This is a genomic window from Streptococcus infantis (assembly GCF_047463175.1).
Taxonomy (GTDB): domain Bacteria; phylum Bacillota; class Bacilli; order Lactobacillales; family Streptococcaceae; genus Streptococcus; species Streptococcus infantis_AC.
Window position 1 is genome coordinate 632,293 of the sequence record NZ_JASHEJ010000001.1, and the last position, 57,671, is coordinate 689,963.

Genomic DNA, 57,671 nt, shown 5'->3' on the forward strand with positions numbered 1-57,671 from the left:
CAACCAGGAAGTCAGGTTTTCCTGTTGGTAATAGGAAAGGTGACAATAGACAACTTGTAGCTTTTTAAAACTTTGCGGTGCTTGTCCCTTGCCCTCAATCAAATAACTATACCAAGGATTGAGCGAGATCGTTTGCTCCTGCTGGGTTAAGAGAGCTACCAACTGTTTCTCACGTTCACTGAGTCCAACTTCCTCCAGTAAAATCCACTGTTGCGAGGAAACTGGCAGTGTAAGAAAACCTTCCTTATCAATTGGCTGGTCTACGATTTGAGCTTGTGGAAACCAATCTAGTAATTCTATTGCAATCATTCCTAGCCCTCCACTTTTTGGATACACCAAGAAATCAAGGTTTCAAGGCGCTCCACATTTTCGGTCATATGAAGATAACCCATGACCGCTTCAAAACCTGTAGACATACGGTAGGTAACAACATCTGCGTTCTTTGCCTTGGTATGACTATTGGTATTGCGACCCCGTTTATAAATTTCTTCTTCTTTTTCCGTTAGGACTTCTTCTTCTAACATAAGGGAAATCAAGCGTGCCTGAGCCTTGGCCGATACATACTTGGTTGCCTCTTGGTGGAGTTTATTGGGCTTGGTCATGCCTTTAAGGATGAGGTGACGGCGAATATACATAGAATACACCGCATCTCCTTCAAAGGCTAGCGCAATCCCGTTAATGAGATTGACATCAATCACGTGTCCACCTCACTCCATCCTTGGTATCAAGCAATTTAATCCCTTGAGCAGCCAGTTGGTCACGGATTTGGTCAGCTGTCGCAAAATCACGATTGGCACGCGCTTCTTGGCGTTTTTGAAACAAGGCTTCAATCTCTTCATCCAAAACTTCCTCGACAAAAACAATACCAAAGACCTCTAACATAGCCGTAAGAGCTTCCTTAACCGCTGCATCATAGTTGCCTGAGTTGATCCACTTGGCCATTTCAAAGACAACTGTGATTCCATTAGCCGTATTGAAATCCTCATCCATTGCAGCTACAAACTTATCTTTAAAGGCTTGCAACTCCCCCGCATCTACAGTTCCAGTAAATGGTTGCTCATAAGTGTTCTTCAGATACTTGAGATTGGTCTCGGCATCACGCACAGCCTTTTCCGTAAAGTTGATAGGTTTGCGGTAATGCTGAGTCGCAAAGAAGAAACGCAATACTTGACCGTCGATCGTTTCGAGGGCATCGTGTACCGTAATAAAGTTACCCAAAGACTTGGACATCTTGACATTGTCAATGTTGACAAAACCATTGTGCATCCAGTAGTTAGCAAAGGTCTTACCTGTCTTGGCTTCTGACTGGGCTATTTCGTTGGTGTGGTGTGGAAACTCAAGGTCAGCTCCACCACCGTGAATATCGATAGTGTCACCCAAAATCTCCGTTGACATAACCGAACATTCGATATGCCAGCCCGGACGACCAGGTCCCCAAGGACTGTCCCAAGAAATCTCACCTGGTTTGGCTGCTTTCCAAAGGGCAAAGTCCACAGGATTTTCCTTACGAGTCGTTTCTTCATCTGTGCGACCTGAAGCTCCTAACTCCAAGTCTTCTAGGGTTTTATTGGCTAACTTAGCATAGTTGTGGGATTTTTCCACACGGAAATAGACATCCCCTTGACTTTCATAGGCATAGCCTTTTTCAATCAGGTCAGAGACAAAGCGGATGATATCAGCCATAAACTCCACTACACGCGGATTGCGAGTCGCAGGCTTAACACCAAGAGCCGTCACGTCTTCACGGAAGGCAGCGATGTACTTATCCGCTACTTCTTGAGGCGTGATGCCTTCTTCCTTGGCACGGTTGATAATCTTATCATCCACATCCGTAAAGTTAGAAATATAGGCAACCTCATAGCCACGATACTCAAAGTAGCGACGAATGGTATCGAAGGCTACTGTCGAACGGGCATTCCCCACGTGGATATAATTGTATACAGTTGGCCCACAGACATACATCTTAACCTTGCCGTCCTCGATTGGGACAAAATCTCGCAAATCACGAGACATGGTGTCATAGATTTTAATCACTCACTGACTCCTTTCTGTGTCTTACAATAAGCTTACAACCCCGACGACCTGTGACTGGCTTCTCTAGCATGCTCAAGTTTATTGACGTAGTATTCACGTTTTTCTTCGACTTCGTGAATGGTTGGTTCATCCTTTTGCCCGTGAACTCGAACAATCTTAGCAGGAATACCGACGACTGTTACATCGCTAGGAACATCTGCCACAACGACCGCAGCAGCACCGACTTTGGCATTTTCACCGATTTCCACAGGTCCGATGACTTGGGCATGAGCAGAAATGAGCGCTCCTTTACGCACGGTTGGATGGCGTTTGCCAACATCCTTACCTGTACCACCGAGAGTGACACCATGGTAGAGAAGGACACCCTTCTCAACAATCGCCGTCTCCCCAATTACAAGTCCTGCTCCATGGTCGATAAAGACACCTGAATCGATCTGAGCTCCTGGATGGATCTCAATCTGCGTCCAAAAACGCCAAAACTGGCTGTGCATCCGAGCTAACAGCTTAAAGCCATGTTGCCAGAGAAAATGAGAGAGACGGTGAGCAGCCAAGGCCTTCACACCAGGATAGGTCAGCAAGACTTCCAAGGTAGTGCGAGCCGCTGGATCATTTTCTTTTACGATATCAATGGTTTCACGCCACCATCCCATACATTTTTCCTTTCTTATTCTGAGTCTTTTGGTGTTTCTGTAGTTTCTTTCTTAGGGTTGTGGTCCTTATGATAGTGACGAGGACGATCGCCATGACGATGACGCTTTTCACCTTTTTCTTCTGAATGTTCAGGTTTTGGTGGACGTGGCAAGAGTGCCTTCATAGAAGCATCTACACGACCTTTTTCATCGATCTTAATAACCTTCACATCTACAAAATCACCAATTTGAACTAAATCTTCTACATTATTGGTACGTGTCCAAGCCATTTCAGAGATATGGACAAGGGCATCCGTCTTGTCAAAGAGGTTGACAAAGGCACCGAATTTTTCGATACGCACAACTTTGGCATGGTAGACTTCATCCACTTTCGCTTCACGAACCAAACCAGCAATGATTTCTTTAGCACGGTTAATAGCATCTTGGTCGCTCGAGTAGATAGATACGTTTCCTTCTTCGTCGATGTCAATCTTAACGCCTGTTTCAGCGATGATCTTGTCGATGGTTTCTCCACCCTTACCGATGACAATCTTAATCTTGTCCACATCAATCTTAATAGTATCAATTTTCGGAGCAGTTGGAGCCAATTCTGGACGAACTTCTGGGATTGTTTCTTCAATCACATCAAGGATTTCAAAACGAGCTTTCTTGGCTTGAGCAAGAGCCTCAGTCAAGATTTCTGCAGTAATCCCTTGGATCTTGATATCCATCTGAAGGGCTGTAATCCCGTCACGAGTACCTGCAACCTTGAAGTCCATATCTCCAAAGTGGTCTTCCAAACCTTGGATATCTGTCAATACTGTATAGTTATTTCCATCAGAAATGAGACCCATTGCAATACCAGCTACTGGCGCCTTGATTGGCACACCACCAGCCATAAGGGCAAGAGTTCCGGCACAGATAGAGGCTTGAGATGAAGAACCGTTTGATTCCAAGACTTCTGCTACTAGTCGGATAGCGTATGGGAATTCTTCCAAGCTTGGCAATACTTGAGCAAGAGCACGCTCCCCAAGAGCACCGTGACCAATTTCACGACGACCAGGTGCACCGTAACGTCCAGTTTCCCCTACAGAGTATTGAGGGAAGTTATAGTGGTGCATAAAGCGTTTCTTGTACTCTGGATCCAAACCATCGATGATTTGCGTTTCACCCATTGGCGCCAAAGTCAAGATAGAAAGAGCCTGAGTTTGTCCACGAGTAAAGAGACCTGAACCGTGCACACGGGGAACGAAGTCAACAACCGCATCCAAAGGACGGATTTCATCGACCTTACGACCGTCAGGACGTACCTTGTCTTCTGTGATCAAACGACGCACTTCTGCGTGTTCCATTTGTTCCAAGATTTCAGCTACATCACGCATGATACGGTCAAATTCTTCATGGTCTGCATATTTTTCTTCGTAAACAGCTGTGACTTGATCCTTAACTGCTTGAGTTGCAGCTTCACGAGCTAATTTTTCTTCTACTTGAACCGCTTTTTGAAGGTCACTGTTATAGGCGACGATGATTTCAGCTTGCAAGTCAACATCTACATGAAGCAATTCCACTTCTGCTTTTTCTTTACCGACTGCTGCAACGATCTCTTCTTGGAAAGCAATCAATTCTTTGACAGCTTCGTGTCCTTTGAGAAGAGCTTCCAACATGATTTCTTCTGACAATTCTTTGGCACCAGACTCTACCATGTTGATAGCGTGCTTCGTACCAGCTACTGTCAATTCAAGAAGCGATTGCTCTGCTTGTTCTTGCGTTGGGTTGATGATGATTTCCCCATCCACATAACCTACTTGTACCCCAGCGATCGGTCCGTCAAACGGAATATCTGAGATAGACAAAGCCAATGATGAACCAAACATAGCTGCCATTGGTGCAGATGCATTTTCATCGTAAGAAAGAACAGTATTGATGACTTGCACTTCATTACGGAAACCTTCCGCAAACATTGGACGGATTGGACGGTCGATCAAACGCGCTGTCAAAGTCGCATCTGTTGAAGGACGTCCTTCCCGTTTCATAAAGCCACCAGGAAACTTCCCAGCCGCATACATTTTTTCTTCGTAGTTGACTTGAAGTGGGAAGAAATCCCCAGTTGCCATCTTCTTAGACATAACAGCAGCAGTCAAGACAGTTGACTCACCGTAACGTACCACAACAGAGCCATTTGCTTGCTTAGCAACCTGACCAGTCTCTACGATCAACTCACGACCCGCAAAAGTCGTTTGAAACACATGTTTTGTCATTTTAATCCCCTTTGGATTGATAAAATTATACGCCTTGCCTACAAAGATCAAGATATTTTGGACGGTTCGGCTTGCCGAACATTTCTGTAGAAAAATAGGAAGGTGACGTCGCACTCGATGAGTGCAAGGAAGCTTATCTTTTTTCCTAAGAAATGAGGCCAAAATTCAATTAAGAATTTTTTTGATATTTCACTGACACAGTGCGGACGGGAGCAACTTCCTTCGGAATTTCATCCCTAATTTTTAAGCCTGAAGTCTCAAAAATTCCGTCCTAGAAAATAACAGAGTTATTCTCTAGGATACCACTATAGCGTGAAATATCTTTTAAATACTCACTCCGTTCGTATTTTTTGAGACACCTATTATCATATTTTATTTAAAAAATAATCCACTTTAAACAAACTTCTACAACCTAAATACCCTCATCTTTGTATCAAGTACGTACAGAGTCTATTTTATCATATTTTTCTTAAAAAGTACGGTCTTTTCTATCAAAAAGGAACCATTCCTCTATGAAAAGAAGAATGGTTTGCTTTTGATTATTTTAAGGTTGGTGATTGAACAAGGCATGGGTTGCTTGGTGAATGTACTGAGCAGTGTCTGCATTGTTCATGGTGTAGAGATGCACGCCTGCTACGTCTTGCGTTACCAAGTCCACGATTTGGTCTACTGCATAGGCAAGTCCTGCTGCTCTGAGTGACTCAGGGTCATTCTCATACTTGTCCAAGATAGCCTTAAATTTACGTGGGAGATGGATATTCTCACAAGTCTTCAAGAGACGAAGCGCTTGGTTACGGTTAAGGATTGGCATGATCCCTGCATGAATAGGAACATCAATCCCTGCCAAGGTACACTTGTCTTGGAAATCGTAGAAACGCTCATTGTCAAAGAATAGCTGAGTGACAAGACTTGAACAGCCTGCATCTACTTTTTTCTTGAGATTTTGAATATCTGAGATTTGGTTTGGCGAATCCGGGTGCCCTTCTGGGTAACAAGCTCCAACAATATCAAAGTGCGGTGCCTGTTCCTTGATAAACTCAATCAAGTCTGTGGCGTAACGGAAATCCTTCTGTGGCTCAACACCTGGAATGATATCCCCACGAAGAGCCAAGATTTTCTGAACACCAACTTTATCCAAATCCGCAATGGTCTCAGCCACCTTATCCTTAGTCAAATAGATAGCTGGCAAGTGAGCAATGGTTGGGATCTCCAAGTCATTTTGGATATAGTCTGCCAAACGAACCGTCGTCTCTTTGATATTAAATTTATTATTACTAGCAGTCACACTGATGAAGTGTGGTGCCAAGCCCTGCATGTCTTTCAGGGCTGCGATAATTTTGTCATTGCCTACTTCTGGGTTTGGAGGGAAAACTTCAAATGAGAGGGACGGTGTTTGACGTGACATATGTATGAACCTTTTCTAGTTGATTTCTTACTGATCAACCGTGTAGAGAGAATTGTCTTTTCTTACAATTTTTCACGCGCAGCTTTCGCAGCGTCTACAAGGCGGATCAAGCTTTCTTTCGTTTCTGGGATACCACGTGTTTTCAAACCACAGTCAGGGTTGATCCATACTTTCTTGCTTGGTACTTTAGCAAGGATGGCTTCGATGGTGTGGTCGATTTCGCCTTCGTTAGGCACACGAGGAGAGTGGATATCGTAAACTCCAGGACCCACTTCTGTCTGGAAGTTTTGAGCTTTGAGTTCGTCCAAGATTTCAAGATTTGAACGGCTAGCTTCAAATGAGATAACGTCCGCATCCATGTTGTCGATAGCTGGGATGATATCTGTAAATTCTGAGTAACACATGTGAGTGTGGATTTGTGTATCTGGTGCTACTGTTGAGTGTACCAAGCGGAAGGCTGGAATAGCCCAGTCAAGGTAGTCTTCGTACCAGTCGCTACGACGGAGTGGCAATTTCTCACGAAGAGCAGCCTCGTCGATTTGGATGATTTTCACGCCTGCAGCTTCAAGGTCAAGAACTTCATCCTTGATTGCAAGAGCGATTTGAAGAGTAGAATCCTTGATAGAGATGTCTTCACGTGGGAATGACCAGTTAAGGATCGTAACAGGTCCAGTCAACATACCTTTAACAGGTTTGTCAGTACGGCTTTGTGCGTAGCTAGACCATTTGACAGTGATTGGGTTGAGACGAGTCACATCACCCCAGATGATTGGTGGTTTAACCCCACGCATACCATATGACTGTACCCAACCATTCTTAGAGAAGAGGTAACCTGACAAGTTTTGACCGAAGTACTCAACCATGTCATTACGCTCGAATTCACCGTGTACAAGCACGTCAAATCCAACTTCTTCTTGCCATTTGATCCATTCGTCGATGGTTTCAGCAAGGAAGGCATCGTATTCTTCTTGAGACAATTCACCCTTACGGAAGGCCAAACGTTTAGCACGAACTTCCTTGGTTTGAGGGAATGAACCGATGGTTGTTGTTGGAAGAGCTGGAAGTTTGAAGGCATCTTCTTGGATAGCTTCACGTTCAGCAAAGGCTGGCAAACGAGTGTAGTCTGCATCTGTCAATCCAGCGATACGAGCACGAAGTTCCGCATTTTCACCAACACGTTCAGTCGCAAAGAGTTCTTTGTTAGCTGCAAGTGCTTCTGCACCTTGACCGTTGCGGATAGCATCCAAGTCACGGATTTCATCCAATTTTTCAACTGCAAATGCAAAGTGGTTCAAGATAGCTGGTTCAAATTCTTCATTAGCAGTTGTAAATGGCACATGAAGAAGTGAACATGAACTTGTCAAAACGATGTTTTCAGCTGGGATTTGCTCAAGAACAGCCAAGCTCTTTTCGTAGTTGTTGCGCCAGATGTTCTTACCATTGACAACACCTGCATAGAGAGTCTTGTCAGCTGGGAAGCCACCTTTAACAAGTTCAAGTGTTTTCTTACCTTCAACGAAGTCAAGACCGATCGCATCTACTGGCAATTTCACAAGGTCAGCGTAAACGTCACGAACGTCACCAAAGTAAGTTTGAAGCAAGACTTCAAGACCTTTCTTATCAGCCAAAAGCTTGTTGTAGAGGTTCAAGAAGAGAGCTTTTTCTTCTTCTGTCAAGTCTTTGACAAGGGCAGCTTCGTCCAATTGGATACGAGTTGCACCAAGTTCAGCCAATTTCGCAAAAACATCTTGGTAAGCATCTACTAAGCTATCTACGAAGTCTTCTGCTTTCACGCCTTCTTCATAGTCTGATAATTGAAGGAAAGTGAATGGACCTACAAGGACAGGACGAGTGTTAAGACCAAGTTCTTTAGCTTCTTGGAACTCATCGAAAATCTTGTGACCAGCCAATTTTACTTGAGTGTCTTTTTCAAATTTAGGAACGATGTAGTGGTAGTTAGTGTTGAACCATTTCTTCATCGGAAGGGCACGAACATCCCCTTTTTCTCCTTGGTAACCACGTCCCAAAGCAAAGTAACGTTCAAGATCAGATAATTCTAAGTTTTGTACTGATGCAGGAACTACGTTGAAAAGGAAAGCAGCATCTAGGAAGTTGTCATAGTGAGAAAAGTCATTTGATGGGATTTCAGTGATGCCTTTTTCTTTGACAATGTTCCAGTGTTTTGCACGCAATTCTTTAGCCGCAGCCAAGAGTTCTTCTTCTGAGATTTCTTTTCTAAAGTATTTTTCAGTTGTAAATTTTAATTCGCGGAATTCACCCAAACGAGGGAAACCGATAATTGTAGTTGACATGTTTTGTCCTCCAAAAATTGTTGTTGAAACTATCTTAACAGAAAAGAATCTGTCTGTATAATTGTAAAAAATTAGGCTTTGATATAGTTTGAAACTATATCTCGATTTAAAAAACAAAAAAAGATTTAGAGAAGATTCCCCAAATCCTTTGATAGATATAGATTAGTAGCCTTTCAAGGTTGCTATGTTCTGCGCAAAAAAATAGTGAACTGACAGCTGACTATGGCTTGTTATTAGAAAAGACTATAGGTCTTTTTCTTCATTTTGATATTCCCCTTGAAAAGTGCGGACGGGAGCAAATTACTTCGTAATTTCATCCCTAATTTTTGAGCCAGAGTGTCTCAAAAATCCCATTCTAGATAATAAAAAATTATAATCTAGAATACCACTATAACGGGAAATATCCTCAAAAAGCTCACTGCGTTCGCACTTGGCGTATAAATAGAACACAAAAGTTATCAAAAGTAAATTCAAATACTTATAAAAAGAAGACCTTAGAAAATTCTAAAGGTCTCATTTTTATTATTCGAAAAAATTACAAAAAGAATTATAAATTCGAGAATATCCTAACTATTACTCCAGCTCTATCCCTTTCTCACGGAGATTTGCCAGACATTCCTCATAGTAGGCATGGTCATGTTCACTATAGATAGGACTTTTCAGCTTTTCCTCAGCTAAGTCTTGATAAGGAGAGCAGGTCTTGCCACGGTAGTTCTTGTCCAGCCACTCTGGACTGACCTTATAGCCACGGGCAGACATCTCCTCCATGATCAAGCGATGATAGGCATAGAGACGATAGGGCGAGTGGGTAAAAACATAGTCCACCGTCGCATGCTTTCTGCCCCAGCCATTGCCACGCAGGGCGCAGCACTCTCGATGTTGCCCCAAGAGCTGAGGACGGGGAAGTTGTGAAATCAAAGCCTCATGCCAAAGTCTCATGGGAGTCTCCTTTCAGCAAGGTAGAATGTTGCAGATAAGCATTTGGGTATCGTTCAAGTAAATCTCTAGTCCTAACAATCAAGTCTTCTTTGGTGGCATGACCAGAGTGATAACGCTCCAGTAAGAACATATAATCCTTGCGTTCAGTCTCCGTTGCTTTCTTCTTGAAATAGCCCCAAATATGCTGAAAGGCATTGCAAACCTGACCCCTGTGCTCTGGAATCTGGCAGGCACGGTCAATCATCTCTTGAACCTGACTCACCTCCACCACTTCTTGCTTGAGATACTGGCGAATGTCCTTGTAAATATTGCTGGAATAGCTCAAAACAAGGTATTTGTTTTCCGCCCAGAGTTGCTGACAAAGGGCACGTTGATTGTTAGTTTCCATATTTCTCCTAACTTTCTACTAGTTCCCAGGAAATACGGAAACAAAGTTGTATCTAAATTTTTTAAAGGAATGAATTTTCTTTCTGTTTTATCAATTTTTTGTAAAAAACGAACTATGAGAGACAGGTGCCTTATATCTTGATATAAAAATGAAAATATCAAGTTGTTTTGGTTATGTATTAGTAATAGTCTTTAAGGAATCCATTAAATCTGGATGAACAAATATCTGTTTCTCAGCATGCATTACTTGAAATTCATTAACTAAATTTATAAATGAAATATCTGAGTTTGAAAGAAATCCTAACGTGTTATTCAAATTTTTCATGATGCCTCCCCAAAAGTTCATTGGTACTATTTTAATAAGAATTTTATTGGACAATGGATAGTAGATAAATGTATCATCTCTTCCTACACCGTTGTCAGCGTAAGAAACTGAATTTCTAATAAAATTATACATCACAACTGGAGAGTCACTTGTAATAAAAGGAACACTAGAATTATTAAAATAAATTAACCAAATTTTATCAACTAATACCTTAGAAAGTTTTTCCAGTCTATCTATCTCTGCAATTAATGGAATAGTCATATCTCTTATAAAGTCATTTTTATTATTTACAAAATCTTCTAATATGCCTTTTATTATTTCAGGATGTAATTCAAACTGTTCTGATGTTTCGTTGATCTTTTCATCAAAAATAATTTCCCCATGTTCAAATCTACGTTCTAAAAATCCTGGTACCCGTAATATTTGAAAGGAGATCATTTTAGATAGCGAGTGAATCTGAGAAACTGTTAAAACATCATTCTTTTTTTGAGATAACGTTAATGAAGCAATTATGTTAGTCATCTCTGGTCCATATAAAGGTTCAATCTCGCTGGAGAAAAATTTCTCCCAATGTTTAGAATCTTTTTTATCACTAACGTCATAAAAGTTTTTCCTAAACGCCACATTATCAACTGAATCTATAAAAATTTTATTAGATTTTAATTGTTTAACTGCTATATTATAGCCTTTATTATTCAGATTTTTCTTACCGAATCGTTTTAAATAACTTTTAGGAACAACGTGCTGTTTAATATTTGATTTAATCGTATTCCTCCTATCTATCTAATTCACACAAGCCGACTTCTCGGAAATGAGATAGTATATCTTCTGAACTTAATTTTCCTGTTTTAAACTGTTCAAACATTTTTAAGAAAATAAGACTATCTATTATCAACACATTATTAGCCGCATTCCTGGCTACTTCAATAACATTATTGCTAACAGGAAGCCGTTCCTCAGGTTTTATATCCTTAAATCGATTTACTATGATTATCTTTTTAATTACGTCTGGAACAACTTCTTTTGTTTCTTCATAAATATGTCCGTGAGTCACTAATTGTGAAACATTTGATTTTTTTACATCTTTTGTTAGACCTTTAAATTCAAAAATGTAATGAATCCCATCTTTCTCGAAAGAATAATCTTCATTTTTTCTATCTTCAAATTCACTTTGGACATCACACATTATTTCTAACATTTCACTCAAAATTGCTTCTAATTCTGATCCTGATTTAAATAAAATTGATTCAAAACGTTTATTTTCACGAATTATTTCTTTTGAAATTTTTATTTTATCTTTAGACTCTTCAATCTTTTTATTTTCAATTTGTATAATTTCTGACTGCTCACTATCATCAAAAAATTGTAGTTCTTGAAACCAATCAGGTTCCTCCTCTTCAGTTTTGTCCATCAAAATGTTTTGTATTAAGACTGATAACTCGTTATTGTTTGTAGCCTGTAGTGTAGTTAATGAATATCTACCACATGATACAAATACTAACTTTTCACTTCTATCAGAATAAATCATGTTCTCTGGTAAATTATAACCGTCATAATAATTTTTCACCATTTTTGGGGCAAAATAGAAATCAGCTGATAGTTTTGTATTTAACAAATTTGTATGAGTTTTTTCATAATACAAATCAATATCTATTGGTATAACTTTTTCTAAATTTTTAACCAAATAAGTAATAATATCTTTGAGTTGCTTCCAAGACGAAAAATCTTTTCCTCTACCATTAATGGATGTCGTATATTTTGTTTTAAATCTATTATTTGGAGGTAAAATATATAAGAATTTTGTCTTAGATGAGTTATAAACACTGGTTAATAGTGTTTGAAAGTCATTATCGCAGACTAGCGTTTCAAAATCCGTAATAGAAGAATGATTTAACCAAATTGACGAACTGGTCAAATCAATAATATTTAAATCATAGGAATCTAATGAATGAGCCTGTCCAAATGAATTACACTCCTTTACAACATAATCATTGTCATTACGCCCATTATAATTAATCAACTGTATTTCCATTCTTTTCCTTTCTAAATTACAACAAACACATTTCGCTCTCAATCCTCTTACAAAGATTATACTATGTTGGAGCCAAAAGTACTTTTTCTATTTCAAAGCACTTTTGACCTTTTTCTTAGTGATGATGCGGTCGTTTTTGTTGGCTAGGGATTTGAGTCTGGCTTCGAGCAGGATTTTTCTGCCTGCTTCGTTGCGGGTGTAGACCAGCTGGTAGTTGCCTATGTGTGGTGCGACGGCATTTTGGAAGAGCTGGGCATCTTCCTTGCGTTTTTCAAAGAGGCTTGGGACTACGAAATACTTGGACTGACCTGCTGGTGCTTTATTAGCGACTAGAAGGTAGCGTTGATTGTCCACTGGCGCAAAGAATTCTCCTAAAACCTTGGAAAAAAGTTCCTTGTCTCGCATACTGCCACCTTTTAGATAGGCAAAGACGTTAAAGCTGTCCTTGTTCTCATCGACCTGCACGCGCGACTGATCATCAGACAAATGCCCGGCAGTCACCATGGCTTTGCGAATAGCCTCCCCAATCTGGCGCAAGCGTTTATAAGGACTCTTGTAGCTGTAAAAGCGAAAGGCAGTGATAGCTAGGAAGAGGACACAAAGAGCTGTCAACCATGGCAAGGCAAAGAAGGTTAGTCGAACAACATAAGCTAGGAGACTAATAGCAAATACCATCAGAGCGTAGCGAAGCCACTTTTCAGCATCCGCTAGAGCGAGCAGAGGGATTCGTTTGTTGTCAGTCGCCACTTCATTGACAATCTCAATCTTGTCAGCAACAATGAGAGATTCCTGCCATTTTTTACGAAGGGAGGCACGATCCTTGGATAGTTCCATGATCTTCTCGTTATAGTCTTCGAGTTTCTTTTTCTTAAATGGGAACTCAGGAAAGTTTAAGCGGTCCAAACCTGTTTCAATGGTATCTTCCTTATAGGACAAGCCAAGGAAATGATCCATACGACGGGCAAGGGTTTGCAGATCCTGATATGGATTGAGATCTAGTTTTTCTTGATCTTCCTTAGAAAAGGCTGGATTTTTGTAAGGTTTGATGGCTACTAGGTGCCAGATGTTGCTGGTCTTATCTGGATGTCCTGGCCAGATACGGATGGCACGACCCCGCATCTGATTACTAAGCATAAAGCTTCCGACAAAACTTCCGAGGATGAGAGAGTTGACGCAAGGCGCATCCCATCCTTCTCCCAAGAGAGACTTGGTTCCGACCAAGACCTGGATAGAACCACGTTGGAAGAGCTCAGTCACTGCTGCGACCATCCCCTTACAGCTGGATGGAAAGCCTACTTGGAGATAAGCACCTTGATCGAGTTTTCCAATGGCAGAGAAGCTTAAGCTAGTGTTTGGAATGAGTGCTTGAAGTTCAGCCTTGACACTAGCCGGTATGATCACGACACTACCTGAAAGGACTGCTATGGGGACAGAAAGCCCTTGTTTTTGTGCACTTCTGCGAATAGTTTCAAAGTAAGGGAGGACACCTAATTGCGTGATTGGTGCTTGGTCATCTCCCAGATAAGTGGCAAAATCCTTACGGATATAGTCCGCCAAGACTAACTGTCTCAAATCCTGACCTAGACTAGCATATTCGGTCTCAAAAATAGATGCAATCCCAGCTAGTTTTCCTAGAGATTGGTTGAGAATTTGGTCATTGGCCTTGGATTTGACCAAGAAAACCTGACGTTTTTCAATCAGTCCTCTCGATTTCAGTTCTGCTTCTATCTTTTTCTTTGTCTCCTGCGGATCCTCATACCAGTCAGGAGTCTGATAGAGAAGGCCTTGCAAGAGAACTTCTAGCCAGTAGTAATTAAGGGCAGGCAAGCCTTCAGCTCCTAGTAAATCTCGTAGATACTTGGGAATTTCCAGCTTTTGAGCTTGTAGATAAATGAGGAGCGCTGAGAGATACTTAGGATCTTCTAGGAGTATATCCGCAGAAATTTCCCCTTTGAGAACCTTGGAGCTCCGAATCAACTCTTGGAAGTCAGGATCAACGACTAGTTGGCTGACATACTGCCACTTGGTGTCTTCAAACTCTTCCAAGCGCTTGTCCTCTTCCTTAGTCGGAAAACAGATATAGACAAAGTCCTGGTGAGGGCAAAGTGTATCTTCCTTGACCAATTCTGGCACTGTGATTTCTTGGTCAATCTCGCCACACATCTGGAGATAGCGATCCCAGAGTTCTGGTTCACTGTCATAAGGAGGTGTCGCAGTGAGAGAGATGACTTGCAGTTGCTGGTAGTTTTTACGGAAGTCTTCTAAGCTTTTCCACCATTCATTTCTCAAGTGATGGCATTCGTCCAGACAGAGGGTTTCAACACCCCTTTCTTTGAGTCTGGCAAGCAGGTCAAAGCCTACAAAATCCTCAACCTCGCCGTTATCTTCTTGAGATTGCACCTGTTGCATAGCACTGTGAAAAGCTTGATAGGTGGCAATGGTGATTTGCTTCATGTCCTTGAGATTTTGAGACACGAGACTTGTGACCTGGTTCTCATCCTCTAAAAAGGCCTGGCGAATCCTATCCACCCATTGTTCCCGGATGATAACCGTCGGTACCAAAACGAGAGCAGGCTTATCAAAGCGGGCAATCAACTCGATTCCTATGGTTGTTTTCCCTGAACCTGGCGCTGCAACCAAGTGGACATGACCATCTGCTTGGTATTCTTGGAAATTGTCCAATACCTGTTTTTGGTAATTGCGCCAAGTGCCATTAAACTTCAATCCTAACATGATTTTCCTCATTCTAAGCTGTCATTTTCTTATTCCCATTTTACCATACTTGAGGCAAAGTCACACGAAGTATCCCATCTAGTCTTTCTCCCTAAAATATGGTATAGTAGAATCATACTACACAAGAGGAGTTTACATGTCACACGAGAAAGAAATGAAAGCTGTTTCTCCCCTTCTACAGCAAGCCATTCATATTTCCTCCATCGTCGGTGGAGTTGGTACGATTATCTTTTGTATTTGGGCCTATCAAGCTGGGATCTTACATTCCAAGGAAACCCTATCTGCCTTTATCCAACAGGCGGGTATCTGGGGGCCACCACTCTTTATCTTTTTACAGATTTTGCAGACGGTTGTTCCAATCATTCCAGGTGCTCTAACCTCAGTTGCAGGTGTCTTTATCTACGGGCATATCATCGGGACCATCTACAACTATATCGGTATTGTCATTGGTTGTGCAATTATCTTTTACTTGGTGCGTCTCTACGGAGCACCCTTTGTCCAGTCCATGGTCAGCAAGCGAACCTATGATAAGTATATCGGTTGGTTGGATGAGGGCAATCGCTTTGACCGATTCTTTATCTTTATGATGATTTGGCCCGTTAGTCCCGCTGACTTTCTCTGTATGTTGGCTGCTCTGACCAAGATGAGCTTCAAACGTTACATGACCATTATCATCCTGACCAAACCCTTTACCCTAGTCGTTTACACTTATGGCTTGACCTACATCATCGATTACTTTTGGCAGATGTTTGGCTAATACACAAAAACTCAAGGATTCATCCTTGAGTTTTTCTTTGTTAGGCTTCTTTTTTCAATAAGAGGGAAACAAGCACTGATGTAGCAATCATCCATGCTCCTAGAATGATGAAGGTCATTCGACCATCCATAGTCACCAAGCCAATCCCTGAAAGAACGAAGGGTGTTAATGATGCTCCAAAAGAACATCCCAAAACAGCATAGGAAGTTGCTTTGTTGAGGAGTTTTGCGGGAATTCGTTCAGATATCAACTGAAAGACTGTCGTCAGAGCGATGCTATAGGCAAATCCTCCCAGGATAGAACCTACAACCACCACCCAGAGTGATGGGGAAAGAGCAATGATGATTTGCCCGATACCAAAAGTGACACCAGCGACCAATAGAAGCCTTTCCTTGAAGGTCGAGATCAGGAAAGAAAAGCTGATTCCCGCTAGAATCCCAATCAACTGCATGGCACTAAGTACCAAACTGGACAACTGAGCATCCCCAAACCCTGCCTCAATCATGAGACTAGGGATACGGAAGGTGATAGCCGTATTGGTACATACAATTACTGCGGCTGCAATAGCAAGGAAGAAAATGAGCTTTTTCATAGAAGCAGTCAACCTTACTGCTTCTTCTGTCTGATGCTTGGACTCATGAATTTCTTCCTTGTTGTAAGGGACAAATAGAAGAAAGAGCAGCAAGACTACCAAGCCTGCGGCATAGGCTAGGAAGGTTGCTGTCCAGCCAAATGCCAAGAGCTGACCAACTGCCAAAGTCAAGATGGATGCTCCTACTACCTCAGCCGATCCTCGGAAACCAAGCATCTGGATACGAGTTTTCCCGTGATAGCGTTCACTGATGATCGAGATGGCCTTGGCATTGAGCATCCCCACTCCAATCCCGAAGAGAAGACGTGTAGCAAAGACAAAGTAATAACCCTGATACCAGAAGGGAGCGATCCCGCTGATTGACAAGATCAAAAGTCCTAAGGTCAACTGGAGGCGTTCAGGAAAAATACGCTCTAAAACTCCATTCAATAAAAGCATGGCCATAATTCCAAAGGATGGGAGGCTGACCAAGAGTTCGACCTGACCAGTCGAATAGCCCTGATAATAGTCAAACATGGCAGGTAGGGCGCTCGAAATAGAAAACGATGTGATCAATACTAACGATAGGGAGAGTATGCTCACTTTTTCCAAAAATTGTTTCATCTTTTCCTCATTCATTGTTCATTTTTCATATTAGTAAAAAGGTCCTTTCCTATCATACACTCTTTAACCAAAATTGGCAAGCGACTGAGCACCAAGACCAAAAGAAAAAGCAGGGCATCAAGAGCTGTGAAGTCTTGATGACATCCCACTTTTTTATGTGTTTTATCCAGTTATGTGACTTAGATTTTCAAGAATCGACGCATTGAGATTCCTGAACCAAGTGAACCGATACAGATTCCGATGAGGAACAAGAGACCGATCATCATTGGAATAAAGGTATTCGGTGTAATCAAGGATAGGTTTTGACCAACCAAGGATGGGTTGACAGATTGGAAGACTTTATTATAGATAAAGTAAACCAAAGCTGATGGAAGAGCAGCTCCCAATAGTCCGATAAAGGCACCTTCTAGCAAGAATGGGCCACGGATGTAGCTGTTCTTGGCACCAACCAAACGCATGATTTGAATTTCACGGCTACGTGAAATGATAGTAATACGGATGGTATTTGAAATCAAGAAGACTGCGATAAAGATCAAGAGTCCTGCGATGACCAATCCCCATACACGGATGAAGGAAGCCAACTTGAAGAGACGTTCGGTATTGGCACCACCGTCTTGAACTTCAGAGACACCTTCGATTTTCTTAGCTTCTTCAGCTACAGGTTTTACATCACTTGGTGAATTGGTATCTACGATATAGGCATCATGAAGAGGGTTTGCATCTCCTTCAAATACCTTCCACTCATCACCCATAGTTTCAGTCAGCTTTTGGTACTGCTCTTCTTTACTTGAGAAGGTTACATTTTTAACAGCTGGCAAAGCTTTTAGGGCATTGTAGACCTTGTGGTAGTCATTGTTCGTGACTGTTTGGCCTTCTTTTACAATGGTTTCACTGTTGTCTTCAACGTCTTTACGAACATAAACCATGACGCGGACGTTGTTTTCAATATCAGTTGCTAATTTCGCAGTATTGAAGATAACTGAAGCAAAGATAGCAACCAAGGTCAAGGTAATCATTACTGAACTGACCGCAGCAATGGTCATCCATCCATTACGCTTTAAACTTTTTAAAGCTTCGAACAGATGGCGGAAAAATCTACTAATCATCGTATCCGTACTCTCCTTTCGCTTCATCACGTACCACGCGACCATTCTCGATGGCAATAACGCGGTGGCGCAAGGTATTTACGATTTGGCTGTTGTGGGTCGCCATCAAAACAGTTGTCCCTTGAAGATTGATACGTTCCAAGAGGTTCATGATTTCCCATGAGTTATCTGGGTCCAAGTTTCCTGTTGGTTCGTCGGCAATCAAAACCTTAGGATTGTTTACGATAGCACGCGCAATGGCGATACGTTGTTGCTCACCACCTGAAAGTTCATTCGGGAATGAACGAACCTTGTGCTTCAAACCGACAAGGTCCAAGACTTCCATAACACGTTTTTTGATGTTACGACGACTTTCACCAACAACCTCCATGGCGTAAGCAATGTTCTCATAAACGGTTTTCTTTGGCAAAAGTTTGTAATCCTGAAAGACTACTCCAACGTTTCTACGCAAGAACGGAATATCTTTCTTTTTAATCTTAACGAGGTTATAACCTGCAACTTGCAAGCTCCCTTTGTCGATTTTGACCTCACGATACAAGGCACGGATAAAAGTTGATTTACCAGCACCTGAAGGTCCTACGATGTAGGCAAATTCTCCTGCATCGATATTTACAGTGATGCCACGTAGGGCTGTTGTCCCGTTGTCGTATTTTTTGACAACATCTCTCATTTCAATGATTGACATGTGACTTCCTTTCTTTTAACTGATACGCCATTTCAGATAAGCATCGATGAAACCATCTAGGTCTCCATCCATTACCTTATCTACTTGCGCTACTTCAAAGTTGGTACGATGGTCTTTTACCATTGTATAAGGCGTAAATACATAGGAGCGGATTTGGCTTCCCCATGTAATTTCCTTTTTCTCACCCTTGAGCGAGTCTACCTCAGCAGCTTTCTTTTCCTGCTCCATCTGGTAGAGTTTTGCCTGAAGCATCTTCATAGCACGGTCACGGTTTCCGTACTGAGTACGGTCGACGGTTGATGCTACGACGATCCCTGTCGGAATGTGAGTCAAGCGGACACCTGTTGAAACCTTGTTGACGTTTTGTCCACCTGCTCCACCTGAACGGAAGGTATCCATCTTGATATCATCCTCACGGATGTCAACTTCGATGGTATCATCCAACTCTGGCATAACTTCTACAGAAGTAAATGAGGTGTGGCGACGTTTAGCAGAGTCAAATGGTGAGATACGGACCAAACGGTGAACTCCCATCTCTGACTTGAGAAGACCATAAGCATTTGGTCCTTCAAAAGACAAGGTTACTGACTTGATTCCTGCCTCATCACCTGCTTGGTAGTCTAAGACCTCAACCTTGAAGCCTTTGGCATTTCCATAGCGAGTATACATACGAAGGAGCATATCGCCCCAGTCTTGAGCCTCTGTCCCCCCTGAACCAGGATGGATTTCAAGGATGGCATTGTTGTGATCATAGGGTTCTGACAAGAGAAGGGTCATTTCGTAGCTGGTCATCATCTGATCTAACTCAGAGAGTTTTTCAACCAACTCATCCTTAACGGATTCATCCTCTGCCAAAAAGTCCAGTAAAATTTCAACTTCATCCTGCAACTCATCCATCTTGTGGAAGGTATTATAGGTATTTTTGAGTTCGTTTAATTCTTGCGATGTTTTTTGGGCCGCAATATTATCGTTCCAAAAATCAGGTTCTGTCATTTTGTTTTCCAAAATGGCAATTTCTTCCTCTAAACCTTCGAGGTCAAAGAGACCCCCTGAAAGAAGCTAATTTTTCACGATTTGCGTCAATTTTTTGACGAATTTCTGAAATGTCCATACATACTCCTTTAATTGTATCGTTTTATTATACCATAATTTTTTTTATTTATCTAATCGGTGTTTTTCTATTTTAGTATCAATATATTTTGCAAGACATCTACTGACCTTATTTCTAGCAAAAATCTAAAAACCTCACAAGAAATTTCCTATGAGATTTCGTAAATTTATACTACTTTTTACAAGTTAACAGTCAGCACTTGGCCGTCTTTCACGACTTGCTCACCAGCGATATAGACATCATTAACATCACTGGATTTGACGGCATAAACGAGGTGAGACAGCATGTTTTCTTGAGGTTGGAGATGGATTTTGCCTTGGGGTTGGATGACGAGGAAATCAGCTTGCTTGCCGACTTCCAAACTACCAATCTCATCTGCCATTCCTAACACCTTAGCACCCTCGATTGTCAAGGTCTTGAGGGCGGTTTCGATCGGAAATTGGCTGGCATCGCCACTCTTCATCTTCTGTAAGAGTGCTGCAGTCCGCCCTTCCTCAAACATATCCAGGTTATTGTTAGACGCAACTGAGTCCGTCGCAATACCAACTGCTACTCCTGCTTTTTGAAGTTGGACGACTGGTGCAATCCCTGAGGCTAATTTGAGGTTGCTGATAGGATTGTGGGCGATAGCAACTTGCGAATCTGCCAAGCGGGCAATCTCTGCTTCATTTAACTCCACACCATGAGCAAAGACAGCTTTATGATCTAAATATCCGAGTTCATCTAGAAAGGCTAATGGGCGTTTGCCATAGCGTTTCAGGATAATGCCTGACTCTTCCTGTGTTTCTGCAACATGGATATGAAGAGGAATGTTTTCTTCTTTTGCTAGCTCAAGACTTACCTCCAGCAAATCTCGACTACAACTGTAGGGCGAATGAGGGGCCACCATCACCTTGAAATTTGGGTCTTGGTAGCCTTTGATTGTCTCGATAATAGCTCGAGTTCTGGTTATAGTTTCAGCCGTCGTCTCCACATCTGAAGAAAAGAGGGTTGGAGAAAAATAGCAACGCATCTTGGATGCCTTGACTGCCTCATAAATCTTTTCTATCTCCACTCCATTAGGATTGTACATATCATTGAAAGTTGTCGTTCCTGACTGGAGCATCTCTGTTAGCGCCTCTTTGACAGCCTTTGTGGTCATCTCTGGTGTGAATTCTGCTTCTGCTGGCCAGATATAGTCCTCCAGCCATTCGTGGAGATTGCTATCATCACGAATGCCTCTCAAGCCTGTCATGGCAGAGTGAGTATGGCAGTTAACCAAGCCAGGCATAATCCAGGCACCCTGATAGTCTATGATTTGATCTACTTGTTTAAGAATCTCTTGATTTTCCTGACCGACATAGACGATTTGGGATTCTTTAATAGCTAAAATCCCATCCAGATAGACATGGAAATCTTGGTCACAAGTCACGATATTTACATGCTGAAAGACTTTCATCCCTAGGCTCCTTTTCTATATAAGTATTCATACGGGATAATTTTTCTAGCTATTGTAACAAAAAAGTCACCCGAAGGCAACTTTTCTTGTTTGTTCATTGACATTATAATGGCTTTCCCATTTATTCTGGGCTAAAAGCTGCTGCTTGCTGCATTTGATAGTATTTGCCTTTTCTCGTCATGAGTTCCTCATGATTGCCATATTCGACAATATCTCCATCGACCAAGACAAGAATCAAATCAGCATCTTGAATGGTCGATAAACGGTGGGCGATGATAAAGCTTGTCCGTCCTTTCATGAGTTTGGCAAAGGCGTCCTGAACCAGCACCTCTGTCCGGGTATCGATGGATGAAGTCGCCTCGTCTAAGATCAGAATCTTAGGAATGGCTAGAAAGACGCGGGCAATGGTCAAAAGCTGAGCTTGACCAACAGACAAGGATTCCCCTGAATTTTCAAGCTTGGTATCATATCCCTGTGGCAATTGTTGGATAAAGAAATCCGCATTTGCTGCCTTGGCTGCTGCAATAACCTGCTCTCGGCTAGCATCAGGATTACCAAAGGTAATATTGTCATGAATGGTTCCCTGCTTGAGCCAAGTTTCTTGGAGCACCATCCCAAACTGTTGTCGAAGAGATGCTCTAGTATAGTCGTAAATAGAATGACCGTCTAGCAAAATATCTCCTGAGTTAATCGGGTAAAAACGCATGAGGAGATTGATAAGGGTAGACTTCCCAGCACCCGTTGGTCCAACGATAGCAACCTTACTACCGGCTGGAATATTAATAGACAGATCCTTAATCAAGATCTTTTCAGGATTGTAACCAAAAGAAACATGTTTAAAGGAAATAGCTCCCTTGACTTGGTCGCTATTCAATTCTTTAAGACCAGTTTCTGTAACCTCAGGACTTTTTAGAATAGCATAAACACGTTCTGCACAAGCTAAGGCGCTTTGCAACTCGGCTAAGACTGATGAAATATCATTAAAAGGCTTGGTGTACTGCTGCACATAGTTCAAAAAGGTCACTAAACGACCAACCGTCAAAGTTGAACCCGCCATGATTCGCAAGGCTCCAACACCAGCAAGTAGGGCATAAATAAGGGAATTGACAAAACGGGTGGAAGGATTGACTGTCGATGAATAAAAGATAGCCGACTGAGAATAACCTGCGTAGTTCTCATTTGCCTCATGAAGTCTCTCGATAAATTCTTCCTGAGCATTGAAAGACTGGATAATGGTCTGTTGGGTGAGCGATTCTTCTATCAACTGAGTCTGAATCCCCCTAGTCTCTGTCTGCTTTTGAAAAAGATGGTAGGATTTCTTAGCGATAAAGCGTGAAATGACCATAGATAGAGGTGTTAAGAGCAGAACCAAGAGAGTCATCAAAAGATGAATCTGAAGCATAGCAAGGATACTGACCAAAATCATCAAAACTCCTATGAAAAATTGGTTGAAAATCATATTCAGACCCGCTGCCAACTGCTCGATATCTGTCGTTACACGGCTGACCATTTCCCCACTACCTTGTCTATCTACAAGGGCAATCGGAAGACGATGGAGCTTTTCAATGATTTTTTCGCGCAAATCTCTGGTATAGGAGAAAATCAGTCGATTATAGAGGAGAGGATTGGCCCATTGTACCAGCGTATTCCCTATCACCACCAATACCATCTGGAGGAAAATCTGCCAAAATACCTGAGATGAGCCCGTCACTAAAACTTGGTCAATCACTTGTCCTATCAAGATTGGTAGATAGATTGATAGGGCTACCTGAGCAATAGTATCCAAGAAAGCCAGGAAAAGAAGGACGGGATGGCCAGCTAAATCTTTTGCTAATCGTTTAAGGGTTTGACTCGCATGTTTGCCTTTCATTCTAGTCCTCCTTTCCATGTTGGGATGCATTGATTTCACGATAGACTTGGCTAGTCTCCATCAATTCCTCATGATTTCCAAGTGCTAATTGCTCCCCTTTTTCTAAAAGAAGAATTTGATCAGCAATCTTCAAAGTTGAAGTTCGTTGGGAAATCAAGATCAAGCTGGTGTTTGGCAGGTTATCTTGAACAGCCTTCAGAAGATTAGACTCGGTAATGGTATCAAGAGCCGAAGTCGCATCATCCAAGATAAGAAATGGTGCTCGATGCAAAACTGCTCAGGCGATAGACAAACGTTGTTTTTGTCCACCTGAGAAATTACGACCGCCTGCTTGAACCTCTGCGTCCAGCTGACCTTCCTTGTCACTGACAAAATCCTTGGCCTGAGCAATTTCTAAAGCCTGCCAGAGTTCTTGGTCAGAGACTGATTCTTCCATACCCAGAGTCAAGTTAGAACGAATGGTTCCCTTAAAGAGTTCAACCTTTTGAGGCACATAAGCCATCCAGGACCTCCATTCAGAAAGATTGCGAGGACTACGTCCATCTCGATAAAGGGAAATGCTTCCCTTATCTGCCGTATAAAGACCAAGTAGAACCTGTACCAAACTTGACTTACCAGAACCAGTCCCCCCGATGATTCCAAGAATTTGTCCTTGTTGCATAGCAAAAGAAAGATTTCGCAAGGATGGTTGAGCAGCATCTGGGTAGGTAAAGCTCAAGTGTTCGACTTGTAAGGACTGGTTCGAGGAAGTTTCTTTTTGAGCAATTTCTGCCAGTATATCTTCAGGCTTTTCTTCAAAAACTTCCTCAATCCGCTTGGCAGAAATATAAGACTGGTTGAGTGAATTGATGAGCATGGCGAGCTTAATTAACTCTACCAAGATTTGCAGGAGATAGTTAATCAAGGCAATCAAGGCACCTTGGCTGAGCCAACCTCCTTGGATAGAAATATAGCCATTCCAGATAATCACTAACAAGGTTCCGTTGACGATCAAATAGGTCAAGGGTGTCAACAGACTAGACCAGTAACCTGTCTTCATTTGGATAGCCGTATAGACTTGATTCAGTCGTTGGAAATGTTCAATTTCTCTTTTTTCTTGACCAAAGGCACGAATCACGCGCATACCTTGTATCTGTTGGCGTGTTTCCTGAACCAGCTGGTCTGTTTTCTTTCTCAAAATACTATAAAGAGGATTGACCAACCGTGATAACACGACAATAACAAAGGACAAAATGGCAACCATGACCAAAAACCAGAAGGTCAATTCAGGCGAGAGACGATAAGCCATAAAAATGGCACCAAAAACAATAATAGGAGCCCTTAAAAATAGGCGTAAAAATTGATTGATCCCTGTCTGAATCTGAAAGGTATCTGAAGTCAAACGCGTCACCAAACTCGAGGTCGTTAAGCGGGCTCTACTATCCTTGGGCAAGGAAAGAATATGACGATAGAGGTCATTGGTCAACTCCTTGGTAAAGCCTACTGCTGCCTTGGCTGAGTAAAATTGAGCAACTAAGGCTACCAAAACTCCGATAACTGCAAAAACAAAGAGGAGCCCCATTTGAATCCAGAGATGTCCTTGATCTTTTTGAGGGATAGATTGGTCGACAATCCCAGCTATCACCAAGGGAACCAAGAGTTCAAAAACGGCTTCTAGCAACTTAAACAAGGGCGCTAGAAATGACTCCTTGAGGTAGGGTTTAAAGTAAGAAAGTAATTGTTTCATGTGTCCCTTCTATTTCAACATGAAGAGAGTGGGACAAAAGTCCTAGCTTCTCAATTGTCTTTGGATTGTCGAGAAAGACGCAGTGGTTGAGTGGGCTCTACTACGCTGATTTCATCAGCTTTTACAGCCCTACCCAACTGTGCGGAGGTGGGACGACGAAATCGGATTCTAACGAATTACCGATTTCTGTCCCACTCTCTCTTTTTACTTGTTCAAATATGGAAGTAGGTAGCCATAGCCTGCTTCTTCCATTTCATCCTTAGCGATAAATCGTAAGGATGCAGAATTGATACAATAGCGTAAACCACCTAGTTCCTGAGGTCCGTCTGTAAAGACATGTCCCAAGTGAGCATTTCCTGAACGTGAACGAACTTCGATACGCTCCATACCGTGACTCAAGTCCTGGTAGTAATGAATGAGTTCCTTGGAAATAGGACGGCTAAAACTTGGCCAACCACAGCCTGAGGCAAACTTATCCTTGGCAAAGAAGAGGGGCTCACCAGTCGTGATATCGACATAAATTCCTTCCTCAAAAGTTTGGTCATAAGCATTGCTAAAGGGAGCTTCCGTCGCCGCCTCTTGGGTAACTCGGTAGGACTCTTCTGATAAACTTTCTCGTAAAACTGCCTGACTCGGTTTTTCATAGTTAGCAGCATCTATCAGTGGTTTCTCGGCATCTCTCACATCAATGTGGCAATAACCACCAGGATTTTTCTTGAGATAGTCTTGGTGATAGTCTTCAGCCAAGATATAGTGACGTAGTTTCTCCACTTCTACTGCAATTTTACGACCGATGAGGAGTTCTTGCTCGCGAACTACTGTATTGATCGTTGGTAGATCAGCTTCTTCTAGGTAATAAATCCCTGTGCGGTATTGACGACCACGGTCATTCCCTTGTTGGTTGACAGATAAAGGATCAATGACTCGGAAATAATAGAGTAAAATCTCACGGAGCGAGACCGCCTTCTCATCATAAATGACTTGCACAGTCTCTGCGTGATCTGTTTCTTTGATCAGTTGATAATTGGTGGTTTCTACTTGACCATTAGCATAACCAACACTGGTTTGCAGCACTCCAGAAATACGTGAAAAGTATTCTTCCAAGCCCCAAAAACAACCGCCTGCTAAATATATTTCTGCCATTTCAAATCCTCCTTGACCGTCTGTCGGTCGCTAAACACGGGAAACAATTTATATCCCGTATTTCATTTTCAAAAAAAGGACAGGAAGCCTCTAATAGAGAGTTTCCCCATCCCATTGTTCTGTTTACTTTTCTTCGACGCGAACGCCTTGTGTATCAACTTGCAAATCATGAAGCTTGCCTTTGAAAGGTTGTTTTTCAAGCTCTGCCTTAATTTTAGGCATCTTATCAGGCTCAGCTAGAACCATGACAGTAGGCCCAGCACCAGACAAGTAGGTCGCATAAGCACCATTTCTCTTGGCAACTTTCTTGATGGTCGCAAATTCTCTCACCAGTTCTTGACGGTAACGCTCATGGAAAAGATCACTCTCAATCGCCTGGCCTGCTTTGACCATATCTCCAGTCAGTAGGGCTGCAATAGCCACATTGGCGATAGAACTTGCAGCAACGGCTTCCTTGTAAGAGAGTTTCTTTGGCAAGACACCACGACTATCGCGAGTACGCAATTCATAGTTTGGAATATAAGCTAGAAAAGCACACTCTGGGAAAGGCGCCACTACTGCTGAAACCTGACCTTCTACCGAACTGGCAATGACCAGATTACCATAGATAGCTGGCGCAACATTATCAGGATGCCCTTCAATCTTGGTTGCCAATTGTAACTTATCATGATCAGTTAATTTTAGATTTCCTAATTGATTTGCCAGTTCAATCCCAGCAACGATGACCGAGCTCGATGAACCTAGTCCACGCGCAAGCGGAATATCACTGACCATCTTCAGACGTCTAGGTTGGAGGTCTGGAACAATTTGTAGAGCAATCTTCAGCAAAAGATTACGTTCATCACGTGGAATCCATTTGCCTAGTTGATGCTCAATCATCCATTCTTCACGTTCCTCACAAACCTGAATTTCTAGATACTTGGTTACAGCTACACCAACCGAGTCAAATCCAGGACCCACATTGGCACTTGTAGCAGGTACAATAATCTTCATCTTAGTCTCCTAAAACCTTGAAGGTGTTGAGAAGTTCAAACTCGGCTACCGCCTTCAAAGAGTCTGTAATATTTTCAAGTTGCGCCTTGTTGATCTTATGAGTGATGATGACAACACGAGCCTTGCCTTCTTGCTTACCATCTTGAAGGATTTGCTTGAAGGAGATATCTTCCGCATTAAAGAGTTCAGCCAATTTCAAGACTTGACCTTTTGAATCTGGAGCCAAGATTGAGAAATAGTAATTAGCTTTGACATCTTCTGGCTTAGCCAAGACTACTGGACGGATGTATTCATTAAAGGCTTTTCCAATTGTTCCATCATTCAGACGACGAACGATGCGGGCAATATCAGCCACAACACTTGTTGCAGTTGGTTTTTGACCAGCACCTGGTCCATAGTACATAGACTCGCCGATACCGATAGACTCCACAAATACCGCATTCATAACGCCATTAACACTTGCAAGCGGGTGAGTCTTAGGAAGGAAGGTTGGCGTAACCTCAGCAGCAATCCCAGAAGCTGTTTCTTCGATAGAACCAACTAATTTCACAACATAACCAAGCTCTTGAGCTACTGCTACATCTTCTGGAGTGATGTTGCGAATTCCTTGGTGACCCACATCTTCAAACTTGACATTCATCCCAAAGGCGAACTGACTAAGGATGACCATCTTGTAGGCCGCATCAATCCCGTCAACGTCATTGGTAGGGTCGCTTTCAGCAAAGCCAAGTCGTTGAGCTTCTGCCAAAGCATCTTCATAAGACCAGCCTTCTGTTACCATTTTGGTCATCATGAAGTTAGATGTTCCGTTGACAACACCAAGAACACGTGTGATTTTGTCTGATGCTAATGAGTTGACCAAGGTACGAAGGATTGGGATTCCTCCTGCAACAGCTGCTTCATAGTATAGGGCAACATTGTGAGCTTTGGCTACCTCAAGTAATTCTGCACCATGGACTGCTAAAAGATCCTTGTTAGCTGTCACGACGTGTTTCCCTGCTTCTAAAGCACGAGTGATAAAGGTTTTAGCAGGTTCAATACGTCCCATCAACTCAACAACAATAGTAATGTCTTTGTCTGACAAGATTTCATCGATATTTGTTACAAAATTAAAATCATTTCCTGCTTCAAGCAAGCGGGCTTTCTCTTGATCGTCTTTGACCAAAACTTTAGCTACTTCAATTTCTGACTGGGCTGCTTGAACAATTTTTTCTTTATTTTCCTTTAGCAAGAATGGCACACCACTGGCTACTGTACCAAATCCAAGTAAAGCAATCTTAACTGACATGTTTGTCTCCTCGAAATTTTCTAATAGTCCTATTATACCAAAATTGTGAGAAAATTCCTACCATTCTAAACTAAAAATAGGAGCACCAAATCACAAAAAAGGGCTGGGACAAAAGTCCTAGCCTCTCATTTGTCTATGGATTGTCGAGCAAGACGCAGTGGTTGAGTGGGCTCCACTACGCTGATTTCATCAGCTTTTACAGCCCTACTCAACTGTGCGGAGGTGGGACGACGAAATCGAATTCTAACGAATTACCGATTTCTGTCCCACTCTCTCTATTTTCAATCTATTTCACAAAAGCCAATTCCTTATCACTAGACAAGTCTTCTCTATAATTGAAACCCGCAAAGCTGAGCTTTTTAATCTCTTCAACTGAGGTTACCTGATTTTCCATCAAGGCTGTTAAGAAAGTCCCTCTAGCTTTTTTAGAAATAGTTGAGTGGATTTTAAGTTTACCATCTCGCTCTTCCATAAACTTGAAGGTCAGCATTTTCTCACGGATTTTTTTAGGAAAGACAGTTTCAAACTCTGATGACAAGAGAGAAAAGATTAACTCCTGGTCTTTCATTGACTCCTCATAGGCTGACTGCCAGTGACTTTTCAGGCTTTTCCCAGCAACTTTAAGCTTCATCAAAAAGTCCAGTCTGTGAGGCGCAATCGGTTCAAAGGCTGGAATCACACCATAGAGAGCTGACGTTATCATGAGGTGTTTCTCTAGATAGATTTGCTCCTCCTTGGTGAGATCGTCCCGTTTGATGTTGCGATACATGAGTCCATCAAAGAGGTGCAAGGCTGGATAGTTTATCGCAGTTCCATTTTTCAAGTCCTGGATATGGTCATACTCCTCTTGCGCTTTTTCAGCAGATATTTTGTAAAAGTTCTCCAGCTCTTGGGCAGAATATCTGGCCAATTCATTCAACACTGCCTGACTTTCAGGACACAAAGGTTTAGCCTCTAAACTAGGGATTTCGATATTCATTTCTTTTGCAGTTGGGATTAGAATTTTCATAGTGTTAGTGTAGCATATTTTTTTAGGACTACCAAGGATTTGCACCTAAAAACCTCGGTGAATACCGAGGCTTCTTTCCTTATTTTGGCAATCCTAACCAGATTGCAAAGAGAACTAGTGCTGTCCCAAGGCAGCTTGCCAAGATAGATGACAGATTAAACTTTTTCTCCTTTAGATGAGAAAATCCTATCTTCAAAGCAAAAAGACCAAGCAACATCGAACCAATCATCAGATAAAATCCCATTTGACTGTCCTCCATTTATTATTCTTTCTTTCATTATCACAAATTTCAAACAAGAGTGCAAGAAAAACGAGTTTGTTTCCTTAAGCTTGAAGGATGTACCCTGTTCTAGGATACAAAGCCTATATGATAATCCCTTCCAAATGATCCAATTCGTGTTGACAAATCTGAGCCGGAAAACCCGTCAGGGTAATGGTCTGCTCTTGCCAATGGATATCTCTGTAGCTTACTGTAATCTTCTCATACCTAGTTGTCGGTCTTACACCTGTCAAAGACAAACAACCTTCCTCTGTCTCGTATGATCCTTCAAAAGATTGGAGAACTGGATTAAACATAACCATGGGAATCATTCCGATATTAAAAATAATGACGCGTTTTTGTACCCCAATCATATTGGCCGCTAGTCCAACACAGCTTTCTCGGTTAGCCTGTAGGGTATCCTGCAAATCCTTTACTAGGGGTAAATCTTCCTGACTAGCAGGCTGGGATACCTGCGACAAAAACAAGATATCTTTGACAATTTTCTCTTCCAACTACTATTCCTCCATCTTTTTCTCAACTTGATTATAGCATAAAATCTATCTCTGTTTACCATATATAAAAGCAAAAAAGCCATCCAAAGATGACTTTTCAATGTTTAAATAGCGTTTTTATCTTTTCCAAGTGCTCGTTGAACTGCTTTGACAATTTCAACAAGGACTACAATCATAAGTGCTCCTACAGCGACCACCATCCATTGAGTCAAGCTCAAGTTTGAAACGTGGAAGAGATTATTAAATCCAGGAACCAAAATTGTCACCACAAAGAGGACGAAGGCAACTGGGATAGACCAGTTAAAGGTCTTGTTCGTAAAGAGTCCCACTTTAAAGATTGATTGGTAAACTGACTTAACGTTAAAGGCATGGAGCAATTGGATCAGACCGAGAGTTGCAAAAGCCATGGTAAGGGCATCCGCATGGATTTCAGTATGACCTTGGTGCTCTGGGAAGAGAAGAGCCCAACCATAAACACCCAAAACTAGCATGGTTTGGAAGATCCCTTGATAAATGATTGCTCCGAAGACACCACCATCAAAGAAGTTAGACTTACGCCCACGAGGTTTGTGAGTCATGACGCCTGGCTCAGCTGGTTCCACACCAAGGGCGATGGCTGGTAGCGTATCTGTTACCAGGTTAATCCAGAGAAGATGCACTGGTTGAAGCACATCCCAACCTAACAATGTTGCAAAGAAGATGGTGAAAACTTCAGCCATATTAGCAGACAAGAGGTATTGGATGGATTTTTGGATATTTGAGAAGACCTTACGTCCTTCTTCTACCGCTACGATAATGGTTGCAAAGTTATCATCAGCAAGGACCATATCAGATGCTCCTTTAGAAACTTCTGTACCTGTAATCCCCATACCGATACCGATGTCAGCTGTCTTAAGTGAAGGCGCATCGTTGACCCCATCACCCGTCATAGCGACAACCTTACCTTCATTTTGCCAAGCTTTAACGATGCGAACCTTGTGCTCAGGTGATACACGTGCGTATACAGAGTATTGCTTGAAGACTTTTTGGAATTCTTCATCAGTGAGTTCATTCAATTCAGCACCAGTGAAGACATGGTCTTCTGTATCATTTGGATCAATGATTCCAAGACGTTTGGCAATAGCTTCCGCTGTATCTTGGTGGTCACCAGTGATCATAATCGGACGGATACCTGCTTCTTTAGCGACACGTACAGCTTCTGCAGCTTCTGGACGCTCAGGGTCAATCATGCCGACCAAACCAGAGAAGATGAGGTCAGATTCAACAATTTCAGATTCCAAGGTTGGAATTTCATGACTTGTCTTGTAAGCCATCATCAAGACACGAAGGGCTTGTTTAGCCAAGTCTTTGTTGGTTGCAAGGATGGCATTTTTATCCTCTTCTGTGATTGGACGAACTTCCCCATTGACTTCGATACGAGTCACACGCTTGAGCAATTGGTCAGGTGCACCCTTGACAGCGATAAAGTAAGAACCGTCAGATTCCTTATGAATGGTAGACATGAGTTTACGGTCTGAGTCAAAAGGCAATTCAGCCACACGTGGCTCATCCTTCAAGACTTCACGGACATCAAAGTTGTGGTCCAAACCAAACTGTACAAGAGCAGTTTCAGTAGGGTCACCGATCAATTTGCCAGATGGGTCCACCTTGGTATCGTTGGCAAAGTTCATGACACGGAGGGTATTGTTGCTAGCCGCAATTTCAGATGCCGAGCTTTGCAATTGACCGTTGGTATAAACCTTTTCAACAGTCATTTGGTTCATCGTCAAAGTACCTGTTTTATCAGATGCAATGATTTCTGTTGAACCAAGCGTTTCAACCGCTGGCAATTTACGGACGATAGAATTCCGTTTGGCAAGGGTTGTAGTTCCCAAAGATAGAACGATGGTTACAATAGCAGGAAGCCCTTCTGGAATAGCTGCAACCGCAAGGGCAACCGCCACCATCAAGCCTTCTAATGGATGTTCGCCACGAACAAAGACACCAACCAAGAAGGTAATCACTGCAATCACAATGATTAAGTAAGTCAAGGCCTTAGATAATTGTTCCAAGCTTTGCTTCAACGGTGTTTCTGTTTCGTCTGCGTTGGCCAACATATCCGCAATCTTACCAACTTCTGTGTACATACCAGTGTTGGTCACGACACCAATACCACGACCGTATGTTACGTTTGAGTTTTGGTAACCCATGTTAACACGATCCCCGATACCAGCATCTGCTTCAACAAGTCCTGTCACATCTTTTTCAACTGGCACAGACTCCCCTGTAAGAGCTGCTTCTTCTATTTTAAGAGAAGCTGCTTCAAACAAACGCATATCTGCAGGAACGACATCTCCCGCTTCAAGCAAGACGATATCCCCAGGGACCAATTCTTTTGAGTCAATCTCAATAACATGATCATCACGACGAACACGAGCCATCGGGCTAGACATATTTTTCAGAGCTTCAATGGCTGCTTCTGCTTGCCCTTCTTGGTAAACCCCAAAAGCAGCATTCAAGACAACAACGGCCAAGATGATAATGGCATCCGTTAGACCGTCCATTCCTTCTGTAATCACAGAAAGTGCCGCTGCCGCAAGCAAGATGATAATCATCAAATCCTTAAATTGATCAAGGAATTTAGCTAGTAGACTACGTTTCTCGCCCTCTTCCAACTCATTTCGACCATAAGTCGCTAAGCGTTCTTGAGCTTGAGCAGTTGACAAACCTTCGATAGATGAGTCCAAGTTCTTTAGGACTTCTTCTGAGGTCTGTGTGTAAAACAAGTCTTTATTTTGTTCTTTCGACAAAACAGTCTCCTCCTTTTTGGCCTCTTTTTACAAAAAAAGAGACCTGTTTTTTAAAAAAACAAGTCTCGCTGTTTAATATAGTGCCGGAAATAATTCGTAATGACGACACTATCGCGGTTAACCGCCAGCTACTCCCTTGAGTAGTTCTATTATATCAATTTTTTTTACTTTATTCAATAACTGAAAGAACATCTAATCAATTTAATATAATTCTAGGCAACTAATTTTTTCCTTCTACACTTTGAACACCAAAAAAGACTGCCATCCATTGATTAAACCAAGCATCACTATTTGGACGTAAATTTTCCGTCCCAAGATAGGCATTATATAAATATTTAGGCTGCTTAAAAAATTTTAATACAACTTTGTCTCGACCTGTTTTTTGAGCATTTCTTAGCTCTGTATACTGCTGTTGAACTTGAATATACGTTTCATAATTATCTTGCACAACATTATTGTAGGAAACACCAAATTTAATGGCTACTACTATTACATAAACAACTAGAAGTTTTTCTAATGATTTTATATTGTCAAGTGTTAATTTTAATAACTGAATAACTGCTAAACAAATAAGAATACTTGCTCCAAAGAAAACTCTATCTGGTTTCTCATTACTAGCAATGAGACTATATATACAAGCAAAATGAGCTAGCATTACAAAACATACTTCGATAAATTGTTCTTTTTTTATCAGTTTGCTGACCAATAAATAACCGACTAATATTGCAATCATTAAATATAAGACTTCGTATTTTCCAAAAGATAATTGGACTAATTCAAATATCTTTCCTTTAAGATTATCAAAAATTGCAATCTCACCTGCTCTATGACGAGAACCAGGCGAAGAAATCATTAAAAAGAAACCTACTGTAGCACTAACAATTTCAATAATTTTCCACTTTGGAAAATTATCTTTCCATATATGAAATGTCAAATATAGTATGCCCCAGAGAATAAATGCTGGAGAAGTATTTTCATTCCCTGCCCCCATCAAGAAGGCTAGCAATACAGTAAAAGGTAAAAGATTTATACGAAGATCTTTCTTGGTAAATAGATAGAACCACAATAAATCTATGACTGCTGTCCATAGATAATTTCCTGAACCTGATATCCATAAGACCGTTTTTCCAATTTCTGGTAAAAACCACCAAAGCATAAAAAATGATAAAATCAGGAAAAAGACACGACTATTTTTAGAATTTACCTTAATTAAATTAGAACTTAACTTCTCTATTAATACTATAAGTAGTACAAAAACAATTGAATTAAAAATATTAAAATATACTTTATCAAATTGCATAAAAATTTGAACAATGCTATGCCCTGTGAAGCGACCATTCCATATTGTCCAATGATTTACTTGAGATGTAACTAAATCAAAAATATTTTTGATTGTTTCTTCATTTCCAGTAGGTAGATAACTCTTATAAATATATCTATAACGAAAATCATCTGAAGTATATAGTGTAAAATGATTTAGAATATAAATCAAAATAAAAATGAAGCTACACATTAATAAATAACTAACTAAAGGCTTTCTACAAACTTTCACGATTTTTCTCCTTTACCAAATATATAGGCCTTTTTTTGGTTTCTAGAAATATTTTTCCAATATATTTACCCATAATACCAATTGAGAGCAATTGTAGGCCACCTAAGAAAAGGATAACTGTCATAATTGAAGTCCACCCTGAAGTAGGATTTCCCATTATCAAAGTTCTAACCACAATTAAGAACATTAAGATAAAGGACACTAAACACACCAATCCTCCCATGAAAAATGAGATATTAAGCGGAGCATCTGAAAAGTTAATTATTCCTTCAAGTGAGTATTTAAATAGAGACCAAAAACTCCACGAAGTATTTCCTGCCACCCGTTCAACATTATTATATTCTAAATATTTAGTTTTAAAGCCAACCCAAGCAAAGATACCTTTTGAAAAGCGATTATATTCAGATAGCTCCAATATTGCATCTACCATTTGACGACGCATCAAGCGAAAATCACGTGCACCATCAACAATATTTAACTGACTAATTTTATTAATGATACGGTAAAATAATTTTGCAAAAATCGAACGGATAAATGGTTCTCCCTTACGATTAACACGGTAGCTTCCTACACAGTCAATATCTTCATCTTCATCTAGTATAGATTTCATTTGGACTAATAACTCTGGTGGATCCTGAAGATCCGCATCCATGACTGCAACATAGTCTCCCTTTGCTTGCTTCAATCCAGCATAGAGAGCAGCCTCTTTACCAAAATTACGTGAGAAAGACACATAATTGACTCGGTTATGTTCACTACTCAACTTTCTTAAAATAGATAGAGTTCCATCTTTTGAACCATCATCAACAAAAATATATTCTATATCTTCATGAATCTGTAAAGCAATTTTTTCAACTTCTCTGAAAAAAATCGGGATAGATTCTTCTTCGTTAAAGCAAGGAATTATTATAGAAATTGTCATTATTCTAAAGTCTTTCTAGTTTTCAGTTTTTTTCTTCTTTAACATAAATTAAAGGCAATAAAGGAATACTCATCATATAAGCATAAGAATATCTAAAATAGTTTTCAACGGGTGAATAGATGCATGTTAAAATGATCAATGAACAACAAACATTATAAGTTTGGTCTTAAATCTTGTTTTAAGATAGCTAGCATCAGTATTAGTATTAATCCGATTGTGTTTAAATCTACCTATTTCAACTATACTATATAGTATAGTCAACTTATCTCTGCAAGTGAATTAGGTGCTAGAATGAAAATTAAAGTTATCTGATAATATTTTTATATAAAAAAGTATAATGGTACGAATAATATTTTAACACGTTTTCTTTTTTAAAAAAAGTATTTTATATTTTATTCTATCATCTCCATCCATTTGAATTTTCCTTGGAAAACCAGTATAATGAAAGAATACTAAAATGCTAGAAGGGGAGTTAGATGAATCAATCGGTTTCAAACTTAAAATTGGCTGAGCGTGGTGCCATTATCAGTATTTTGACCTATCTATTCTTGTCTGCAGCTAAGCTAGCGACCGGACACCTCCTCCATTCATCCAGTTTGGTGGCAGATGGTTTTAACAACGTTTCAGATATCGTTGGAAACGTGGCCCTTCTCATCGGGATTCGTTTGGCTCGCCAACCGGCAGATAGAGATCATCGCTTCGGCCACTGGAAAATAGAGGATTTGGCAAGTCTCATCACTTCCATCATCATGTTTTACGTTGGCTTTGATGTTCTACGTGACACCATCCAAAAAATACTCAGCCGAGAGCAAACAGTCATTGATCCACTTGGGGCGACTCTGGGAGTCATCTCTGCTATCATCATGTTCGCCGTTTATCTCTACAATACCCATCTGAGTAAGCAAGCTAAATCAAAGGCCCTCAAGGCAGCAGCTAAGGATAATTTATCAGATGCCGTGACATCTCTTGGAACTTCTATTGCTATCCTGGCTAGTAGCTTCAACTATCCAATCGTGGATAAGTTGGTCGCTATTATCATTACCTTCTTTATTCTTAAAACAGCTTATGATATTTTCATCGAGTCATCCTTCAGCCTTTCTGATGGTTTTGATGAACACTTGCTAGAAGATTACCAAAAGGCTATCATGGAAATTCCTAAGATTAGCAAGGTCAAATCTCAACGCGGTCGTACTTACGGAAGCAACATTTATCTGGACATCACACTTGAGATGAACCCAGATCTGTCTGTTTTTGAAAGTCACGAAATTGCGGACCAGGTCGAATCCATGTTATCAGAACGCTTTGGTGTCTTTGATACAGACATTCATATCGAACCAGCACCAATCCCTGAGGATGAAATTCTAGATAATGTCTATAAAAAATTGCTCATGAGAGAGCAACTAATTGACCAAGGAAATCAACTGGAGGAATTACTTGCAGAAGACTTCATTTATATTCGCCAGGACGGACAAGAACTGGACAAGGATGCCTATACGGCTGAAAAAGAATTAACCTCTGCTATCAAGGAGCTTCATTTAACCTCTATCAGCCAGAAAACAAAGCTCATCCGCTACCAAGTCGGTGATACCATTCATACCAGCATCTGGCGCCGTCACGAAACTTGGCAAAATATTTTCCATCAGGAAACGAAAATAGAAAAAGAGAGTGGGACAGAAATCGGTAATTCGTTAGAATTCGATTTCGTCGTCCCACCTCCGCACAGTTGAGTAGGGCTGTAAAAGTAGATGAAATCAGCGTAGTAGAGCCCACTCAACCACTGCGTCTTGCTCGACAATCCAACATCAAAAAGAGGCTAGGACTTTTTGTCCCAGCCTCTAATTTTTTATTCTTATTTTGCAATGCTCTTAGCAAGAACGAAGTTTCCTAGTGTAGCTGAACCATTACCAGCAACAGCTGGAGTCACGATATAGTCACGTACATCTGGGACTGGTAGGTATCCGTTGAGCAAGGATGTGAATTTCTCACGTACACGGTCAAGCATATGTTGTTGAGCCATAACCCCACCACCAAAGACGATGACATCTGGACGGAAAGTTACAGTCGCATTCACTGCAGCTTGAGCAATGTAGTAGGCTTGAACATCCCAGACAGAGTTGTTGAGTTCAATGTTTTCCCCACGAACACCTGTACGAGCTTCCAAACTTGGACCAGCTGCATAACCTTCCAAACATCCATTATGGAAAGGACAAACACCTTTAAATTCTTTTTCAATATCCATTGGGTGTCTAGCCACATAATAATGACCCATCTCAGGGTGACCAACACCGCCAATAAACTCGCCACGTTGGATAACGCCTGCACCGATACCTGTACCGATAGTGTAATAAACCAAGTTTTCGATACGACCGCCGGCATTATTACGAGCAACTACTTCACCGTATGCAGAACTGTTTACGTCTGTCGTGAAATACATAGGCACGTTTAGAGCGCGACGAAGAGCACCAAGCAAGTCTACATTTGCCCAGTTAGGTTTTGGAGTTGTTGTGATAAATCCGTAAGTTTTTGAGTTTTTATCGATATCGATTGGACCAAATGAACCAATGGCAAGTCCTGCAAGATTGTCGAATTTTGAGAAGAATTCGATGGTTTTATCGATTGTTTCAATTGGTGTTGTTGTAGGAAATTGTACCTTTTCTACAACGTTATAGTTTTCATCTCCGACAGCACAGACAAATTTTGTACCGCCTGCTTCCAAACTTCCGTATAGTTTTGTCATGATAAACCTCTTGTAATTGTTTTCTCTATTATAGCATATTCCCATAAGGAAAATTACTCTATATTTTAGTTTTTTCTCTGTAAATTTAATCATTCAAGCAAAAACGAACAAACATCACATTTGTTCGTTTTTTGATTTATTAAGCTTTAACTTCGATGATTGCATCCCCCTTAGCAACTGATCCAGAAGCAACTGGATTTACTGAAGCAAAGTCTGCAGTGTTTGTTACGATAACCATAGTTGTGTTATCAAGACCTGCAGCAGCAATCTTAGCTGAGTCAAATGTTCCAAGAACATCTCCAGCTTTAACCTTGTCACCTTGGGCAACTTTATGGTTGAAGCCTTCACCGTTCATTGAAACAGTGTCGATACCAACGTGAATTAAGATTTCAGCACCGTTAGCTGTTCTCAATCCATAAGCATGGCCAGTTGGGAAGACGATTGTTACTTCAGCATCAGCTGGTGCATAAACAACATCTTGGCTAGGTTTCACGGCGATACCTTGTCCCATAGCTCCACTTGAGAATACTGGGTCATTCACATTTGAAAGAGCAACAACGTCACCAACGATTGGTGTTTGGATGACACCTTCGCTAAGTGAAACAAGATTACCAGTTACTGCTTCTTCTGTTAAACGGTCAGTTTCAGCTTCAGAAATTGCTCCTGCAACCTCTTCTACTTCATCTTCGTAACCAAACATGTAAGTAAGAGCAAAACCAAGTGCAAAGGATACAGCTACCATAAGAAGGTATTGTAGAAGTTGTCCATTCCCAATGTAAAGCATTGTACCAGGGATGACTGTGATACCATTACCAGTACCAGCAAGTCCAAGGATTGAAGCAAGTCCACCACCGACTGCACCAGCAATCAATGAAAGGAAGAAAGGCTTACGGAAACGCAAGTTAACCCCGAAGATAGCAGGCTCAGTAATACCTAGGAAGGCAGAAAGAGCAGCTGGGAAAGCAAGAGTTTTAAGTTTAGGATTTTTAGTTTTCACACCAACGGCAACAGTTGCAGCACCTTGAGCAGTCATAGCTGCAGTAATGATAGCGTTGAATGGGTTAGCGTGGTCAGCAGCAAGCAATTGAACTTCAAGCAAGTTGAAGATGTGGTGAACACCTGATACGACGATTAATTGGTGAACTCCACCAATCAAGAAACCACCAAGTCCGAATGGCAAGTTAAGAATAGCTTTTGTTCCAATGAGAATGTAGTTTTCAACAACGTGAAAGACTGGTCCGATAACAAACAATCCAAGGATTGACATTACAAGGAGTGTTACAAACGGTGTTACCAAGAGGTCAAGTACATCTGGAACAACCTTACGAACTGCTTTTTCAAACTTAGCTCCGACAACCCCGATGATGAAGGCTGGAAGAACTGAACCTTGCAAACCTACAACTGGGATAAATCCGAAGAACTGCATTGCAGTTACTTCACCACCAGACGCAACAGCCCAGGCATTTGGAAGTGAATCAGAAACGAGCATCATACCAAGAACGATACCAACAGCTGGGTTACCACCGAATACACGGAAAGTTGACCAAACAACCAAACCTGGCAAGATAATAAAGGCAGTGTCTGTCAAGATCTGAGTATAAGTTGTCACATCTTCTGGAAGTGTCATTCCAAGAGCAGTCAAGAGACCACGAACACCCATGAAGAGACCAGTTGCTACGATAACTGGAATGATTGGAACAAAGACGTCACCGAAAGTACGGATGGCACGTTGGAACCAATTTCCTTGTTTTGCAGCTTCTGCTTTCATATCTTCTTTAGAAGATGTTGGCAACCCAAGAGCTACGACTTCATCGTACATCTTGTTTACTGTACCAGTACCAAAGATGATTTGGTATTGACCTGAGTTAAAGAAAGCGCCTTGAACTTTTTCCAAGTTCTCGATAGCATCCTTATTGATTTTCGCTTCATCCTTCACCATCACACGGAGGCGAGTCGCACAGTGAGCTACACTGTTGACGTTCTCACGTCCACCCAAGGCTTCGATGACTTTTTTTGCAATTTCTGTATTGGTCATTTGCAAAAATCTCCTTATAAAAAAATTTGTTCTTGTTTGAAAGCGATTTATTCGCCCTACGAGTATTATTTTATCATCTTTCAAAAATATGTCAAGCGTTTTGCAGAAAAAGTTTTTTGATTGTTAAAATTTTTGATAGTTTTTGCTACTTTCTTGATAAAATTCTCTCAAAAAGGCCTGTTTCTACGTGTTTTTATGTGTATTTTTTCAAAATCTTTCATATTTTCATTGATTTTCATAAAAATAGGTTTCTAATTATCTGTCAATCGTTTGGCATTTTTTTCTTAAATTCGATATAAAAGACTTGCTTTTTTATAAGGAAACGTTTACTATAAAGATAGTAGAATTTATGGAGGGAATATAAATGGAATGGACTACCGAGCGTCGTTATAGACGCTATGAAGATTGGACACAAGAAGAAATAAAACAAATCAAAGAAAATATGTCGCAGTCACCATGGCATACAAGCTATCACATCGAACCCAAGCAAGGTCTTCTCAACGACCCGAACGGTTTTTCTTACTTTGATGGCAAGTGGGTTGTCTTTTACCAAAATTTCCCCTTTGGTGCAGCCCACGGTTTGAAATCTTGGGTTCAGCTTGAAAGCGACGACTTGGTTCACTTTACTGAAACAGGTGTAAAAATATTACCTGATACTCCTCTGGATAGCCACGGTGCCTACTCTGGTTCTGCCATGCAGTTTGGCGATAACTTGTTCCTATTTTATACAGGAAATGTCCGTGATGAAAACTGGGTACGTCACCCTTATCAAATCGGTGCCTTAATGGATAAGGATGGAAAAATCGAAAAGATTGATAAAATCTTAATTGATCAACCAGCTGATGCTACTGACCACTTCCGTGATCCACAAATTTTTAACTTTAAAGGACAATACTATGCTATCGTCGGCGGTCAGGACTTGGAGAAAAAAGGATTTGTCCGTCTCTACAAAGCAGTCGATAACGATTATACAAACTGGCAAGAAGTTGGTGATTTGGACTTCAACAATGACCGTACTGCCTATATGATGGAGTGCCCAAATCTTGTCTTTGTCGGAGAACAACCTGTCCTTCTCTACTGTCCACAAGGTTTGGATAAAAAAGTTCTTGACTATGACAATATCTATCCAAATATGTATAAAATTGGTGCTTCCTTCGACCCTGAAAATGCTCGTTTGGTAGATGTGTCTGAACTACACAATCTAGACTATGGTTTCGAAGCCTATGCCACTCAGGCCTTCAATGCTCCTGATGGACGTGCCTTAGCAGTAAGTTGGCTTGGTTTACCAGATGTTTCTTATCCATCTGATCGCTTTGATCACCAAGGAACTTTCTCATTGGTCAAAGAATTAACTATTAAAGATGGAAAACTCTATCAGTATCCTGTAGCAGCCATCAAGGACCTCCGTGCTTCAAAAGAGGAATTTTCAAATCGTTCTGAAACTAAGAACACCTACGAACTTGAACTAAACTTAGAGGCTAATAGCCAAAGTGAAATCATCCTTCTTGCTGATAAAGACGGCAAGGGGCTCTCTATCAATTTCGATCTTGTCAATGGCCAAGTAACCGTTGACCGCAGTCAAGCAGGTGAGCAATATGCTCAAGAATTTGGAACTACTCGCTCATGTCCAATTGATAACCAAGCCGCTACTGTAAATATCTTCATCGATAATTCAGTCTTTGAAATTTTTATTAATAAAGGAGAAAAAGTATTTTCTGGTCGTGTCTTCCCACATGAGAACCAAAATGGAATCGTGATTAAATCTGGAAACCCAACTGGAACTTACTACGAATTAGAATATGGTCGCAAAACTAACTGATGTCGCAAAATTGGCTGGCGTCAGCCCTACTACTGTTTCACGTGTCATCAACAAAAAGGGGTATCTTTCAGAAAAAACCATTCAAAAGGTTAATGATGCTATGCGTGAGCTGGGCTATAAACCCAATAACTTAGCTCGAAGTCTTCAAGGAAAATCAGCCAAGTTAATCGGTTTGATTTTCCCCAAAATCAGCCATGTGTTCTATGCTGAATTGATTGACAAATTGGAACACGAACTCTTCAAAAAAGGTTACAAGACCATCATCTGTAATAGTGAGCATGATTCAGAAAAAGAACGCGAATACATCGAAATGCTAGAAGCTAATCAGGTGGACGGCATCATTTCGGGAAGTCATAACCTTGGGATTGAGGATTACAATCGCGTAACCGCTCCAATCATTTCATTTGACCGTAACCTATCACCAGACATACCTGTCGTTTCTTCTGATAACTATGCTGGCGGTGTCCTAGCTGCTCAGACCTTGGCTAAAACCGGAGCCAAGTCTATCATTATGATTACAGGTAATGACAACTCCAATTCACCAACTGGACTTCGTCATGCTGGTTTTGCTTCAATCTTGCCAAAGGCTCCTATTATCAATGTTTCCAGTGACTTTTCACCCCTTCGTAAGGAAATGGAAATTAAAAATATCTTGACCAAACAAAAACCAGATGCGATTTTCGCCTCTGATGATTTGACTGCTATTTTGGTTATTAAAATTGCTCAGGAGCTTGGTCTCTCTGTTCCTGAAAAACTCAAAGTGATCGGCTATGACGGGACTTATTTTATCGAGAATTTCTACCCTCACCTCACTACCATTAAACAACCCTTGGAAGAGATTGCTCGCCTAACAGTTGATTTGCTCTTACAAAAAATTGAAGGCAAAGAGGTTGCTACCACTGGTTATTTCTTGCCAGTTAGTCTCTTACCAGGTAAAAGTATTTAAACAAAAAACTCGGACTGAATCAGTCTGAGTTTTTCTTATAATCTTAATTTTTTCAAGAGTGTTTGGGCTTTTTCTAAGTTAAAAGTTTTTTCAGCAATCAAGCTTTCTACCAACTTAGGCACTTCAGCCTCTGTGGCTCCTGCAAGGAGGGCCAGTGACTTCGCTTGAAGTTTCATGTGTCCATGCTGAATTCCTGTGCTGACAAGAGCTTTAAGAGCTGCAAAATTTTGTGCAAGACCAATTGACACGATAATTTGAGCCAATTCCTTAGCTGATGGATAACCTAGCAGCTCATGACTGAGAACTACACGAGGATTAAGACCAATTGATCCACCTTTGGTAGCAACTGGCATCGGCATAGTCAGCTCTCCTATTAGCTCTTCGGTTTCCAAATCCATCGTCCAACGACTGAGACCTCGATAAGCACCATCATGACTGGCATAGGCATGTGCTCCCGCTTCAATGGCCCGCCAATCATTTCCAGTAGCAATCAAGAGAGCATCGATTCCATTAAAGATTCCCTTATTGTGAGTAGCTGCTCGATAAGGATCTGCTTGAGCAAATTGGCTGGCTAAAACCATTTTTTCTGCTAGTTCACGCGCTTCATCCTTCTGGCGACTCAAATAACGAAAGGCAATCCGACAAGTTGCAGTTACTAGAGAATCTGTTGCGTAGTTGGATAGAATTCCCATTAAACTTTGCCCTTGACTTAGAGCCTCTAGACTTGGTTTTAAAGCTTCAAGCATGGTATTGAGCATATTAGCTCCCATGGCTTCCTGAGTATCGACATGGAGATAAACCACTAAAAAGTCAGCCTCACCAGAAATTTTCTCAACTGTTAGCTCTCTGGCTCCACCACCACGTTTGACAATAGATGGATAGGCTTGGTTTGCTTGTTCGAGTAGCCCTGCTTTCTGACTCAAAATAGCCTGGCATGCTTTATCCCTATCTAGAACCTGATAAAGAGCTACCTGACCAATCATTTGGCGTTGATGAATCTGAGCAGTAAAACCACCCGCACGTTTGATAATCTTACTAGCAAAACTAGCCGCAGCAACGACAGATGGTTCTTCTGTTACATAAGGAACTGTGTACTCTTGACCATTTACCAACACTTCTGGAACTACTGAGTATGGAAGTGAGAAGGTCCCCACTACATTTTCACTCAGTTGGTCCGCAACTGCTATACTAAGATTTTCATTTTGCTCAAGACTTTCTTGGGCTTCCATAGAAGTAAGCGCCTGAGACTTAACTAACTCAAGGCGCTCTTGAATTGATTTTTTAGCAAATCCATTCCAATTTTTTTTCATTATTTTTCAACCTTGCTGTAGCGACGTTGGTGTTCTACAATCTCAACCAGAGCATAGTCCTGTCCTTCATAGCCTGACATGGTTGCAGAACCGGACTCATCCAAGTTTGCTTCCTCAAAGAAGATTCGTTCATAATCAGCTACGCTCAATGCTTGACGCTGGTCTAACAATTCTAAGCGATTTTTCTGCAATTGCTGTTCATAGCCTTCAACCAATTCCACACTGAAGAACTCAGATACAGCACCACTTCCATAGCTATAGAGAGCTAGCTTGTCCCCTGCTTTGAGACTATCAGAATTTTCAAGAAGAGACAAGAGTCCTAAAAAGAGTGAACCTGTATAGATATTCCCAACCTTTTGGCTGTAAATAATGGACTGATCAAAGTGTTTTTGAAGTAAATCCTTTTTCTCTTGAGGTAGAGATTTATCGAGGATTTTTTTCAATCCCTTGAGAGCTAGCTTTGGATATGGCAAATGGAAACAAATAGCTTCAAAATCATTCAAGTCGCAATCATAACGCTTTTGGTACTCTTCCCAAGTCGTTTTTAAGCTATCCAAATACTGCTGTGTTGAGTAGACTCCATTTACAAATGGTGTCGTTGAATAATTTGGACGCCAAAAGTCCATGATATCACGAGTCTGCGCAACGTTATCGTTGTTGAAGACCATAACACGTGGATTTTGACTAATCAACATGGCAACACAGCCTGCTCCTTGGGTTGGTTCCCCAGGAGTTTCGACACCATATTTTGCAATATCACTAGCTAGTACCAAAACTTTTGATTTAGGAGAATTTTCTACGTGTAACTTAGCATAGTGAAGGGCCGCAGTTGCACCATAGCAAGCTTCTTTGATTTCAAAACTACGAGCAAAAGGTTGAATTCCAAGTAGACCGTGTACAAAAACTGCAGCCGCCTTACTTTGATCGACTCCAGATTCTGTCGCTACGATAACCATATCAATCTCTTGCTTCTCTTCTTCAGTCAGGATAGAATTTCCTGCACTGGCAGCCAAGGTAACAATATCCTCTGTTAAAGGAGCAATACTCAATTCTTTTAAAAGGAGTCCTTTACTCAATTTTTCAGGATCAGTTCCTCGAGCTTCTGCTAAATCTTGTAATTTCAAAACGTATTGACTGGTCGCAAAACCAATCTTATCAATACCGATTTTCATATTTACCTCTATTTTTATCATTCATTGTAAAAATTCGTTCACCTCTATTTTATCATAATTGAGGTCAAATGAGCGAAAAAAGACTTGATTCCCCAAATCAAGTTCATTTCTATCGTCGTACTCATGTTCTTTCAACCACTCTACCCACGAAAAAACCGAGACTTAGCTAGCTCGATTTTTTTTGAGATAGTGATACAACTTCAGTACAACTGTCCCACTTGCCATTCCAATTGAGATAACGAGGGCCAACATCATCACCAACATTGCACTGGCAATGGCGTTTCTATAGTCGCCTGTCACAAAAAATGAAGTCGTTCGATAAGAGAGATAACCTGGTACCAGCGGAGCCAAGATGGCCAAAGCAAACACAACGGCTGGTGTTTTGTAGAGAATACTCATAATCTGGCTGATACAAGAACCAATTACAGCGGCAATAAAGGTCGCCAAAATAACATTAGTTGGCTCCTTGAGTATTAGATAGAGCAGCCAGATTGACATTCCCAAAACTCCACCAGGAATGAGCATAGAACGTTGGACGTTTAAAACGATTAAAAAAGTGATAATAGCTAGCAGACTAGCTAAAGCCTGCAATAAAAATGTTGTTAGAGTCATATTAGTTCATGAGTAAGAGGGCGACAGAGGTGCCTGCCCCTAAGGCAAGGGTAACCAGCAAGGATTCAAACATCTTGCTCATACCAGAGTTAATGTGATTGGTCATAATATCTCGGACAGCATTGGTCAGGGCAATTCCCGGTACAAAAGGCATGACCGCACCTGCAATGACCAAATCAGCTGTAGAAGGAAAGCCAGAATAGCGCGCCCAAAATTGTGCAATCAAACCGAAGACAAGAGCACCTGCAAAAGCTGTCATAAAGGGAATACGGATAAATTTTTCTACGTAAAGAGAACAGGTGAAAGCAAATATGGTTGCCACTCCTGCACCAATGGCATCGTAGACATTCCCCCCGAACATGATAGAGAAGAAGGGAGCACTAAGGGTCGCTGCAGCAGTTAGCTGAACATTGGTATATGGTGAGGGCTTAGCATTTAATTGCTTAAGTTGAATAAAGGCTGTCTCCAAATCAAGCTGCCCTGATACAAGCTGCCGTGAAATCTGGTTGACATCACACACCTTCTCAATATTATAAGCAGAGGAGGTTACTCGTTTCATTCGAGAGATATTTGTATTTTCAATTGAGAAAAAAATAGCTGCAGGCATGGCCAAAACATTACAATCCATGATGCCTTGTGAATGAGCAATTCGAATCATGGTGTCTTCGACACGATAGATTTCAGATCCATTGCGAAGCAGAATTGTTCCTGCTAACATAATGACATCAATGATTACATTCAGTTTTTTTGATTCGTCCATGTTCCCCTCCTTTTTAAACTCCTTTTATTTTATCATAAATTTTAAGGAAAAAAAATCTTTGTCACAAAAACTGTGACAAAGATTGATTAGTTCTCACCATTATGGTTCTCTGACTGATTATTCGATGACGGAGATGACGGAGATGACGGTGCTGTCGTAGTTTGAGGTTCTCTAATATGTGGTGATGTCTCTCCACGATATGGATTAGCCTGTGATGGATTTGTTGTTGTAGTTGTTTTCGGTTTATAGATAGAAATCTTGATACGAGTTGTATTCAAATCTACACCTTCACCTGGTTTTGGACTCTGACTGACAACAGTTTCCTCAGCAGTTCCTTCTGGAGCTGTAGAGACCTCTACCACTTCAATATTAGCTTCTTTTACACCAACTATCTGAATCAAGTTATTCTTGGTAAATTCAAGACTTGATCCAATATAACTTGGCATAGGAACGCTAGTTACCTTCTTGGCTACTGTCAAAGTAATCTCGGTCGCCTTACTGAGATCATAAGTAGTTCCTTCTGACAGGCTCTGTTTCATAACAAGTCCTGCCTCAGTTTCACTTGATTCCTCTTCTACAACCTTGATGAGATTTTCAGGAACTTTTTTCCCTTTTAACTCTGCAATGACGTCCGTAGATTTGCGTCCAATATAATTTCCAATCTTAAACGATTGCTGACCTGAAGAAATAATAAGACTAACTTTAGTACCTTCTTTGCGAGACGAACCAGCATCTGGATCCGTTCGAATCACTCGACCTTTTTCTACTGTATCACTAGCTTCAGTCTTTTCCTCGCCAATTTCAAAATTAGCTTTTTTTAGATTTTCCTTGGCTTCTGCTACAGTTTGACCTGCTACTTTTGGAATTTCAACGGTAGCTGGCGTTTTTGATACTATCCAAAAGAGAGAAGCCAAGACAAGTATAAAACTAGCTAAAAGCACAAAATACCTTGCTTTGAAACGACGTTTCTTGACTGGTTTTGCAACAGTTCCTTTACTAGTTGCCTTTTGAGTTGGCTTTTGACTCTGAGGACTTTCTTCCTTTGGTTGCACTTTGGGAATTGCTGTTAAAGTAGACTGTGAAATTTTAGGTAAGGTTTTTGTATCAACTTTACTTGTATCTTCAAATACCAGCTTTGGTTCATTTCGACGATTATATGAAAGACTGCTCAATAAGTCAACATACATCTCCGAGACAGTTTGGTAACGGTCTGTCAACTTTTTAGCTGTCGCTTTTATAACTACGTTTTCCAAGGATTGTGGCACTGATGGGTTTTCTGCAATGACAGAAGGAAGTGGTTTTTGGAAATGCTGAAGTGCAATGGTCACAGCACTATCTCCATCATAAGGAATATGACCTGTCAACATTTCGAAAAAGATAATTCCCATTGCATAAATATCACTCTGTATGGTCGCCTTAGAACCACGCGCCTGCTCAGGTGATAGATAGTGAACAGAACCCAACATGGAGTTGGTCTGTGTCAAACTGGTTTCTGCAAAGGCCACTGCAATCCCAAAGTCAGTAACTTTTGCAGTTCCATCAGGAGTCAAGAGTATATTTTGAGGTTTTAAATCACGGTGAATAATCCCCTTTGCATGCGCCAAACGCATAGCCAAGAGAATTTGACCCATGATACGAACAGCTTCCTCGTTTGATAGAGGGTAGTGTTCTTTAATATAACGTTTGAGGTCAAGCCCAGCTACATATTCCATAGCTAGATATTGTTGACCGTCTTCTTCACCGATATCCGTAATTCGAACGATATGAGGATGATCTAGGTCCGCCATCGCACGTGCTTCACGCTGAAAACGTGCAACAGCGATTGGGTCCGTTTGGTAGTTGGTCCTCAGAACCTTCACCGCTACCTCTTCCCCATCCAGAATCAAATCTTTGGCCAGGTAGACATCTGCCATCCCACCACGGCCAATTTGTTTGATAATCCGATATCGTCCGGCAAATATCTTGCCGATCTGGATCATTTTGATTCCTCCTCAATCGCAATCAAGGCAACAGTAATGTTGTCAAGCCCTCCGGCATTGTTTGCAAATCGCACTAAGGTTGCCGCCTTGTCTTCAAGTGAAATATCACTTGTCACGATGTCATAGATTTCACTTCCTGAAATCATATTCGTGAGACCATCACTGTTCATAACGATATAGTCACCAGGTTCCAAGCTTACAATCCCTAAATCAGGTTGAATCTCATCTTTTTGTCCAATAGACTGGGTAATGATATTTTTTTGTGGATGCGCTTCAGCTTCTTCAGGTGTTAATTGACCTGCCTTGAGTAACTCATTGACTAATGAATGATCACTCGTTAATTGGTGGTACTCTTCTCCACGAACTAAGCCGATACGAGAATCCCCAATATGAGCATAGATGGCTTGGTTATCAATGATTGCAAGGGCTTCTAGAGTTGTACCCATTCCTTTATATGCTTCATCACGCCCCAATTGATAAATCTTTTGATTTTCAATTTCTAGGTGTTCTGCAAACCATTCACGAACTTCATTCACGGTATCGATCTGAGTATCTACCCAGGCAACACCTAAATCCGTTACTGCCATCTCACTGGCAATATTACCTGCTCGGTGTCCTCCCATCCCGTCAGCCAAGATAATCATCGTACGACCGGCACGGTTGACAAAAAGATTGACATAGTCTTGATTATTTGTACGTTTCTGACCCACATCTGTTAATAATGAAATCTCCATTGTGTCAGTTCCTTCCTAATTGGATATCTTACGAAATTGGCTGATAAAGAATCCATCACTTCCGTACAATTCTGGAGTAATGAGGATGCAGCCATCTTTTAGGATATCCTTGCATTCGTGTTCTAGTTTAACCTGCTCGAACTCTGGATGACTTTCTAAAAATGCTTGAACAACTTGAAAGTTCTCCTCGGAGACAATAGTGCAGGTACTATAAGTTATTATACCACCTTTACGTAGCGTTTGACAAACACTACCTAATATTTCCAACTGAATTTCCTGTAATGACGCGAAATCAGCAGTGTCTTTGTTATATTTGATATCTGGTTTCCGACGTAAAAGTCCAATCCCTGAACAAGGGGCATCGACTAGAATCTTATCAAATTGATTCTTGCCAAAAAACTCATGCACTTTTCGAGCATCCAGTTTTTGCGTTTGCACACAATCTGCTACACCTAGACGCTCCGCATTTTCTCGAATCAAAGTGAGTTTATGGTCGTAGAAATCCAGAGCTGTTACCTGACCTGTCGTTAGATAAGACGCCATATGGGCTGTCTTGCCACCAGGAGCCGCACAGGCATCCAGGACCTGTTCATCACCTTGTAGATCAAGAGTCGGAGCAACCAATTGACTGGACTCGTCTTGGATGGTTATAGCCCCTTCTGCGAACAAATCATGTCCTGCAAAGTGGCCTTGCTCCTTGACCAGACCAGTATTTGATAAAACAGAATCACTTGCTCCAAGCAATTTTTTGATTTCTTCTTTTCGACTTAAATCGGTCACTCGAATACTGGCTTTGTTACGCTTGAGTAGACTTTCAAAAATCGCTTGCGCTCTCTCTTCTCCGTACTCTTCCTTTATCTTAGAAACCAACCACACTGGTAAAGAGTATGCGATGGAATCACGCTTGTTCTTACGCTTGATACTGGCAATATCTGGCAAACCTTCTCGCAAGATACGGCGAAGGACTGCATTGACCAATTTTTCGCTACCCTTTTTACGAAGTTTTGCAATTTCTACCGCTTCATTGACCACTGCATGATCAGGAAGCTTATCCAAGTATTGGAGTTGATAGACGCTCATGAGAAGCAGAACATAGAGCCAGTTGTCTAGCTTGTCTCTATCCTCAATAAAGTGAGATAAATACCATTCCAAAGTTAGTTTACGGGCTACAGTTCCATAAATAAGCTCTGTCACCAAACCTTTGTCAGTAGCTGACAGTTGACTTCCCTTGAGGTGTTTATTTAAGGCGATATTGGAGTAGGCTTGATTGACAAAGACATCCTCTAGCACCTCTAAGGCTAAACTTCTAGCCGTTTCTAGTTTAGTCACCAAATCGTTCTCCTACAGCCAAACTTCGTCCAACACCGTTGAGGAAGGAAGCAATGTCCATTTTAGGTTTTCCTGCTGGTTGAACCTGTTTGAGAGATAGAGCTCCTTCTGCCGTTGCGACAATCAATTCTTTCTTACCGATGGAGAGTATCTCACCCGGATTCCCCTGACCTTCTACAGGTAGGGCTTCATAGATTTTGAAGCGTTCTCCCTTGAGGAAGGTATGAGCAACTGGCCATGGATTCATCCCACGGATTTGGTTGAAAAGTTGACGGTTGGTCTTGTTCCAGTCCAGTTTCTCCTCCTCTGGTTTGATATTTGGTGAGAAAGTTACTTGGCTTGGGTCTTGCGGTTGAGGCTGAATTTCACCAGCTATATAAGCAGGTAGAGTTTCCAAAAGCAAATCACGCCCAACAATGGCCAATTTTTCAAACAAAGTTCCTACATTGTCCTCATCAGTAATGGGAATACTGCGACGGGAAATCATGTCCCCTGCATCCAATTCCTTGACCATTTCCATAATGGTTACTCCTGCCTCCTCATCACCTTGAATCAAGGCATAATGAATAGGAGCTCCACCACGGTGCTTAGGCAGGAGAGAAGCATGAACATTGACTGCAAAATCCATGCTATCAAGGAGTTTACTTGGGAGAAACTGCCCAAAAGCTGCAGTCACAATTCCGTCAGCTCCCAAATTCATGATAGCTTCCATTTCTGGACTACCTAATAATTTTTCAGGTTGGTAGATAGGTAGGCCTGCCTCTTTGGCAGCTTGTTTTACTGGGGTTTCCTGGATAACTTTTTTACGTCCAACCGCACGATCTGGCTGAGTTACAACCGCTAGAATCTCATAACGATTGTCCGTCAAAAGCCCCTTCAAAACGGTCGCTGAAAAATCGGGAGTCCCCATAAAGATTAGTTTTGTCATCTTTTCTCCTTCTATAAAAATTGTTGCGGTTCGTGGTCAATACTGAGACGAAGTTCGCTATTTTCACGTTCTTGAGTTAGGGCTAAGACCTGATTAAGGGTAGAAGCCAACTCATCTTCTAAACGGTATTTAATCAAAATTTGGTAGTGGTAGAGGTTATGAGTACGAGCGATAGGTTTTGGCGTCGGACCTAGAATTACACTAGCATCCGATAAACCTGACCGCAAAATCTCCATGACTTGATAAGCACGTCTAAGAACCTCTTCTTCTTTTTTATGAGATAAGGTGATTCCGATAGTGAAATAATAAGGTGGATAACCCAACTGACGTCTGATGCCCATTTCATAGGCATAGAAACCTTCGTAGTCCTGATCCTTGGCGAACCGAATGGCATAATGCTGAGGATTATAGGACTGAATCAAAACCTGTCCAGCCTTTTCAGCACGACCGGCGCGACCTGCCACCTGGGTCAAGAGTTGGAAGGTTCTCTCAGAAGAACGGAAATCAGGCAGGTTCAAGGCTGTGTCCGCATTGAGAACACCAACCAAGGTCACATTGGGAAAATCCAAGCCCTTGGCAATCATCTGGGTTCCTAGCAATATGTCCGCTTCACCATTGCCAAATTGTTCAAGTAAAGCTTGGTGACTGCCTTTTTTACGAGTTGTATCCACATCCATGCGTAGAATGCGTGCCTCTGGAAAGAGTTCCGCTAGCTCATCATTAGCCTTCTGTGTCCCCGTTCCATAATAGCGAATGCTACGACTCTGACAGTTTGGACAGACATGAGGGATTTCCTTAGAAAAACCACAATAATGACAGTTCATAGTCTTAGTATCCATGTGCAGCGTCAGAGAAATATCGCAGTTGGGACAGGTATCAACTGTCCCACATTCCCGGCACATGACAAAGCTAGAATAACCACGACGATTGAGCATGAGAACCACCTGCTCTTTTTTATCCAGTCGATCTTGAATGGCCTCAATCAGTGGTGGTGTAAAGTTTGATGTTTCATTCTGCCCGATATAGTCACGGAAGTCAATCAGTTGAACCTCAGGAATACTTGCTAAAGGATTGGCCCGTTGAGTCAAACGTAGATGTTGATAAACACCCTTACCAGCACGCGCACGGCTTTCTAGACTTGGTGTTGCAGAACCAAGGACTAATGCAGCTTGATTGTACTTGGCACGTAAAAGAGCCACATCTCTAGCATGATAACGCGGATTACTATCTTGCTTGTAGCTAGCCTCATGCTCTTCATCGATAATGATAACACCTAGATTTTTCAAAGGTGCAAAAATAGCAGACCTAGCCCCAACAACTACCTGAGCATCTCCACGCTCCACCTTGCGCCACTCATCATACTTTTCACCGTTGGACAAGCCTGAGTGGAGAATGGCAACTTGCTCACCAAAACGAGCAATAAAGCGCTCTGTCATTTGAGGTGTCAGAGATATCTCTGGAACTAGAACAATCGCTGTTTTTCCCATATCCAAGGCCCCTTGGATAATCTGCAAATAAACCTCAGTTTTCCCACTTCCAGTGATTCCTTGAAGAAGAAAGGGAGGATGTTTCTTACCAATCGTTCCAACAACCGCCTCACAGGCCTGTTTTTGCTCTGGGTTTAACTCTAAGGCTTGATTTGACTCGATTCCTTCAAAGTAAGCAGCTGATCGTTGAACTTCCTTCTGAAGAATCGTCAAAGCACCCTGTTCCACAAAGAAGTTAACTTGTTCCCGTGAGTAATGTTCTAACAAAGTAGCCAAAGGAGTACTTTCTGGATGTGCTACTAAATAATCTCGCAGTTCCAATTTCTTCTTGGCACGGTTTGAGATTTCTAGCTTTTCTAATTTTTCAAGATTCACTTGAACCCAAGACTGTGTTTTAACCTTTTTCTGATCTACAGCCTGATACTCTAACTTCAAAAGTCCTTTGCGAGTCAATCGCATCATCTCGGCCTGCTTTTCTAAATCTAGAGATGAAAATGCTAAGGACTCTTGCGAAGCGAATAAACGCTCCTTGTCCTCCTGACTCAAGCCTTCCAGAGGATAGAGGATTTTATCATAGCTAGAATTCAAAAATCCAGGAAGCATGGCTTTAAGAATAGAAATCTTGTATGAAAAAACTGACTTACGTAGTTCTTCGGCCAGCCAGAGTTGTTCCTCCGTTAAGACAGGAGAAAAGTCTAGCACCTCAGCAATTTCTTTCAAGTCCTCGTCTGCCACATCTACATCAGATTGAGACTCCATTCCAAGAACAATTCCCTGAATCAAGCGATTGGCCTTCCCAAAAGGCACATGAACCCGCATACCAACTTCCAGCATGTCTACAAATTCCTCAGGGACCTTATAACTGTATGGTTGATCCGTCTGCATCAAGGGAACATCCACAATGATTTTTGCAATAGCCATATCCTCACCTCCTTCTTTACTTAAATCGTTTCAATTGATTAAGTATTCTTGCAATAGAAAAAATAAGATTGAGTCCCCCCAACCTTAAATTTTTTCACCTTCTTCTTTTTCTTTCGCGATTTGCTCTTTGATTTTCTTTTCTTCTTCTTCTCTCAATCGTCTTTCTTCTTCGATACGACGACGAACAGCTTCGCGTTTTCCTTCTGGATCTGGGTGGATGGTTACATTCCCTGATTCAATTTCTTCCAAGGCACGAAGTGTAGATTTTTCAGATTTGAATTCTTGTGTTGGAGTTGCTCCAGCTTCTAATTCGTGAGCACGTTTTGCTTCCAAGATGACGAGTGAATATTTTGATGGTACCTTGTCAAGCAAGGTATCAATAGAGGGTTTAAGCATCATTTGTTTGTACCTGTTTTCTATAGTTTATCGAATAGTTGGAGACTTTGGTAGCATATCCTGGTAGTGACCGATGACACGATCGACGCGGAAATGTTCTGCTTCAATCACACGTTTGACACGTTCTGCGGCAAGAGGAACATGATCATTGACAATAGCATAGTCATACTCACGCATCAAAGCAATTTCTTCTTTGGCTTTTTCGATACGTTGGGCAATCACTTCTGCACTATCTGTACCACGACCTACGAGCCGGTCTTGTAATTCTTCCAAATCTGGTGGTGTCAAAAAGATAAAGACTGCATCTGGAACTTTTTTCTTGACCTGAAGAGCTCCCTGCACTTCAATTTCAAGGAAGACGTCAATACCCTTATCAAGTGTTTCGTTGACATAAGTCAGAGGAGTTCCGTAGTAGTTGCCTACATACTCTGCATACTCTAACATCTGTCCTTGACGGATCAATTCTTCAAATTCTTCACGCGTACGGAAGAAATAGTCAACTCCATCTACTTCACCTGGACGTTGAGCCCGCGTTGTCATAGATACAGAATATTGGAATTGATTTTCAGAACTCTCAAAAATTTCTCTTCTAACCGTTCCTTTCCCTACCCCAGAAGGGCCTGAAAAAACGATTAGTAAGCCTCGGTCTGCCATGATGTCTCCTTTAGATAGTTTGTGAAATGCCTTGGAAATTCATTCAGAATTCTCTTTGTGAAGGCATTTCTGCTTACTACAATCTTTCTATCTAGTGTAACAAAAAAGCAGTAATTTTTCAACTGCTCTTTCTTATTTATTTTGCATAATCAACTGCACGAAGTTCACGAATCACGGTTACCTTGATATTTCCTGGGTAATCGAGGTTGCTTTCGATTTTCTCACGAACTTTGTGAGCCAAGATTGTGACCTTGTCGTCCTTAATCTGACCTGGATTTACCATGATACGGATTTCACGACCAGCTTGAAGGGCAAAGCTATTTTGAACTCCTTCAAAGCTATTAGCGATTTCCTCTAAATCATGGAGACGTTTGATGTAGCTTTCAAGTGATTCGCTACGAGCTCCTGGACGGGCTGCGCTTAAGGCGTCCGCCGCAGCAACGAGAACTGCAATCACACTTTCAGGCTCTACATCTCCGTGGTGACTAGCAATCGTGTTAATCACAACTGGATGCTCTTTGTACTTGCGAGCTAATTCAGTACCAATCTCAACGTGGCTACCTTCTACTTCTCGGTCAATGGCTTTACCAATATCGTGAAGGAATCCTGCACGACGGGCAAGAGCTGCATTTTCACCAAGTTCGCTAGCCATGATACCAGCCAACTTAGCCACTTCGATTGAGTGACGCAAGACATTTTGTCCGTATGAAGTACGGAACTGCAGGCGACCCATGATCTTCATCAAGTCAGGGTGAAGGTTCGGCGCACCAATTTCGTAGGCTGCAGCTTCACCATATTCACGAATTCTGTTATCAATTTCTTGACGGTTTTTCTCAACCAACTCTTCGATACGAGCTGGGTGAATTCGTCCATCCTTAAGTAAGGTTTCCATCGTCATACGGGCAATCTCACGGCGGATAGGATCAAAACCTGACAAGGTTACCACTTCTGGCGTATCATCAATGATGACATCGACCCCTGTCAAACTTTCAAAGGTACGGATATTGCGCCCTTCACGACCAATGATACGACCTTTCATAGTATCATCAGGCAGATGAACTGTCGAGTTGGTAGACTCAGCTACATACTCACCAGCAATTCTCTGCATCGCTTGGGACAGGATATCCTTAGCAAGCTTATCTGAACGTTCCTTGACTTCTTGCTCCGCCTCACGAATGCGGCTAGCAATTTCCTTGGTCAAGTCTTCCTCTGTTTGGGCTAAGATAATATCTTTTGCCTCTGACTGTGTCAGACTTCCGACACGCTCTAGTTCAGCTTGCTTTTGCTTTTCAATTTCCTCTAGTTGCTCTTCACGTGCATCAAGGTTTTTTGCTCTATCAGAAATACTTTGTTCTTTTTGTTCAAGTGTTTTTTCTTTGTTCGTCAAATTATCGTCTTTACGGTCAAGGCTCGTAGCTCTCTCCGTCAAACGACTTTCGATTTGCTTGAGTTCTTGACGCTCCGACTTAAATTCAGCGTCCACTTCTTCGCGGTATTTTCTGGCTTCCTCTTTAGCCTCCAATAGTGCTTCTTTTTTAAGGGATTTGCTTTCGCTCTTGGCTTCATTTAGTAATAAATCTGCTTCGCGCTCAGCTTGTCCTCGTAAATTAGTTGCTTCTTGTTCAGCATTTAAAAGCATCAACTCTGCAGCCTCTTGTGATGATTTCATCTTGACTGAGATGCTGACATATCCAATGACTAAACCAATGATGACGGCAAAAACAACTATAACAATTGTCATAATTTCCATGTTTTTACCTCAATTTATTTGTTTATCCGAATGACATGCATTCCTATACATTTTACCACAAAAAACTATTTTTAACAAACCTTAAATGGAAGTTGTTATAGTTATTTTTAGGAGCATTATCTTCATTTTCCTTAGTAAAATAAGCTTCTTAAACCTAACTATTTTTTTAAAGAAATTTTTTATAAAAAATAAGAAAAAAGTCTACCTTTCAGTAGACTTAGTTAGTTTCAATTCTGATTGGTACTCTGCCGAAATTTTGTTCTGCGATACTCGGGTGTCCCAGTTGATAAATTTGGTCTGCCTTTTGGGTTATGGCATCCCAGGGTTCTTTACCGATTCGGCTGACTAGATTAACCTGCTCCTTGAGAGCTTTAAGGTGTTGTCTGCCTTTTTCGGTAAATCCAAGGACGTGAATACCTTCTGGCAAGTCACTTTCTCTAGCCTGCACCAAAATATAGATCAAGAGTCGTCGCACACGCGCCTTGGTGTAGCGTTTGGTAGCCACTAACTCGACTAATTCTTCCACAGACTGAGCTGTCTTTATAGCATCCTTGATCCGCACCGCCATTTCTTGATTGACCTGATAAATAGTACTTAAATCTGGATTTGACAAGATTTGATAGCGTAAAAGTGGAAAATAATTTCCCCAGCTCACCTTACAGGCATGCTCAAATAGGGCAACAGAGGGCA

General features: G+C 41.4%; 46 protein-coding genes and 1 pseudogene (2 of these 47 only partly in view). 4 read left to right on the forward strand and 43 right to left on the reverse strand.

Features of this window, described 5'->3' with window-relative positions:
• The 12 genes from QM859_RS03325 to QM859_RS03380 all read right to left on the reverse strand — a co-directional run.
• Window positions 1-309: the beginning of a helix-turn-helix domain-containing protein gene (locus tag QM859_RS03325; protein WP_414262114.1), read on the reverse strand. The gene continues 561 nt to the left of window position 1, outside the view; only the first 309 of its 870 coding nucleotides appear in the window; the start codon lies at window positions 307-309; the stop codon falls past the left edge of the window.
• A 2-nt stretch (window positions 310-311) separates the two neighbouring features.
• Window positions 312-698 carry a Mini-ribonuclease 3 gene (locus QM859_RS03330; protein ID WP_004251273.1) on the reverse strand — a complete coding sequence of 129 codons (387 nt, stop codon included), beginning with the start codon at window positions 696-698 and terminating at the stop codon, window positions 312-314.
• A complete protein-coding gene (cysS, locus tag QM859_RS03335) occupies window positions 691-2,034 on the reverse strand; it encodes a cysteine--tRNA ligase (RefSeq protein WP_414262115.1) in 1,344 nt (447 codons plus the stop codon). The genes QM859_RS03330 and cysS overlap by 8 nt, the downstream gene beginning before the upstream one ends.
• 32 nt (window positions 2,035-2,066) lie before the next feature.
• Window positions 2,067-2,684: a serine O-acetyltransferase gene (gene cysE, locus QM859_RS03340; protein WP_414262116.1), complete on the reverse strand. Its 618-nt coding sequence runs from the start codon at window positions 2,682-2,684 to the stop codon at window positions 2,067-2,069.
• Window positions 2,685-2,698: 14 nt separating this feature from the next.
• Entirely contained in the window at window positions 2,699-4,921 is a 2,223-nt protein-coding gene (gene pnp / locus QM859_RS03345) for a polyribonucleotide nucleotidyltransferase (protein WP_414262117.1), read from the reverse strand.
• 544 nt (window positions 4,922-5,465) lie between these two features.
• On the reverse strand, window positions 5,466-6,326 hold the full coding sequence (gene metF / locus QM859_RS03350; RefSeq protein WP_414262118.1) for a methylenetetrahydrofolate reductase [NAD(P)H]: 861 nt from the start codon (window positions 6,324-6,326) through the stop codon (window positions 5,466-5,468).
• Between the two features lie 62 nt (window positions 6,327-6,388).
• Window positions 6,389-8,638, reverse strand: a complete 2,250-nt coding sequence (metE, locus tag QM859_RS03355) for a 5-methyltetrahydropteroyltriglutamate--homocysteine S-methyltransferase (RefSeq protein WP_414262119.1) — start codon at window positions 8,636-8,638, stop codon at window positions 6,389-6,391.
• Window positions 8,639-9,211: 573 nt separating this feature from the next.
• A complete protein-coding gene (locus tag QM859_RS03360; protein ID WP_414262120.1) occupies window positions 9,212-9,577 on the reverse strand; it encodes a TIGR02328 family protein in 366 nt (121 codons plus the stop codon).
• On the reverse strand, window positions 9,561-9,965 hold the full coding sequence (locus QM859_RS03365) for a YbgA family protein (protein WP_414262121.1): 405 nt from the start codon (window positions 9,963-9,965) through the stop codon (window positions 9,561-9,563). The genes QM859_RS03360 and QM859_RS03365 overlap by 17 nt, the downstream gene beginning before the upstream one ends.
• Before the next feature lie 171 nt (window positions 9,966-10,136).
• Window positions 10,137-11,072, reverse strand: coding sequence for a DUF4238 domain-containing protein (locus QM859_RS03370; protein ID WP_414262189.1), 936 nt, complete (start codon window positions 11,070-11,072; stop codon window positions 10,137-10,139).
• On the reverse strand, window positions 11,065-12,321 hold the full coding sequence (locus tag QM859_RS03375) for a hypothetical protein (protein WP_414262122.1): 1,257 nt from the start codon (window positions 12,319-12,321) through the stop codon (window positions 11,065-11,067). The genes QM859_RS03370 and QM859_RS03375 overlap by 8 nt, the downstream gene beginning before the upstream one ends.
• 87 nt (window positions 12,322-12,408) lie before the next feature.
• Complete coding sequence (locus QM859_RS03380) at window positions 12,409-15,054, reverse strand: DEAD/DEAH box helicase family protein (protein WP_414262123.1); 2,646 nt, start codon at window positions 15,052-15,054, stop codon at window positions 12,409-12,411.
• A 136-nt stretch (window positions 15,055-15,190) separates the two neighbouring features.
• Between QM859_RS03380 and QM859_RS03385 the strand changes: the two genes are divergently transcribed.
• Window positions 15,191-15,811, forward strand: a complete 621-nt coding sequence (locus QM859_RS03385) for a TVP38/TMEM64 family protein (RefSeq protein WP_247912950.1) — start codon at window positions 15,191-15,193, stop codon at window positions 15,809-15,811.
• 40 nt (window positions 15,812-15,851) lie between these two features.
• On the opposite strand, the gene QM859_RS03390 is transcribed toward QM859_RS03385, so the two are convergent.
• The 16 genes and pseudogenes from QM859_RS03390 to QM859_RS03465 form a co-directional block, all read right to left on the reverse strand.
• On the reverse strand, window positions 15,852-17,006 hold the full coding sequence (locus tag QM859_RS03390) for an MFS transporter (protein WP_414262124.1): 1,155 nt from the start codon (window positions 17,004-17,006) through the stop codon (window positions 15,852-15,854).
• Window positions 17,007-17,185: 179 nt separating this feature from the next.
• Window positions 17,186-18,112 (reverse strand): permease-like cell division protein FtsX, encoded by a 927-nt coding sequence (gene ftsX, locus QM859_RS03395; RefSeq protein WP_414262125.1) that lies wholly within the window; start codon window positions 18,110-18,112, stop codon window positions 17,186-17,188.
• Window positions 18,105-18,797, reverse strand: a complete 693-nt coding sequence (gene ftsE / locus QM859_RS03400; protein ID WP_004251332.1) for a cell division ATP-binding protein FtsE — start codon at window positions 18,795-18,797, stop codon at window positions 18,105-18,107. The genes ftsX and ftsE overlap by 8 nt, the downstream gene beginning before the upstream one ends.
• A 15-nt stretch (window positions 18,798-18,812) precedes the next feature.
• A protein-coding gene (prfB, locus tag QM859_RS03405; RefSeq protein ID WP_115253954.1) for a peptide chain release factor 2 occupies window positions 18,813-19,908 on the reverse strand; the annotation gives its coding sequence in 2 pieces (ribosomal slippage) (window positions 18,813-19,835 and window positions 19,837-19,908; 1,095 coding nt in all).
• A gap of 178 nt (window positions 19,909-20,086) precedes the next feature.
• Window positions 20,087-21,346 carry a TRZ/ATZ family protein gene (locus QM859_RS03410; RefSeq protein ID WP_414262126.1) on the reverse strand — a complete coding sequence of 420 codons (1,260 nt, stop codon included), beginning with the start codon at window positions 21,344-21,346 and terminating at the stop codon, window positions 20,087-20,089.
• Window positions 21,347-21,467: 121 nt separating this feature from the next.
• Window positions 21,468-23,216 carry an ABC transporter ATP-binding protein gene (locus QM859_RS03415; RefSeq protein ID WP_414262127.1) on the reverse strand — a complete coding sequence of 583 codons (1,749 nt, stop codon included), beginning with the start codon at window positions 23,214-23,216 and terminating at the stop codon, window positions 21,468-21,470.
• Between the two features lies 1 nt (window position 23,217).
• Window positions 23,218-24,942, reverse strand: a pseudogene (locus tag QM859_RS03420) (ABC transporter ATP-binding protein).
• Between the two features lie 204 nt (window positions 24,943-25,146).
• The gene (msrB, locus tag QM859_RS03425) at window positions 25,147-26,085 is read right to left on the reverse strand and encodes a peptide-methionine (R)-S-oxide reductase MsrB (protein WP_414262128.1); all 939 of its coding nucleotides are present in this window, start codon (window positions 26,083-26,085) and stop codon (window positions 25,147-25,149) included.
• Window positions 26,086-26,208: 123 nt separating this feature from the next.
• Window positions 26,209-27,078: a homoserine kinase gene (thrB, locus tag QM859_RS03430; RefSeq protein ID WP_414262129.1), complete on the reverse strand. Its 870-nt coding sequence runs from the start codon at window positions 27,076-27,078 to the stop codon at window positions 26,209-26,211.
• A gap of 1 nt (window position 27,079) precedes the next feature.
• Window positions 27,080-28,366 (reverse strand): homoserine dehydrogenase, encoded by a 1,287-nt coding sequence (locus QM859_RS03435; RefSeq protein WP_414262130.1) that lies wholly within the window; start codon window positions 28,364-28,366, stop codon window positions 27,080-27,082.
• Window positions 28,367-28,652: 286 nt separating this feature from the next.
• Complete coding sequence (gene yaaA, locus QM859_RS03440) at window positions 28,653-29,375, reverse strand: peroxide stress protein YaaA (protein WP_414262131.1); 723 nt, start codon at window positions 29,373-29,375, stop codon at window positions 28,653-28,655.
• 79 nt (window positions 29,376-29,454) lie between these two features.
• The gene (locus QM859_RS03445; RefSeq protein WP_006155852.1) at window positions 29,455-29,619 is read right to left on the reverse strand and encodes a hypothetical protein; all 165 of its coding nucleotides are present in this window, start codon (window positions 29,617-29,619) and stop codon (window positions 29,455-29,457) included.
• 119 nt (window positions 29,620-29,738) lie between these two features.
• A complete protein-coding gene (locus QM859_RS03450) occupies window positions 29,739-30,149 on the reverse strand; it encodes a peptide deformylase (protein ID WP_414262132.1) in 411 nt (136 codons plus the stop codon).
• A gap of 104 nt (window positions 30,150-30,253) precedes the next feature.
• Window positions 30,254-32,938, reverse strand: a complete 2,685-nt coding sequence (locus QM859_RS03455) for a cation-translocating P-type ATPase (protein ID WP_414262133.1) — start codon at window positions 32,936-32,938, stop codon at window positions 30,254-30,256.
• A gap of 220 nt (window positions 32,939-33,158) precedes the next feature.
• Complete coding sequence (locus QM859_RS03460) at window positions 33,159-34,490, reverse strand: DUF3329 domain-containing protein (protein ID WP_414262134.1); 1,332 nt, start codon at window positions 34,488-34,490, stop codon at window positions 33,159-33,161.
• Entirely contained in the window at window positions 34,477-35,412 is a 936-nt protein-coding gene (locus QM859_RS03465; RefSeq protein ID WP_414262135.1) for a glycosyltransferase family 2 protein, read from the reverse strand. The genes QM859_RS03460 and QM859_RS03465 overlap by 14 nt, the downstream gene beginning before the upstream one ends.
• Window positions 35,413-35,888: 476 nt before the next feature.
• Here QM859_RS03465 and QM859_RS03470 point away from each other — a divergent pair, with 476 nt between their 5' ends.
• Complete coding sequence (locus tag QM859_RS03470) at window positions 35,889-37,139, forward strand: cation diffusion facilitator family transporter (RefSeq protein WP_414262136.1); 1,251 nt, start codon at window positions 35,889-35,891, stop codon at window positions 37,137-37,139.
• A 122-nt stretch (window positions 37,140-37,261) separates the two neighbouring features.
• On the opposite strand, the gene scrK is transcribed toward QM859_RS03470, so the two are convergent.
• The gene (scrK, locus tag QM859_RS03475; protein WP_314943862.1) at window positions 37,262-38,149 is read right to left on the reverse strand and encodes a fructokinase ScrK; all 888 of its coding nucleotides are present in this window, start codon (window positions 38,147-38,149) and stop codon (window positions 37,262-37,264) included.
• A 139-nt stretch (window positions 38,150-38,288) separates the two neighbouring features.
• The gene (locus QM859_RS03480; RefSeq protein WP_414262137.1) at window positions 38,289-40,184 is read right to left on the reverse strand and encodes a sucrose-specific PTS transporter subunit IIBC; all 1,896 of its coding nucleotides are present in this window, start codon (window positions 40,182-40,184) and stop codon (window positions 38,289-38,291) included.
• A 364-nt stretch (window positions 40,185-40,548) separates the two neighbouring features.
• On the opposite strand from QM859_RS03480, the gene QM859_RS03485 reads away from it, so the two are divergent.
• Window positions 40,549-42,003, forward strand: a complete 1,455-nt coding sequence (locus tag QM859_RS03485) for a sucrose-6-phosphate hydrolase (RefSeq protein WP_414262138.1) — start codon at window positions 40,549-40,551, stop codon at window positions 42,001-42,003.
• Window positions 41,984-42,949 (forward strand): LacI family DNA-binding transcriptional regulator, encoded by a 966-nt coding sequence (locus QM859_RS03490; RefSeq protein WP_036759232.1) that lies wholly within the window; start codon window positions 41,984-41,986, stop codon window positions 42,947-42,949. The genes QM859_RS03485 and QM859_RS03490 overlap by 20 nt, the downstream gene beginning before the upstream one ends.
• Before the next feature lie 35 nt (window positions 42,950-42,984).
• Here the strand turns inward: QM859_RS03490 and QM859_RS03495 are convergent, their stop codons facing one another.
• The 13 genes from QM859_RS03495 to QM859_RS03555 all read right to left on the reverse strand — a co-directional run.
• Window positions 42,985-44,259, reverse strand: a complete 1,275-nt coding sequence (locus tag QM859_RS03495; RefSeq protein WP_414262139.1) for a hydroxymethylglutaryl-CoA reductase, degradative — start codon at window positions 44,257-44,259, stop codon at window positions 42,985-42,987.
• Window positions 44,259-45,431 (reverse strand): hydroxymethylglutaryl-CoA synthase, encoded by a 1,173-nt coding sequence (locus QM859_RS03500; protein ID WP_414262140.1) that lies wholly within the window; start codon window positions 45,429-45,431, stop codon window positions 44,259-44,261. Before QM859_RS03500 ends, QM859_RS03495 begins: the two co-directional genes overlap by 1 nt.
• 162 nt (window positions 45,432-45,593) lie before the next feature.
• Window positions 45,594-46,043: a threonine/serine exporter family protein gene (locus QM859_RS03505; protein WP_006148936.1), complete on the reverse strand. Its 450-nt coding sequence runs from the start codon at window positions 46,041-46,043 to the stop codon at window positions 45,594-45,596.
• Window position 46,044: 1 nt separating this feature from the next.
• Complete coding sequence (locus QM859_RS03510; protein WP_414262141.1) at window positions 46,045-46,803, reverse strand: threonine/serine exporter family protein; 759 nt, start codon at window positions 46,801-46,803, stop codon at window positions 46,045-46,047.
• A gap of 86 nt (window positions 46,804-46,889) precedes the next feature.
• Window positions 46,890-48,782 (reverse strand): Stk1 family PASTA domain-containing Ser/Thr kinase, encoded by a 1,893-nt coding sequence (gene pknB, locus QM859_RS03515; protein WP_414262142.1) that lies wholly within the window; start codon window positions 48,780-48,782, stop codon window positions 46,890-46,892.
• Entirely contained in the window at window positions 48,779-49,516 is a 738-nt protein-coding gene (locus tag QM859_RS03520) for a Stp1/IreP family PP2C-type Ser/Thr phosphatase (RefSeq protein WP_036759242.1), read from the reverse strand. Before QM859_RS03520 ends, pknB begins: the two co-directional genes overlap by 4 nt.
• A gap of 15 nt (window positions 49,517-49,531) precedes the next feature.
• Window positions 49,532-50,845 (reverse strand): 16S rRNA (cytosine(967)-C(5))-methyltransferase RsmB, encoded by a 1,314-nt coding sequence (rsmB, locus tag QM859_RS03525; protein ID WP_414262143.1) that lies wholly within the window; start codon window positions 50,843-50,845, stop codon window positions 49,532-49,534.
• Window positions 50,838-51,773 (reverse strand): methionyl-tRNA formyltransferase, encoded by a 936-nt coding sequence (fmt, locus tag QM859_RS03530; protein WP_414262144.1) that lies wholly within the window; start codon window positions 51,771-51,773, stop codon window positions 50,838-50,840. Before fmt ends, rsmB begins: the two co-directional genes overlap by 8 nt.
• An 11-nt stretch (window positions 51,774-51,784) precedes the next feature.
• Window positions 51,785-54,181 carry a primosomal protein N' gene (locus QM859_RS03535; protein WP_414262145.1) on the reverse strand — a complete coding sequence of 799 codons (2,397 nt, stop codon included), beginning with the start codon at window positions 54,179-54,181 and terminating at the stop codon, window positions 51,785-51,787.
• A gap of 84 nt (window positions 54,182-54,265) precedes the next feature.
• Window positions 54,266-54,580: a DNA-directed RNA polymerase subunit omega gene (rpoZ, locus tag QM859_RS03540; RefSeq protein ID WP_004251389.1), complete on the reverse strand. Its 315-nt coding sequence runs from the start codon at window positions 54,578-54,580 to the stop codon at window positions 54,266-54,268.
• Window positions 54,581-54,604: 24 nt separating this feature from the next.
• Window positions 54,605-55,231 carry a guanylate kinase gene (gene gmk / locus QM859_RS03545; RefSeq protein ID WP_000775049.1) on the reverse strand — a complete coding sequence of 209 codons (627 nt, stop codon included), beginning with the start codon at window positions 55,229-55,231 and terminating at the stop codon, window positions 54,605-54,607.
• A 136-nt stretch (window positions 55,232-55,367) separates the two neighbouring features.
• Window positions 55,368-56,981, reverse strand: coding sequence for a ribonuclease Y (locus tag QM859_RS03550; protein WP_004251393.1), 1,614 nt, complete (start codon window positions 56,979-56,981; stop codon window positions 55,368-55,370).
• Window positions 56,982-57,198: 217 nt separating this feature from the next.
• Window positions 57,199-57,671, reverse strand: partial view of a nucleotidyltransferase gene (locus QM859_RS03555; protein WP_414262146.1) — the end only. 625 nt of this gene lie beyond the right edge of the window; 473 of the gene's 1,098 nt are visible here — the last part of the coding sequence; the start codon falls outside the window, past its right edge — the gene reads right to left on this strand; the stop codon is at window positions 57,199-57,201.

Coding starts and splice junctions, on each gene's coding strand:
- cysE (WP_414262116.1), bottom strand. CDS start 2,684: ATGGGATGGTGGCGTGAAACCATTGATATCGTAAAAGAAAATGATCCA.
- pnp (WP_414262117.1), bottom strand. CDS start 4,921: ATGACAAAACATGTGTTTCAAACGACTTTTGCGGGTCGTGAGTTGATC.
- metF (WP_414262118.1), bottom strand. CDS start 6,326: ATGTCACGTCAAACACCGTCCCTCTCATTTGAAGTTTTCCCTCCAAAC.
- metE (WP_414262119.1), bottom strand. CDS start 8,638: ATGTCAACTACAATTATCGGTTTCCCTCGTTTGGGTGAATTCCGCGAA.
- QM859_RS03360 (WP_414262120.1), bottom strand. CDS start 9,577: ATGAGACTTTGGCATGAGGCTTTGATTTCACAACTTCCCCGTCCTCAG.
- QM859_RS03365 (WP_414262121.1), bottom strand. CDS start 9,965: ATGGAAACTAACAATCAACGTGCCCTTTGTCAGCAACTCTGGGCGGAA.
- QM859_RS03375 (WP_414262122.1), bottom strand. CDS start 12,321: ATGGAAATACAGTTGATTAATTATAATGGGCGTAATGACAATGATTAT.
- QM859_RS03380 (WP_414262123.1), bottom strand. CDS start 15,054: ATGTTAGGATTGAAGTTTAATGGCACTTGGCGCAATTACCAAAAACAG.
- QM859_RS03385 (WP_247912950.1), top strand. CDS start 15,191: ATGTCACACGAGAAAGAAATGAAAGCTGTTTCTCCCCTTCTACAGCAA.
- QM859_RS03390 (WP_414262124.1), bottom strand. CDS start 17,006: ATGAAACAATTTTTGGAAAAAGTGAGCATACTCTCCCTATCGTTAGTA.
- ftsX (WP_414262125.1), bottom strand. CDS start 18,112: ATGATTAGTAGATTTTTCCGCCATCTGTTCGAAGCTTTAAAAAGTTTA.
- ftsE (WP_004251332.1), bottom strand. CDS start 18,797: ATGTCAATCATTGAAATGAGAGATGTTGTCAAAAAATACGACAACGGG.
- QM859_RS03410 (WP_414262126.1), bottom strand. CDS start 21,346: ATGAAAGTCTTTCAGCATGTAAATATCGTGACTTGTGACCAAGATTTC.
- QM859_RS03415 (WP_414262127.1), bottom strand. CDS start 23,216: ATGAAAGGCAAACATGCGAGTCAAACCCTTAAACGATTAGCAAAAGAT.
- msrB (WP_414262128.1), bottom strand. CDS start 26,085: ATGGCAGAAATATATTTAGCAGGCGGTTGTTTTTGGGGCTTGGAAGAA.
- thrB (WP_414262129.1), bottom strand. CDS start 27,078: ATGAAGATTATTGTACCTGCTACAAGTGCCAATGTGGGTCCTGGATTT.
- QM859_RS03435 (WP_414262130.1), bottom strand. CDS start 28,366: ATGTCAGTTAAGATTGCTTTACTTGGATTTGGTACAGTAGCCAGTGGT.
- yaaA (WP_414262131.1), bottom strand. CDS start 29,375: ATGAAAATTCTAATCCCAACTGCAAAAGAAATGAATATCGAAATCCCT.
- QM859_RS03445 (WP_006155852.1), bottom strand. CDS start 29,619: ATGGGATTTTATCTGATGATTGGTTCGATGTTGCTTGGTCTTTTTGCT.
- QM859_RS03465 (WP_414262135.1), bottom strand. CDS start 35,412: ATGACAATTTCTATAATAATTCCTTGCTTTAACGAAGAAGAATCTATC.
- QM859_RS03470 (WP_414262136.1), top strand. CDS start 35,889: ATGAATCAATCGGTTTCAAACTTAAAATTGGCTGAGCGTGGTGCCATT.
- scrK (WP_314943862.1), bottom strand. CDS start 38,149: ATGACAAAACTATACGGAAGTTTGGAAGCAGGCGGTACAAAATTTGTC.
- QM859_RS03480 (WP_414262137.1), bottom strand. CDS start 40,184: ATGACCAATACAGAAATTGCAAAAAAAGTCATCGAAGCCTTGGGTGGA.
- QM859_RS03485 (WP_414262138.1), top strand. CDS start 40,549: ATGGAATGGACTACCGAGCGTCGTTATAGACGCTATGAAGATTGGACA.
- QM859_RS03490 (WP_036759232.1), top strand. CDS start 41,984: ATGGTCGCAAAACTAACTGATGTCGCAAAATTGGCTGGCGTCAGCCCT.
- QM859_RS03495 (WP_414262139.1), bottom strand. CDS start 44,259: ATGAAAAAAAATTGGAATGGATTTGCTAAAAAATCAATTCAAGAGCGC.
- QM859_RS03500 (WP_414262140.1), bottom strand. CDS start 45,431: ATGAAAATCGGTATTGATAAGATTGGTTTTGCGACCAGTCAATACGTT.
- QM859_RS03505 (WP_006148936.1), bottom strand. CDS start 46,043: ATGACTCTAACAACATTTTTATTGCAGGCTTTAGCTAGTCTGCTAGCT.
- QM859_RS03510 (WP_414262141.1), bottom strand. CDS start 46,803: ATGGACGAATCAAAAAAACTGAATGTAATCATTGATGTCATTATGTTA.
- pknB (WP_414262142.1), bottom strand. CDS start 48,782: ATGATCCAGATCGGCAAGATATTTGCCGGACGATATCGGATTATCAAA.
- QM859_RS03520 (WP_036759242.1), bottom strand. CDS start 49,516: ATGGAGATTTCATTATTAACAGATGTGGGTCAGAAACGTACAAATAAT.
- fmt (WP_414262144.1), bottom strand. CDS start 51,773: ATGACAAAACTAATCTTTATGGGGACTCCCGATTTTTCAGCGACCGTT.
- QM859_RS03535 (WP_414262145.1), bottom strand. CDS start 54,181: ATGGCTATTGCAAAAATCATTGTGGATGTTCCCTTGATGCAGACGGAT.
- rpoZ (WP_004251389.1), bottom strand. CDS start 54,580: ATGATGCTTAAACCCTCTATTGATACCTTGCTTGACAAGGTACCATCA.
- gmk (WP_000775049.1), bottom strand. CDS start 55,231: ATGGCAGACCGAGGCTTACTAATCGTTTTTTCAGGCCCTTCTGGGGTA.
- QM859_RS03550 (WP_004251393.1), bottom strand. CDS start 56,981: ATGGAAATTATGACAATTGTTATAGTTGTTTTTGCCGTCATCATTGGT.